Here is a 56,875-nt window from a genome sequence, read left to right on the forward strand (position 1 = left end):
ATTTACCCAGCTTAAACCGGTCAAACGACGTGGAAACCGCCGCTATTACCAGCACCACGAGGTGTTGCTGATCCGTCGTATCCGCGAACTGTTGTACGAACAAGGCTTTACGATCAGTGGGGCGCGCAATAAACTCGATAGCCGCATCGGCGCGCTGCTGGCGCCTCCCGAGGACGACGCCGGCCCGGCGCAAGAGACGGCGCCGCCCGAGATCGACCGCGCCCTGATCCGCAGTGAACTGCTGGCCATCCTGGCCGTGCTCAAGGGCGCAAGCTAGGACGGTGGCGACGGCCCGTGGCATCTTGCAGGGGGCCGCGTGCCCCCTGTTTTTCGCGCTCCATTCGGCCGGGCCGGGCCGCGCGGAGCGTCATACGTGTTTGTGCTGAACAGCCAGAGTGCTAGAATACTAACGCATGCGCAGTGCCGGGCGCGCGGTTCGCCTCGGCTCTTTCCTATGCAAGGATAATTTAAGGGAAGACAATGATACGCGTTGCCATATGTGACGATCACCAGATAGTACGTGCAGGTTTCAAACAGATTTTTTCTTCGTCACCCGACTTCGATGTCGTGGCCGAAGGGGCCACCGGGCGCGAAGCCCTCGACATCGCGCGCCGTGAAATCTGCGACGTGCTGCTGCTCGACATCGCCATGCCAGACCAGAGCGGTATCGACATCCTGCGCACCATCCGCCAGGGGCAGCCGAACCTGCCGGTGCTGATCCTGTCCGGTTATCCGGCGCAGCAATATGCGCTGAACCTGTTCAAGATGGGCGCCAACGGCTACCTCAACAAGGAATGCGAAGCCGACGAGCTCAAGACCGCGGTACGCACCGTGTTCCAGGGCCGCCGCTACGTCAGCTCCACGGTCGGCGAACTGCTGGCCCAGAGCTTCGACCGCGATCCCAACACGGCGCTGCATACCGAGTTGTCGGACCGCGAGTTCCAGGTGTTCCTGCGCCTGGCCAAGGGCGCGACCGTGTCCGACATCGGCGTGGCGCTGTCCCTCTCGATCAAGACGGTGTCGACCTACCGCACCCGGATCATGGAAAAAATGGGCTTGCAGTCGAACAGCGACCTGACCTATTACGCCATGAAGAACAACCTGCTCGACTGATCTTGCGGGCGCGCCGGCCACGCCGGACGCCTGTTTTGCCCGCCGCGCGGCCTATCGGCACGTCCCGCCCGCGCCGGCGCGTCCCTCCCTCCTACAGTCCTGCTTGGCTGCGGCACGGCATTTCCCGGTCTATAATTTGTTTCTGCCCGGCTCTGCAGTGCGCAAAAGGATTCCCAGGATGTATTTTTCCACCGAACCAGCGGTCACCACCGGCTTGCCGTTCTATAAGACCGTGCTGTGCCTGACGTGCGTGCTCATCCTCATCATCAACGGCGTGAGCCTGTTTCACAACCTCGGCCAGCTCAAGGGCGCCAACGAGATCCAGGGCCAGACCGCCAAGGTGATCGACAAGGTCCAGTACGTCAATGTGCTGATCATGGATGCCGAAAGCAGCTTGCGCGGCTACTTCCTGTCCGGCTCCGAAGTCTACCTGGGGCCGCTGCGTACGGCCTCGTCCGAGATCGACGCCCAGTTCGCCGAGCTCGACCGCCTGCTGGCCGAGACCCCGTCCCAGCGCCGCAGCCTGGCCCAGCTGCATACCCTGGTCTACCGCAAGCTCGACACCATGAACCAGGTGCTCGACGTCTACCGCCAGGGTGGGCTCGATGACATCGTCAAGATCGCCGGTTCGTCCGACAGCAAGTCCGACATGGATGAAATCCGCCTGCAGGTGGTGATTTTGGTGCAGGAGCAAAACGAATTGCTGGCTGTCCGCAGCGCCACGTTTGCGCGCGAGTACCGGAACGCCGTGTTTTTGGGCATCAGCATCAACGCCATGGCGATCCTGGTGCTGGCCTTGTTCTACCGCCTGATCCGGCGCAGCTATTTTGCCCGCGCGACTACCCAGCGCGCGCTGGAAAGCGCCAACGACAAGCTCGAATCGATGGTGGTGCTGCGTACCGAGCAATTGTCGGTGCTCTCGCGTCACCTGATCAGCGTGAGCGAAGAAGAAAAGGCGCGCCTGGCGCGCGAACTGCACGATGAACTGGGGGCCAACCTGACCTCGATCAATATCGACCTGAATGCCGTGGCCGACACCGTGCGCGCCGGCGCGCCCGAACTGGCGCTGATGCTCGACCGCGCGCGCGCCACCCTGGTCGAGACGGTCGAACTGAAGCGCCGCATCGTCGACAACCTGCGCCCCAGCCTGCTCGACCACCTGGGCCTGGCGGCCGCCGTGCAAAGTTATTGCGAGGAATTCGGGCGGGTCACCAAGCTCGACTGCGAAGCGCTGATCGACGGCGATATCGATGTCGCCAGCCCGATGCATGCGATCGCGGTGTTCCGGATCGTCCAGGAGTCGCTCAACAATATCGCCAAGTATGCGTGCGCGCGCCATGTGATCGTGCACCTTGGGCGCGAAGCGGGCGGTCTGGCGCTGGAAGTGAGCGATGACGGGGTCGGCATCGACGCCGACGCCGTGGCCCAGCCGAAATCGCATGGCTTGCTGGGCATGCGCGAGCGCGCCTTGCTGCTGGGGGGGAGTTTGCGGGTGAAGCGGGGCGTGAACAACGTGGGAACCTGCGTGGAAGCGTTTATTCCGCTCTCGCGCGTGGCCGACAGCGGCGAGGCGGCGCCGCACATCGCGGCGCCGCTCCCGTTTAACGGGCTACATCCATCAGAAGGCGATCGTACTCAGTCTTTGCGACCTTATAGCATTCGCCGGCGTACGCTTCGAGGCCCTGGCGGTCAATCACGGTGATGTTGCCGCGACGGTATTGAATCAGGCCATCGTCCTGCAACTTGCCGGCGGCGGCGGTAATGCTTTCGCGGCGCACGCCGAGCATGATCGAAATCAGTTCCTGGGTCACTTTCAGCTCGTTCGATGCGGAACGGTCGAGACGGTCGAGCAGCCAGCGGCACAGCTTTTGTTCGATCGAGCTGTGGCGGCCACCGACGGCGTTCTGGGCCATCTGCGCGAACAGCGCATTGGTGTAGCGCATCAGCAGCTGGGGCAGGGCGCCGCCCTGGTTGAAGGCGTCGCGCAGGTACTGAGTCTTGAGGCGGTAGCCGTAACCGGCGCTCTGGACCACGGCGCTGCACATGGCGCGTTCGCCCATGAACAGCGACATGCCGACCACGCCTTCATGGCCGACCACGGCGATCTCGGTGGTGGCGCCATCTTCCATGACGTACAGCAGGGAAACGATGGCCGTCGTCGGGAAGTAGACGTTTTCGAGCTTGCTGCCGTATTCAAACAGTTCTTTGCCGAAAGGCAGGGCGACCAGTTCCAGGTGGTCGAACAGGGTCTCGAGATCCTTGCGGGGAAGCGCGGCCAGCAATTCGTTTTGCTGGGTGCCGCTAAAGCTGACAACGGGACGGGCTGCAACTTTTAACTCTTGCGCGCTGGCAGGAATCTGGCCAACCGGCGATGTGTTCTGGGCGGTAGCACCAAGTTGAGTGTTGTTCATTTTTATTCCTCACTAGCTGAGACGGACTTCAAGGGCGCTTCACCTTCACCTGCGGCGAATCGCGATGTACGAACAGTAAAGCTTCCGTCTGTTGGCGAACATAAGACTGGCAGTCGCCCCCCTGTAGGTTCAATGCATAAATTCTTGTAATCCCAGTCCTACTGGAGGAAAAGCCGATAAATTGTCATTTTACTCATGCTTTAAGGTGGGCGAACGCACAGAAGATGCACAAAACTACGTTTTTGACCTTCCCCACTCCTTGGAAGCTGCCCCCGCCATGCCTCATAATGTGAATATCGCAACTTACTGAGAGCCCCGGCATGCACGTATTACTGGTCGAAGACGATGCCGTGCTGGCCGACGGCCTGACCCGCCTGCTGCAGGGACACGCGATGGTGGTCGACGTGGTCGCCAGCGGCACCCAGGCCGACCAGGTGCTGCAACGCGCCGAGGTGGCGGTGGTGGTGCTCGACATCGGCCTGCCCGGCATCGACGGTTTCGAGGTGGTGCGGCGCCTGCGCGCGCGCGGCAGCGCCGTGCCGGTGTTGCTGCTGACCGCGCGCGACGCCATCGAGGACCGCGTGCGCGGGCTGGAGCTGGGCGCCGACGATTACCTGGTCAAGCCCTTCGCCACCGCCGAACTGGTGGCGCGCATCAAGGCCCTGGCGCGCCGCAACACGCCCAAGCCGGTCAGCCTGTCGCTGGGCCGCCTGACGCTCGACACCTCGTCCAAGCGCGCCCATATCGAAGGGCGCCCGGTGGAGCTGTCGGTGCGCGAATGGGCCGTGCTCGAATACCTGTTGCAGCACAGCGCCCGCGTGGTATCGAAGCAGCAGATCATCGACGCCATCCTGCCGTGGGGGGAGGATGTCAGCCTGAACGCGGTCGAGGTCTACATTTCGCGCCTGCGCATCAAGATCGCCGACGCCGGCATCAGCATCCGCACCATCCGCGGCTTCGGCTACATGCTCGAGCAGGATGTATGACCAGCATCCGGGTGCGCCTGCTGCGATGGCTGATCGTCCCGATCCTGCTCATCAACCTGGCGGGCGCGGCGCTGACCTACATGCTGGCCTGGATTCCGGCCCAGCTGGCCTTCGACCAGAGCCTGGCCGACGCCGGCGGGGCGCTGGCGGCACGCCTGTACGGCGGCCCCGGCCAGCCGGGCATCGACTTGCCGACCCAGGCCGAGCAAGTCTTGCGCGCCGACGACGTCGACGCCCTGTACTTCATCGTGCGCACCCACGACGGCAAGGTGATTGCCGGCGACGTCGACTTTCCGCAGCTGGCCGCGCCGTCCAGCCGCGCCTACGACGACGTGATGCGTGGCGAGGAGGTGCGGGTGTCGAGCCGGATTGTCGGCAAGGGCGCGCGCGCGGTCCACATCGGGGTGGCGAAAACCATGCGCAAGCGCTTGCAGGTGCGCTCGGCCACCTTGCGCGCCCTGGTCTTGCTGGAAACCCTGTTCACCCTGGCCCTGGTCGGCCTGATCTGGATTTCGGTGACCAATGGCTTGCAGCCGCTGGCGCGCATGCGCGCCAACCTGCTGCAGCGCGACGCGACCGAGCTGGCCCCGATCGACCACGCCGGGGTGCCGCTCGAATTGACCCCGGTCACGGCCGCCTTCAATGAATTGCTCGACAAGGTGCGCTCCGGCGCCAAGGCCCAGCACGATTTCCTGGCCGATGTCGCGCACCAGTTGCGCACCCCGCTGGCCGGCATCAAGCTGCAACTCGAATGGCTGGCGGCGCGCTACCCGGGCGAGCCCGAGACCGTCCATTCGGTGCGCCTGATGCTGCTCTCGAACGAGCGCATGATCCGCCAGACCAACCAGTTGCTGGCGCTGGCCCGGGCCGAACCGTCGCGCTTCGAGAAAACCCGGCTCGAACGGGTCGACCTGGCCGTCCTGGTCGAGCAAGTGATCCAGTATTTCGTCGACGAGGCCGGCAAGAAGCGGATCGATATCGGCTTCGAACTCAAGCGCGCCATCGTGCCCGGCAACAGCTTCTTGCTGCGCGACCTGATCGATAACCTGATCGACAACGCGGTGCGCTACACGCCGCGCGCCGGCACCGTCACGGTGCGCTGCTTTACCGAGGATGGCGTGGCCGTGCTGCAGGTGGAAGACTCCGGGCCCGGCATCGCGCCGCACCTGCGCGGGCGCGTGTTCCAGCGCTATGTACGGCTCGATGACAAGACCGAAGGCAGCGGCCTGGGCCTGGCGATCGTGCGCGACATCGCGCTGGCCCACAGGGCGCGCATCGATGTCGCCGCCGGCCCCGGCGGCAAGGGCACCCTGATGAGCGTGTATTTTCCGCTGATTTAGCAAAAAAACATCGGTTTACGTGCACTTGTCAGGATTTTGTCAGCCTTTCCTCAGGGAACTGCAAGGTTGGGTATTTATAATAAGCAATATCCAAGGAGCCTGTCCGCTCCCAACCTTTTGAAAGTTCATCCATGACCTATCCGGCGTTTCATGCCAGTGTGCGCTGCGCGGGCCTTGCCCGGCGCCCCGCGCCACGACGCGCACGCGGTTTCACGATGGCCGAGTTGCTCATCACCGTCGTCATTGTCGGTGTCGCCACCGCCGTCGGCTTGCCGCTCATGAAAGATTTTGTCGATGACTCGGCGGTGTCGGCCCAGGCCGAACAACTGCTGGCCTCGGTCAACTACACCCGTTCCGAAGCGGTCAAGCGCAACGGCCGGGTCAGCATGTGCCGCAGCCTCAACGGCACCGCCTGCGGCGGCGGCACCGCCGGCGACTGGCATGCCGGCTGGCTGGTATTCGTCGATGGCGGCACCGTCGGCATCAAGGATGGCGACGACGAGCTGCTGCGCGTGCAGCGCGGGGTGCCCGGCAAGGCGATATTGACGGCCACCGGCGACGTTGCCAATTTCATTTCATACAACGGTAGCGGCCAGACCCGCACCGCCGCCAATGCCGGGCAAAACGGCACGATCTATTCTTGCCAGTCCTCGCTCAAGGCCAAGCGCCGGGTGCTGGCCTTCCGCCCGGGCACGGGCTGGGTCGGGGTCCAGATTGTTAATGGAGCAAGTTCATGTTCAGCTTAAGCAAGGAGAAAACAATGCGGCGCCAGCAAGGATTTTCGCTGATTGAAATTTTGATCACGATGTTGATCATGAGTGTGGGTTTGCTCGGCATTGCCGGCATCATCCTGACCAATCTGAAAAACAACCAGAGTTCCCAGGCGCGCGGCCAGGCCACGGTGCTGATCAACGACATTGTCGACCGCATGCGCGCCAACCGCACCACCGCCCAGACCCTGGTGAACGGCCTGTCGCCGTATGATCTTGCCCTCAACGCCCAGGCGCCGACGGACGCCAGCGTGGCCTCGGTCGACCTGACCCAGTGGCGCGCGGCGGCGGCGCAGGCGATACCGAGTGGCACCGGTTCGGTGACCTACACCCCCGCTACCCGCAAGTTCGTCATTCTCGTGCAATGGGACGATTCGCGCGTCAAGGCCACCGCCACGACCAACGGCCTGGCTGCCCAAACAATTTCCGTGGAGACGAGATTATGACCGGTCCTATGTACTCGTCGCCGTTCAGGTCGCCGCGCGCCGGCGCCCGCGGTTTTGGCCTGATCGAGGTGCTCGTCGCCATGACCCTGGGCCTGGTGTTGCTGGGCGGGGTAGGTTACCTGTTCATCGGCAGCAAGCAGATGTCCGTGGCCCAGAGCGATGGGGTGCGCATCAATGAATCGGTGCGCAATGCCATGGATGTCATGGGGCGGGCCTTGCGCCAGGCCGGCTACAAACTCAACGTGGACACGCCGCTCGTGCCGGGCCCGCTGAACGGCACCGATGGCGGCGGTGCGGCGCAGACGGCCGGCTCGGATATCCTGATTGTGCGGCATGACCCGGCATGGACGGCGACCTCGGCGGTCAACGGCTTGCGCAGCGGATCGGAAGTCAATTGCGAAGGCGTGACGGTGGCGTCGAACAATCCGAATGACGCCGGCACCGGCGCACCCGGCGCCAATGTGGCGCAGGTGGTTTACCAGTTCCGCGTGGTGGGCAACCAGCTCAAGTGCTTCGCGACCGACAACCAGTCGGTCGACCTCAGCGGCGGCGTGGTGGTGGCCGAAAATGTCGAAAACATGCAGGTGTCTTACGGGATCGGCAACGGCAACGAAGTCGTCACCTCGTATGTCAACACTCCGATCCAATTTGGCGAGGTTTCGGTGGTACGGATCACCCTGCTGGTGCGCGGTCCGTCCACCAAGGGCGTGGTCGGGGTGCAATCGATCAATTTTAACGGCGGCGTTCTGGCCATCGCCGATGGCCGTCTGCGCAGCGTCGCTACCAGCACGTTCATGGTGCGCAACCAGACAAGGTGGGATTAATGAGAACAAATAACACGCGGCGCAAGCACGCCTCGCAACAAGGCGCGGTGCTTGTCAGCGGCCTGATTTTCCTGGTGGTGCTGACCATGTTCGTGCTCGCGCTGGTGCGTGGCGGCACGCTCGAAGAACGCTTGGCGCGCAACTCGCGCGACCAGCAAGTGGCGCGCGAAGCGGCGGAATCGATGCTGCGCTTTGCCGAAGAAACGGTGTTCAACGGCCCCCCGTTCGACCCGTTCGACAGCACCCAGTTCAGTGTGGCGTGCACAAACGCACGCTGCCGCAACCCGGTGGAAACCGCCAATTTCAACAACGTCGATTGGAAGGACAGCACGGTGACGTCCAGCTTCATCAACAGCACCGATCACGTCGTCGCACTGACCGTGCAGCCACGTTACATCGTTGAATTGATCAAGGCGCCCGAATATCTCAATTCGGACACGCCATGCACACCCGGGATCGCCAAAGTGACGGCGCGTGCCACAGGCAATGGCGGTGCGGTCGCCTTCGTGCAATCGACCTACCGTTTTCGTGTTTTCAGCAAAATTTGCGACTAGTGCAGTACTCACAACCGTCGGAGAATCATCATGCAACTAAGAACTAAATTACTAGCGGGTGCAAGCCTGGTGGGCCTGGCTGTCGCCGCGCTCGTCGCGGTGAACGCGGCCGACCGGTTTGAACCGACGCAGCAGCCGGTCGGTTACATCGGTCGCCCAACGCCGTCCAACATCGATGTCTCGAGCGGCAACGAAAAAATGTATTCAATCGACTATAGTTCCTTCGATTGGAGCGGCAATCTGCACGCTTACCCGATTACCAAAACCGGTGCCATCGGCACCGAAGATTCGTGGACCGGCGGCGCCGGCGCCAAGATCCGTGCCCAGAGCGCGACACAGCGCATCATCGTCACCCGTAACGACGCCAGCGGCGCGGCCGGCATCCCGTTCCGCTGGGCCAGTTTGGCCAAGGGCCTGACCGGACACCGCGAGAAGCTCGACAAGCTTGCCATGGACGCGGCCAGTTCGGACATCCTCGACTACGTGCGCGGCGATTCGGCCAAGGAGATCAAGAACGGCGGCACCCTGCGTACGCGTTTCAGCGGCCTGGGCGACATCATTCACTCGACCCCGGTTTACCATAACGACGGCACAAACAAGACCGTGTTTGTTGGCGCCAACGATGGGATGTTGCACGCAATCAATGCGACCGACGGCACCGAGCGTTTCGCCTATATTCCCGGCGCAGTCATGGGCGACCTGGCGAAGCTGGCGAGTAAAGACTACACCCACCGTTATTACGTCGATGGCGGGATTGCCTTGCGCACCATGGAACAGCAAACCATTCTGGTCGGCGCGCTGGGCGGGGGCGGCAAAGCCCTGTTCGCGCTCGATGTGACCAGCATGCCCACGGACGAGGCCTCTGCCGCGTCAAAGGTCATGTGGGAAGTAAACAACCAGAAAACCGGTTTCGAGGACCTGGGCTACACCTACAGTGCCCCGGTCCTGGCCAGGATCAAGCCCGACGCCACCGCCACCCCCATCCCGATGGTGGTCGTCGGCAACGGCTACAACAGCGACCATCCGACCGCCACCGGCCACGCCGTTCTCTACGTGATGAACGCCAAGACCGGCGCGCTGATCCGCGCGATGGACACTGGCGTGGGCGCCAAGGCGACCCCGAACGGCCTGTCCTCGCCTTCCGTGCGCGACACCGATAACGACGGTTACAGCGACACCGCGTTTGCCGGCGATATCGAAGGCAATATGTGGAAGTTCGACCTGGTCAACGGCGGAACGCCGAAGAAACTGCATGCCGGCGGCACCGCCGGGCGCGCCATCACCATGGCGCCAGCCCTGGCGGCCCATCCGTCTGGCGGCACGATGGTGATGTTCGTCACCGGGCGCATCCTGACCCCGACCGATATGGTCTTGAGCCCGGCCGATACGACCAATCCGCACTATGCGTATGGCGTGTGGGACCTTGCCGACGTCACCAAGGCAAGCTACGTCGAGCAGATCTTGGGCAATTTGGAGTATCAGCCGGCGGGTGCGAAATTGAAGGTTCGCACCGTGACCAATAAACCATTGAACTACTCTAATGATGTCAACAAGGGCTGGCAAGTCGCCTTGCCCCCGGGCGAACGCGTGGTGGGCAATGGCGCCTACGTGAACGGCAATGTGTTCCAGTTCTTCAGCACCAACCCGACCGTCACGCCGAATATCAAACCGCCGGGCGAGAACTGGTGGATGCAATTGAACTACCTGACCGGTGGCGACACACGGGCGGTGGTGTTCGACTTGAACGACGACCGCAAATTTACCGCCGACGACCTGATCGATGTGACCGTGGCGGGCCCTCCCGCCACCACCACCACCATGTACCCGGTCGGACGCCACATGGGCGGCGGCGTGCGTTCGCAACTGGTTGGCGTAGCCGCCGGCGGCGTTGACGTGTTCCAGGCAAGTTTCGACCGCAATGGCGCGGCCACGCCACCGATCATTACCGAAGTCGATCCGATCGTCATGAAGGGCGAGCGCGGCGTGTCCGGCGGCCACTTCGATACCGACTTTTTCTGCTATACCCTGTGCGGCGGCGCCCAAAGCAACGCGGCCGGTACGGCGCAGTACGGCTATCTGAAAGTGGCTGGCGGTTACTACGGCCTCGGTCGCGCCTCCGACACGGCGTCGGTGGGTGCCAAGCTCAATTACATTCACGTGCATGAATACGATGATATCTACGATGTCACCGGCATCAGCATGATCAATCCGAGTCAGGATCTGCAGCGTCTGCACAAGGCGTTCAGTGCCACCAGCACGAGCACCACGTACTCGGTCGATACGCCAGGGTATAAGGCGACGAAGACGTATCCGTCCAGCGCGACAGTGACGGCCGGCCCGACCAAAACCGAGACCCTGGTGAACTCCAACAACCAGAAAAACCAGGTCAGTTACAATGCCGATACGGCCTACGAGTACATCTCGGGACCGGTGCCGGCTCTGGTTGATGGCAAGTTTGCCATGGTAACGAAGAGAAAATACACATCGACCGTGGTGTTGAACAACTACACCTTCGCGCCTTCCGGCAACAGCAGCTATCCGTATAAGCAAACTCGCGAAAGGATCGAGAAATCGTGGGACACCGTCGTGACGGAGAACGTGTTCGCGGAGAACAAGGAGTTCAAGTTGTTGATGGCAAACCAGGAACATTCGCCGGCAATCAACTTCAAGGTCGCCGGTGCGCTCGTGGCGGGCAAGCAGGCGGAGTATGACGGCGGCGTCACCGGATTCCAGACCGCGGACAACATGAAAGTGTCTGAAATGACGAAATATTCAATGGCATCCGTGAAAGAGATGATGTGGTCGATGCCCTTGAACGCATTTAACATCAAGGAATGGGTACCGGGTCCGATGCGTACCGGCGTCCATCCGATGAGTCCGGTCTGCGCCGGCATCAGCATCGCTGAGCCGAAAGATGGCAAGGACAATGCCTGGCGCAATGGCGCGCTGACGCTGCAAGTGGTCTCGGCCAACATTACCCAGGACGACATCCAGTTGAATGTGCCTGGCCAGCCGGCACTCGGCTACCGCCTCAAGTCAAGCAGCTACGGCCAAAATAGCGGCAAGCTGATTGCGGAGTACCTGATCTACTGGCACCATCCAGTCGTTGCCTGCATGACCGATGGCACCTACAAGATGGCACCGGACAAGACCGACAAAATCGTGGGCGCCGTCGCCGTGGCCGCCAATCCGGCACAGGGCTCGAAAGATCCGCACGGTGTATTCGTTCCAGGCGCCGGTGAGACACCGTCGACGATTCCACCGCCACCGGAGAATACGGTGATCAAGAACGACAACGGCAGCATCACCACGATCGTCTGGCGGCATGAGGCGTCGGGAACGGAGGGCGGCTACATCCGCAAGGGCACGCAGACGATTTCGTGGCCGAATGGCGGTCCTGCCACGGGTCCTGCCACGGGTGGTGGCATCGTGGTCGGTGGCGAGATCGAGGCTGACAAAGAATGCAAAGAAGATTGCGATGCCGATAAAAAGGGCGGCACTGCCCAGGCGCCCAACATCGGGCGCATTAACTGGCGGGAGCTGCAGCGATGATGGCAACAGCACGCATGATGCCGGGGCGTCGCCGCTCCGGCGGCTTCACCCTGATCGAGTTGATCGTGGCGTGCGCCGTGGTGGGCATCCTGTCCGCCATCGCGTACCCGGCTTATACCCAGTACGTGTATTCCTCGCACAGGTCGACCGCCAAGGCCATCCTGAGCGAGCAAGCGCAGTTCATGGAGCGCTTCTACACGACCAATTCGACCTATGTGGGCGCGACGGTGCTGGTCGCGCAGTCGCCGAAAACGGGGCAGGGCAAGTATGTGATCGCGCTCGCCCCGGCAGCGACAGCGACGACGTTCAGCGTGACCGCCACGCCGCAGGGCCAGCAGGCCAACGATAAATGCGGCACGCTGACGCTCGACAGCACCGGTGCGACCAAGGTCAGCACCACCGCCACCGGCTGCTGGTAAGCGAGCGGCAGACGGCAGTAACAGGCGCGGCTCCCCGCCGCGCCTGAATCAGTTCACACGAGCAGGGCAAGTATCGGTAAAATCGTGGGTTTTGTGCGAGGCCATGTTATGGCTGAGAATATGGCCAACGATACCGATACTTCCCTTCCCGCTTCAGACCTTCCCGATTCCGACACGCCCGTACCAAGCGCGACGCTCGCCCCGGCGGCGATTGCCCGCGAAGTGGCGCGCCGCCGTACCTTCGGCATCATTTCCCACCCCGACGCGGGCAAGACCACGCTGACCGAAAAGCTGTTGCTGTTTTCGGGCGCGATCCAGATGGCCGGCACGGTCAAGGCCCGCAAAAGCGGCCGCCACGCCACCTCCGACTGGATGGAGATCGAAAAGCAGCGCGGCATTTCGGTGGCCAGCTCGGTGATGCAGTTCGAGCACCGCGACCACGTCATCAACCTGCTCGACACCCCCGGCCACCAGGACTTTTCGGAAGATACCTACCGTGTGCTCACGGCGGTCGACTCGGCCCTGATGGTGATCGACGCGGCCAAGGGCGTCGAAGCGCAGACCATCAAGCTGCTGGCCGTGTGCCGCATGCGCAATACCCCGATCGTCACCTTCATGAACAAGATGGACCGCGAAACGCGCGATCCGCTCGACCTGCTCGACGAACTCGAATCGGTCCTGAAAATCCAGTGCGCCCCGGTGACCTGGCCGATCGGCATGGGCAAGAACTTCCGCGGCGTGTACCACCTGCTGCGCGACGAAATCATGCTGTTCAAGGCCGGTGAAGAAAAGGCCGACGGCGCCTTCGAGATCGTCAAGGGCATCGACAATCCGAAGCTGGCGGCCATGTTCCCGCTCGAAATCGAGCAGCTGAAAATGGAAGTCGAGCTGGTACACGGCGCCTCGCACCCGTTCGACCTGGAACGTTTTCTCGCCGGCGTGCAGACCCCGGTGTTTTTCGGCTCGGCCATCAACAACTTCGGCGTGCGCGAAATTCTCTCGGCGCTGGTCGACTGGGCCCCGGCCCCGCGCGAGCGCGACGCCACGGTGCGCGTGGTGGGCCCGGGCGAACAGCCGTTTTCCGGTTTCGTCTTCAAGATCCAGGCCAATATGGACCCGGCCCACCGCGACCGCATCGCCTTCCTGCGCGTGTGCTCGGGACGCTTCGAGCGCGGCATGAAGATCAAGCACCTGCGCCTGGGGCGCGACATCAAGGTCTCGTCGGTGGTCACCTTCATGGCGTCCTCGCGCGAACAGGTCGAGGAAGCCTACGCCGGCGACATCATCGGCTTGCCGAACCACGGCAACATGCAGATCGGCGACAGCTTCTCGGAAGGCGAGATGCTGCAATTTACCGGCATTCCGTATTTTGCCCCGGACTTCTTCCGCTCGGTGCGCATCCGCAATCCGCTCAAGATCAAGCAGTTGCACAAAGGCTTGCAGCAATTGGGCGAAGAGGGCGCGGTGCAGGTCTTCAAACCGGTCCAGGGCGGCGAGCTGGTACTGGGCGCGGTCGGGGTGCTGCAGTTCGAAGTGGTGGCCAGCCGCCTGCTCAACGAATACGGCGTCGACGCCGTGTTCGAAGGCACCAGCATCAGCAGCGCGCGCTGGGTCAGCGGCGAAGACAAGCGCATCCTGTCCGACTTCGAAGCGGCGCTCGGCCACAACGTCGCTTACGATGCGGCCGGCAACATGGCCTACCTGGCCACTTCCAACGTCAACCTGCGCCTGACCGAAGAACGCTGGCCCAAGCTGACCTTCCACGCCACGCGCGAACACGCGGTCAAGCTGGCCTAAGTCGCCTGCCGGCGGCCGCCCCCGCAACCGTCGTCCCGCATCGCCGCGGGCGACGGTTTTTGCGTTTACGCCACAACTGTTACGCGCGCCGACGCTTACTTGGCCGGCGTGGCGAGCGGCTGCTTCCTGTCGACCATGAACACGCCGACCAGGCGCATGCCGGCGCTGCCCGGGTTGTGGGCGTCATGCACCACCCCGGCCGGCACCACGAAGGCGTCGCCGGCGCGCAACAGGCGCGCTGGCGCGCCGTCCACCAGCAACTGGCCTTCGCCTTCGAGCACGTAGCCGATTTCGTCGCCCGGATGGGTGTGGCGCCCGGCGCGCGCGCCGGGCGCCAGTTCGACCCGCATCACCACCGCATCGGTGCCGGGAAACGAGGATGCGGCCCGGTGCACCGGCGTGCGCACGACGCCGCCCGACGCTGGGGCAGGCGTGGGCGTGGGCGTGGGCGCGGCGCAGCCTGCCAGGCCCAGGCCGAGCAGGCAAACCAGGGCAGGGCGCCTCATGGCGTCGCTTTCGCGTCGCGCGCGATGGCGCGCGCCAGCAGCCAGGCGTCGACCACGCTGGCCAGCCAGCACACCAGCATCACGCTGGCGGCCAGGTTCATCATGGGCGAGGCGGCGTCGCCCTGCTGGTGCAGGCGTTCGGCGATCAGCACCGGGTCGGCCGGCAGCGCGCCGCGCAGGACTTCATCGACCAGCGCCGAGGCGCTGTCCATCACCTTCTTGAAAAAATAGATGGCCGCCATCAGGGTCGGCACGATGAACAGGCAGGCGCGCGCGCGCCGGCGCAGGTAATACTGGCCGGCGCCTGGAAACACCAGGCCTGACAATAACAGGGCGACAACTGAACGATCCATCTCTCTTCCTAGACTGGTTGGCGCGGTCCGCACGATTGATCCTGCGCAAACCGGCGCCCCGCGCGAACGCGTAAATTTACCTATGCGCTCAGGAAACATTGCGCAAACTCATTTTGCGCAGGCCGGCGGGCAGACAATGATACCTGCGCCGGCGCCGGAATGCGCGTTCATCGACGTTGAAGGACATCATAGTGAAGATTCTCATCAAGGCTGGCGTCTGGCTGGCCTGTTTCTGGGGCGCGGCGGGGGCGTGCGGCGTGGCGGCGGCGGCCGAACCGAGCGAAAAGGATGCGGTCGCGCTGGCCGAAAAGGGCGCGCGCTTCATGCGCCTCAAGGGGAAGGAAGAAATGATCCGCCGGATTAATGCCCGTGACCCCGAGTATAACCAGGGCTCGCTGTACCTGGCCATGCGCGACCTGGGCGGCATCACCGTAGCCCATCCGACCGTGGCCCTGATCGGCAAGGACCTGCGCGATGTCCCGGACGCCGACGGAAAACTGTTCCGCCACGAGATGATTGCGGTTGCCAACGGTCCGGGGCGTGGCTGGGTCGACTACAAGTTCAAGAATCCGGTCAGCGGCAAGGTCGAGGCCAAGACCACGTATGTGTTGCGCATTGGCGACGTGGCCCTCGAAGCCGGCGTCTACAAGCACTGACATGCTCGAGCGCCTGCGTATCGGTCCCAAACTGCTACTCGCACCGTGCATGGTGCTGATGCTGCTGATCGCCTCGTGCGGCAGCGCGTGGCATGCGATGGCGCGCCAGAACCAGGCGCTCGAGATCGTCGTCAACGAGCGCGCCGCGCGCATCCGCGAGGCCGGCGAACTGGCCAGCGACGTCCAGCAGGCGCATGCGCGCATGTATCAGCTGCTGACCTGGATCGGCGCCAGTTTTTCGGCGCCGCGCATCGATGGGCTGGGCCAGGATATCTACCGGCGCCACGCCGCCATCGAACACAAGTTCGCGGCCCTGGCGCGGCGCACCGGCGGCCATGGTCCCGGGCAGCGCTTCATCGCCCAGGCCGGGGCCGCGCACGCCACCTACGTGCGCGCCATCCTCGACGTGATCGAGTTTTCGCCGGTCGATCATTCGATGAGCGCAAACGCCATGTCCAAGGCCGAACAGGCTTTCGCCGTGGTGGCGCAACGACTGGCCGAACTGGCGCGCTTCGAGCAGGAACTGAGCGAGCAGGCGTCCAGCCGCGCGGCGGCCGATCTGGCCGCCTTGTCGGTGCTGGTGCCGCTGCTGGTGGCGCTGTCGGTGGCCGCCACGCTCGCCATCACCATGCTGGTGCGGCGCGCGCTGTTGCGCGGCGTGGCGGGCATCAGCGCGGCCGCCGGCGAACTGGCCAGCGGCAATCTGACCCCAAAAAACCGCAGCTACGGGCGCGACGAAATCGCCGACAGCGCGCGCACGCTCGACGCGGCCGTCGGCGCCCTGAACGCCACCCTGAAAAGCATGTTGGCCTCGGCGCGCTCGATCGACACGGCCTCGCGCGATATCGCCACCGGCAGCGCCGGCCTGTCCACCCATGCCAGGGCCCAGGCCGGCGTGCTGCGACGCGCGGCCGGCACGGTGGGCGCGCTTGGCGCGGCGGCCGGCGGCGCGCTCGAGGGCGCGCGCGGCGCCAACCGGCTGGCCGACGAAGCGTCGATGCAGGCCCTGTGCGGTGGCGGCGTGCTGGACCGCCTGGTCTTGTCGATGGCGGCGCTGCGCGGCAGCGCGCAGCGCATGGCGCAGGTGGTGGGGGTGATCGACAAGCTGGCTTGCCAGACCAATGCGCTGGCGCTCAATGCGGCGGTGGAAGCGGCCAGGATCGGGGAGCAGGGCAGCGGCTTTGCCGCGCTGGCGGGAGAAGTGCGCGCGCTGGCGCAGCGAACGGCTGGCGCCGCGCAGGAAATCGGGGTCCTGATCGCGCATTCGCTGGCCGACATCGACGGCGGCAGCGCCATCGCCTCGGAGGCGGGCGCGCGCATGGCCGGCATTGCGCAGTCGGTGCAGCAGGTGGGGGACATGGTTGGCCGGATCGGGCAAGCGAGCGTGGGCCAGGCCGGCGTGATCGGCGCGGTGAGCGAGGCGATCGTCGAGATCGACCAGATGACGCGCCACAATTCGGTACTGGTGAAAGAGGCGGCAGAGGCGGCCCGAAGGCTGCAAGGCCAGGCTTCAAGCCTGTCGACAGCGGTCGGCGGGTTCCAGCTTGACGACAGCGTGCCCGAGATGGAAGGGCCGCCGAAGAAAGCCGCGCCGCATCTGCGGCTCGCTTCCCGGCGGCCCTGACTTTAGGGGAGCGGGGTCCCCTTTACTCGTAGTCGCTGATCGGCGCGCAGCCGCAGAACAGGTTACGGTCGCCGTACACATTGTCGGCGCGGCCGACCGGCGGCCAGTACTTCTGCTTGCGCAGCGACGCCACCGGGAAGGCGGCTTGCTCGCGGCTGTACTTGTGCTCCCAGACGTCGGCGGTGACCACTTCGGCCGTGTGCGGCGCACCTTTGAGCGGATTGTCCATGCGGTCGTACTCGCCGCGCTCGACCTTCACGATCTCGGCGTGGATGGCGATCATGGCGTCGATGAAGCGGTCCATCTCGGCCTTCGACTCGCTTTCGGTCGGCTCGATCATCAGGGTTCCCGGCACCGGGAAGCTCATGGTCGGCGCATGGAAACCGAAGTCCATCAGGCGCTTGGCCACGTCTTCGTTGCTGATGCCGGTGGCATCGGTGATCGGACGCAGGTCCAGGATGCACTCGTGCGCCACCAGGCCGTCGTGGCCCGTGTACAACACCGGATAGTGCGGCGCCAGCCGGCGCGCGATGTAGTTGGCGGCCAGGATCGCCGTTTCGGTGGCGGCGGTCAGGCCTTCGCCGCCCATCATCGCGATGTACATCCACGAAATCGGCAGGATGCTGGCCGAGCCGAACGGCGCCGCGCTGACCGCGCCGATGCCCGCTTCGTCACGCGTGTAGCCGCTCGAACGCTGGTTCGGCAAGAATTTGGCCAGGTGCGCGCCCACGCCGATGGGACCGACGCCGGGGCCGCCGCCGCCGTGCGGGATGCAGAACGTCTTGTGCAGGTTCAGGTGGCTGACATCGCCGCCGAAGCTGCCCGGCGCCGCCACGCCGACCAGCGCGTTCATGTTGGCGCCGTCGATGTAGACCTGGCCGCCGTGCGAGTGGATGATCTCGCACAGCTCGGCGATGCCTTCTTCGAACACGCCGTGGGTCGATGGATAGGTGACCATCACGCAGGCCAGGTTGGCGCTGTGCTGTTCGGCCTTGGCCTTCAGGTCCGCGAGGTCGACGTTGCCGCTGGCGTCGCAAGCGGTGACGACCACCTTCATGCCGACCATATTGGCCGACGCCGGGTTGGTGCCGTGCGCCGACGAGGGGATCAGGCAGATATTGCGATGGCCTTCGCCGCGCGACTCATGGTAAGCCTTGATCACCAAGAGGCCCGCGTACTCGCCCTGCGAGCCGGCGTTCGGCTGCAGCGACACGGCTGCGTAGCCGGTCAGCGCGCACAGCATGTCTTCCAGCTGGCCGATCATCTCGCGGTAGCCGACCGTCTGCGCGTCGGGTGCGAACGGGTGGATGTTGGAAAACTCGGGCCAGGTGACCGGGATCATCTCGCTCGTTGCATTCAGTTTCATGGTGCAGGACCCGAGCGGGATCATGGTGCGGTCCAGCGCCAGGTCCTTGTCGGCCAGGCCGCGCAGGTAGCGCAGCATTTCGTGTTCCGCGTGGTAGCGGTTGAAGGTCGGATGCGTCAAATACGTGCTGCTGCGCGCCAGCGCTTCCGGGAAGCCGTCCTGCGCGCTCGCATCAAACGCGTCGAAATCGGGCGAGGCCGGGGCGTTCGGGACGCCTTGCGAGAAGATCGTCCACAGCAGCGCGATATCTTCGCGGGTAGTGGTTTCGTCGAGCGAGATGCCGACGTGCTTGTCATCGACCTTGCGCAGGTTCACGCCGTGTTCGACGGCGATGGTGTGCAGTTCGGCCGCGCGCGCGCTCTTGATGGTGAGCGTGTCGAAGTAGGTCGTGTTGACGATCTCGTAGCCGAGCTGGCCGAGCTTGGCGGCGGCGATGGCGGTGAAGCGGTGCACGCGCTGGGCGATGCGCTGCAAGCCTTTGGGGCCATGGTAGACGGCGTACATCGAGGCCATCACCGCCAGCAGGACCTGCGCGGTGCAGATGTTGGAGGTGGCTTTTTCGCGGCGGATGTGCTGCTCGCGCGTTTGCAGCGCCAGGCGATACGCCTTGTTGCCTTGCGCGTCGATGGTCACGCCCACCAGGCGGCCGGCCATGCTGCGCTTGAATTCGTCGCGCGTGGCCAGGTAGCCGGCATGCGGGCCGCCGAAACCGAGCGGCACGCCGAAGCGCTGGCTGTTACCGACGACCACGTCGCAGCCCCAGTCGCCCGGAGGCGTCAACAGGGTCAGGGCCAGCAGGTCGGCGCAAGCGACGACCATGGCGCCGGCCGCGTGCAGTTTTTCGACGGCGGCGCGGTAGTCGCGCACATCGCCATTGACGCCCGGGTACTGGATCAGCACACCGAAGCAGGGCTCGGTCAGGGCGCCGATGTCGGCCGCCGCGATCGTGCGCACTTCCACGCCGATCGGCTGGGCGCGCGTCTGCACCACTTCCAGCGTTTGCGGCAGCACGTCGTCGGCGACGTAAAACACGTTCGAGGCCGACTTGCCGACGCGCTGGATCAGGGTCATGGCTTCGGCGGCGGCGGTGCCCTCGTCGAGCATCGACGAGTTGGCGATGCCCATGCCGGTCAGGTCGGTGATCATTTGCTGGAAGTTCAGGATCGCTTCCAGGCGGCCTTGCGAAATCTCGGGCTGGTAAGGCGTGTAGGCGGTGTACCAGGCCGGGTTTTCAAAAATATTGCGCAGGATGACGCCCGGCGTGTGGCTGTTGAAGTAGCCCTGGCCGATCATCGACTTCATGACCTTGTTCTTGGCGGCGAGCGCCTTGAGTTTGCCCAGCGCCGCCTGCTCCGGCATCGGCTCGAAGAACTGGCCCAGTTCCAGCTTGCTCTTCTTGCGGATATTGGCGGGCACGATGGCGTCGATCAGCGCCGCGCGCGACGGATAGCCGAGCGTGGCCAGCATGGCTGCCTGTTCGGCGGTGGACGGGCCGATATGGCGCGGGATGAACGAGTCGCGTGCTTCGAGTTGGGTCAGGCTGGTGCGGGTCATGGTAGTGGGGGCCGGTAGTGGAGCCGAAAAAGGGACTGCCGCCGCTGGACGCGACGGCGGACTGAAAAGAGACGGCCGCCGCGATGGTCATCGGGGCGGCCAGGAATTTTTACTCTGCGGTGGCTTTGCCGTAAGCGGTGGCGTCGAGCAGGCCGTCGATGGCGCCGGCGTCGCTCGGCTTGAGCTTGAACAGCCAGGCCGCGTAGGCGTCGGTGTTGATCGAGTCCGGCGCGTCGGCGACACTGTCGTTGACGGCGATGCACTCGCCCGAGACAGGCGCATAGATGTCGCTGGCCGCCTTGACCGATTCGACCACGGCGGCGTCGTCGCCGGCGGTGAAGACCTTGCCCACTTTTGGCAGTTCGACGAAGACGATGTCGCCCAGCGCGTCCTGCGCGTATTCGGTGATGCCGACGGTGAGGGTGCCGTCAGCTTCGGCGCGTACCCATTCGTGGGACTCGGTGTATTTCAGGTCGGCTGGGATGTTCATAGTGTTTGCTCCAAAAGGTCGCGGTCGATGTAAATACTGCTCATTAGTGTAGGTGCCAGGAATCAGGCAGCGAGGATTTTACCGTTTCGCACGAACGGCAGCTTGATCACGCTGGCGGCCAGCTTCTTGTCGCGGATTTCGACGTGCACGGTGTCGCCCACGGCCACGCCCATCGGCACGCGCGCCAGCGCGATCGCTTCCTGCATGGTCGGGCTGAAGGTGCCGCTGGTGATTTCGCCGGTCGCGCCGTCAGCGGCGAGCACTTTCTGGTGCGCGCGCAAAATGCCGCCTTTTTCGCGCAGGATCAGGCCCACGAATTGAAAGTTCTGGCCCATCGCCTTGAGCGCGGTCTTGCCGATGAAGTCGCGCTCGGCGGCCAGGTCGATGGTCCACGCCAGGCCGGCGTCGAGCGGGTTGACCGTGTCGTCCATGTCCTGGCCGTACAAATTCATGCCCGCTTCCAGGCGCAAGGTGTCGCGCGCGCCCAGGCCCGCCGGCGTGACGCCGGCCGCCACCAGCGCATTCCACAGGTTCTCGGCCTGCGAAGCGGGGAAGGCCAGCTCGAACCCGTCTTCGCCGGTGTAGCCGGTGCGCGCCACCATCACGTCGCCGAAGGCGGTGTCCTTGACGATGACGGCGTTGAACGGTTTCAGTGGCTCGGAGGCGGCCTGGGTGCTTGGCAGCACCTGCCACACCTTGGCGCGCGCGTTCGGGCCCTGCACGGCGATCAGCGCCATTGGCTCGTTGCCGTCGCGGCGCTGGGTGATCGTCACGCCGCTTTTGGTGGCGTCGTTCTGGGCGCTGATCCAGGCCACGTCTTTTTCGGCGGTGCCGGCGTTGACGACCAGGCGGAACCAGGTCTCGCTGAAGAAGTAGACGATCAGGTCGTCGATGACGAAGCCCTGCGGATTGAGCATGCACGAATACAGGGCCTTGCCGGCCACTTGCAGCTTGTCGACGTTATTGGCCAGCAGGGCGCGCAGGAAAGGGCGGGCGTTCTCGCCTTCGATATCGACCACGCACATGTGCGAGACGTCGAACATGCCGACATCGCTGCGCACGGCGTGGTGTTCTTCGATTTGCGAGCCGTAATTGACGGGCATGTCCCAGCCGCCGAAATCGACCATCTTGGCCCCGGCGGCGCGGTGTGCGGAATTGAGCGGGGTCGTTTTAAGCGTCATGGAATCCTCAAGGCAGAGTGAATGGGGGTACGACGAGCAGACGTGGCGCGCCCAAGGGAGTACCTTTGGCCGTTCCGTGTTGCTTCGCGCCCCTCTGTCCTTGATACCTGAGAGATAGCGGATGATGCTCCGCCTGCCCCTTCGGTGGGCCGCCGGCGTGGTGCCGCGGCCGCTCTCCAGAGTTCAGCCGTTGGCGCTGTGCGCCGCCGACCCCTGACCGGTCCTTTTGCCTGAGAGTTTTTGGGTGATGCCCCTTCGGCGGCAGCCTGCGCTGCCCTCTCCCGATCAAGACTGTGGAGGATATGCCAGCAGGGCGGAACTGTCAACCTTGCCAGGGGCGTGCGCGGGTGCGCACGAATGAGATGCGCGGAAAACCATGCTTGGCCCGATTTGTTAAAATAATTCATCTACTTTGCGAGCAGACAGCCATGAGCGAAGAAAAAACGACCCCATCGACGGATGCCTGGTTCACTTTGTCGGGCGATGTCAACAGCGATATGGTGCACCGCGTGTTCGATGCGGTGGACGGCATGAGCGAAAACGGCGTCGAAACGGCGCACGTCTTGATCCAGTCGAACGGCGGCTATGTCAGCGACGGGCTTTGCCTGTACAACTTCCTGTCGAATGCGCCGGTCAAGTTTGTGATGTACAACGCGGGAGCGGTGGCCTCGATCGCCGTGATCCTGTTTTTGTCCGGCAGGCGGCGCTACGCCAGCGAAACGGCGCGCTTCATGGTGCACAAGTCGCATGCCACGGCCTCGCCGGGGGCGCGTCCGGATGCGCTCAACATCATTGTCGAAGGGCTGCGCGCCGACGACGCCCGCACCGAATCGATCTTGCGCAAGCATATAGAGTTGTTGCCCGAGCAGTGGGCGATCCACCAGTATTCCGACCTGCACCTGACCGCGCGCGACGCCAAGGTGGCGCGCATGGTCAATGACGTGGCCGACTTTTCCCCGCCCAAGGGCGCGCGCATCCGCAATATCTAAGATTGCCGGTGCAGCCGGTCCCCGGGCCGGTGTGCGCCCCAGGGCCGCAATCGCGCAAAAAAAGAGCCTGTCAACGGCCAGGCCGAGGCAGACTCTTTCTATTGCTTCCTGTTGGTTTGGTGCATGGCGCCGCCCGGAAACCCGGCGACGCCAGCCGGGGTCACGCTAATCAGCTTTTGCTACCGCTGCTTTTGCTGCCGCTGCCGGAAGACGAACCCGACTGTTTACTGCCCGAGCCGGAACCGGACTGTTTCGAATTGCTGTCGTCATTTTTGTGGCTTTGGCGGCCCGCTTCCACGTGCTGCTCGTGGGTACCGCCCTGGGTGCCGCCGCTTTTGCCGCCCGAGCCGCTGCCGGAGCCTTGCGAGCCCGATTGCTTGTTCGAGCCGGAGCTATCGCTTTGCTTGTTGCCCTGACCGCTTTTCTGATTCGAGTTCATGTTCATTCCTTTTCAAAGTTTGAAAATGTCGTGCTCGCCGGTGGAGCTGAAGAGGCGCTCTCGTCTGCGTTTCCGGTGACACAATCATGCGAGCCGCACTGTTGAAGAGGTATCGGAATGCGCCTTGAACTCGTGTAGGATTAGTTCCTACAAAATTGAAACAAATGCTGACAGGAACAGTCTTAACGATTCGGCGGCATGCGGCTGCCGCGTTGCGCCTCGACGGCGGCGTTGACCGCCAGCAGGGTGGTCTGGAACGCCAGGTTGTCGATGATGCGCGCCAGCCGCGCCGAAGTCTCCGCTGAGCACGATGATGCCGGCCGGCCGCGGATGGCGGCGCGCGGGGCGCTGTCGATGCAGGCGCCGTGCGCACCGCCGCTTTGCATGGCCCGTTCGATCAGATTGCCGCGCGGCGCCGGCAGCGTTGCGGGCAAGCGGCGCGCGGGGGCGGCCGGGGCGCTCATGCTGGCCCTGAGCCACAGGCCGAGCAGGGCCACTCCGGCGCCGTTGGCCATGATACAAAACCATACCCACAGACGCGCGGTGGTGTAGCTGGCCTCGGTCCCGGTCCCGGTGGCGATGGCGGCGGAGGCGGCGAAGCGCAGGGCGTCGCTATTGTCGGCTAAACTTTGGGCGGCCGGTGCCGTTACCGGGTCCATCAGGGCAAGCTGGCTCAGCAGTACGCTAGCCAGCCAGGCGCTGAGCGCCACCAGGACGGCGAAGCAGAGCGTCAGAGTCAGCTTGAGGTCGGCACGGCGGCTGCTTATCATGGCGTAGTCCTTGAGAAAGGGGTTGCTCTGTGGAATTGTTATTATGTTAGAGAAACTCTCAGGCTCGGATTTGTTTTTAATCAACAGTCGAAATGACGATTTGGGGCTTCTTATTGAGGGAAAAGCAAGAATGAGCATACTCACCATGCGATTAAACAAAAAATAACACTTTGTTTCAAACTTTCCGGTTGCCGGTCGGCAATAATGTGAGAGAATGTTTGTTATGGCAAAAGATCTTTAACCCCGAACGAGCAGACAATGGCTCCACCTTCACCCTCCACAGCTGCTAGGAAGACAGGTCCGTCACGCCACGAGTTGCTGGAAACGCTGCTGGGCAGTGTGACCAAGCACGTCAATGACCAATTGATGGCGGTAGCGACGCGTCTCGTTGCGGCGTTGCTGGATGTGACCGATCCCGCGCTCGATGCGCGCACGGTGTTCCTGCGGGTGAAGTCGGGCAATCTGCTGAAAAACAACACTTACGCCTTCTTTCATGTTGCCGCCTCCGGCATCGTGCGTTCCATGCGCGCCGAAATCGAATTGCTGGCGCCATCGCCCAAGAAGACCTTGGCGAGCGTGCCAACCACGCTCGAACTGGTGCCGTACGAAGAGATGGACAGCCGGGTCGCGTTCGACGCCATCAGCCGCCCCTTCGAAATGCAGTATGCGACCCAGATCGCCACGCTCAATGTCCGGCTCGGTTTCCTGCTCGAACGCGACGTGCTGCGCATCAGCCAGAATCCGTTCCGGCCCGAGATGTTCCTGTCGGCGCTGCAACAGGCCTGGCGCGAGTTCGAACCGGATATCGAGGCCCATGGCCTGATCCTGCCGATGCTGCGCCCCTCCTTGCTGTTCGACTTCGCGCCGATGTACGACGCCCTGTGCGACGTGCTGATCAACAAGAACGTGCAGCCCGGTTCGGTGGAAGCGTTCAAGATCAAGAAAACCGAAAGCGCGGTCGCCGCCAAAAAAGCGCGCGCCAGCAGCCAGGCCGAGCTGGCCAAGCAATTGCGCCAGTTCCTCAGCGATGAGGAAGAAGCGCCGGCGGCGTCGTTCGACATTCCGATGATCCCCGACCTGCCGGCCATGGCGCCGTCCGCCGGCGGCGGCTGGCGTCCGAGCGGCGCGGCCGCGTTCCAGGGCGCGCCCGGCGCCGACAGCGTCGCGGCCAGCGTGCCCGCGCCGTGGCAGGGCGGCGCGCCGGCCCATGGTGGAGCTGCAGGGCCGGGCGCGCATGCCGGCGCCGGCTTTGCGGCGCCGCAGTTTGCCGGTGGCGGTGGTATCGCCGCGGGCGCTTTCGGCCACTCGGCCGAGGCTGGCCAGGTGATGGTGCCGGCCTCGCTGCTCGATGCGCTCAAGGGCTTCCAGGGTTTCCAGGGCGGCTTGCCGGCCCAGTTCAGCAACGTCGCTCCGACCCCGGTGGAAGCCCAAACGGGGAACCTCTTCTATTTGCCGCGCTTGAAGGAAAGCATTCCAAAAGGAACACTTTCGCGTGGCGACGAGAGCACCATCGACCTGCTGTCGAAGATTTTCGAGACGGTGTTCCTCGACCCTAACATTCCCAAGGATTCGCGCGACCTGATCCAGTCGCTGCAAATTCCGGTGCTCAAGGCTGCGCTGGCCGACAAGAATTTCTTCTTCGAAGAAACGCACCCGGCGCGCCGCATGATCGACCTGATGTCGACCATGGGCCTGGAGCAGCGCTCCGGCCCGGACGATCCGCTGTTCCAGGTGATGCAGCGCGGCGTCGAGCGGGTCGGGCGCGGCCAGGACGAGGGCAGCGAGCCGGCCGATGTGTTTTCGGAAGTGGTGGCCGAGCTCGAAGAAACCATCAAGGCCGAGGAACACGCGGCGGCCACCGCCATTGCCGCCCCGATCGCGGATGCCTTGCGCAAGGAAAAAGTCACCGCCGCCACGCGCTCGGCCAGGACCGCGGTCGCGGCCCGGGTCGGCAGCGGCCAGGTGGTCGCCATGCTGGAAACTTTCCTTGAGAAAAAGTGGACGTCCGTGATGACGGTCGCCTACAGCGTCGAGGAAGACAAGCCGGGGGCGGTCGGCAACGCCACCAAGACCATGGATGAGCTGATCTGGAGCGTCAAGCCGAAGATCACGCACGAACAGCGGCGCGACCTGATCGGCAAGCTGCCGAGCCTGCTGGCAACCCTGAACAAATGGCTCGACGTCATCAAGTGGCAAGACGCCGACCGCATCCAGTTTTTCGCCGACCTGGCCGAGTGCCACGCGTCGATCGTGCGCGCGCCGCTCGACATCACCCCGGAACGCCAGCTCGAAATCGCCGTCGAAGTGGCCCAGCAAGACGCGATGCGCCGGCTGGACAAGGAAAACGAAGCGCTGGCCGAGGCCGAACAAGCCGCCCATGCCGAGCTGGACGACGCGGAACTCGGGGTCGACGCCCTCGAACGCAATATGTGGATCGAATTTACCGATCCGGACGGCAGCATCCGCAAGGTCAAGCTGGCCTGGATCAGCCCGCTGCGCACGCTCTACATTTTTTCGACCGGGGCGCGGCAGGAAGCGTTTTCGCTCTCGTCCGACAAGCTCATCGAAGCTTACCGCGCCCAGCGCGTACGCGTGATGACGGTCGAAGGCGTGGTCAGCCGGGCGCTGTCGCAAGCCATGGACGAGGCGCTCAGCGACTCGGAGAAGGCGCAATCGGTCGCCGCCTGAAGGGGCCGCGCACGCGAGGGTGTTTCCTTAGTATCCGCACATTGTTAACATTCGCGTATCATTCGGGCCGGGCAAGGCCGGTGCTGCGGCGCCGACCTGCCCGGCTTTATTCACTTCCGGCTTTTGTCTATGAATTGGTATCACCTTAGTGCGCTGGGCGGTATTGCCGTCACCGCACCCCTGGGCGTGGCGATCGCCGTCTGGCTGGCCGCCGCCCATTGCCGCCGCCGCGCCCTGTACTGGTGCCTGCTGTTCGGCGCCACCCTGCTGGTGGTCATCGGCAGCAAGATCGCTTTCCTCGGCTGGGGCGTGGGCATCGAAGCGGTCCATTTCGCCGGTTTCAGCGGCCACGCCACGCGCGCCGCCGCCGTGTTCCCGGTGGCCGCTTACCTGGCCCTGTGCGGACGGGCCAAGGCCTGGCGCTACGTGGCCGTCGGCCTGGGCGTGGCGCTGGCCGTGGCGGTGACGCTCTCGCGCGTGATGGTCGGCACGCACAGCGCTTCGGAAGCGATCCTCGGCTGCCTGCTGGGGCTGGCCTGCGCGGCCGCTTTCATCGCCCTGGTGCGCTCGAACCGCCAGTTTCAGCCGAGTCCGGTCCTGATCGCCGTGAGCGTGGCGCTGCTGTGCATTCCCTACAAGGGCGAGGCGCACAGTTCCCAGCAATGGATGACGGGCCTGGCGCTCGGCCTGTCCGGCGCCGACCGCGTCTACACCACGGCCACCTGGGGGCCGACCCGCAATCCCTACTCGCCGCCATGCCCGAAGGCTGAACGCTACTTCAATTACGTGTGTTTTTGACACCGCAAGCGCAGGCCCGCTCGGCGGGCGCCGCGCAGGGGCGGTTTTGCGGGCCGCGCCGACGGCTCATCCCCGAAAACATGACAACAAATGGTATGATGGACACCTTTAAGATTCCCGAGCTATCTATACAACGTGCGCCTGTCTTCCATTAAATTGTCGGGATTTAAGTCATTCGTCGATCCCACCAATTTCCAGGTGCCGGGGCAGCTCGTTGGCGTGGTCGGTCCGAATGGTTGCGGCAAGTCGAACATCATCGACGCGGTGCGCTGGGTACTGGGCGAATCGAAAGCATCCGAGCTGCGCGGCGAGTCCATGCAGGACGTCATTTTCAATGGCTCGACCCACCGCAAGCCGGCCGGGCGCGCCTCGGTCGAACTGGTGTTCGACAATAACGACGGCAAGGCGTCCGGCCAATGGGGGCAGTACGCCGAAATCGCCGTCAAGCGCACCCTCACGCGCGACGGCACCTCGACCTACTACATCAACAGCCAGCCGGTGCGCCGGCGCGATATCCAGGACATCTTCCTCGGCACGGGCTTGGGTCCGCGCGCCTACGCCATCATCGGCCAGGGCATGATCTCGCGCATCATCGAATCGCGCCCGGAAGAACTGCGCGTGTTCCTGGAAGAAGCGGCCGGCGTATCGAAGTACAAGGAACGCCGGCGCGAGACCGAAAACCGGCTGGGCGACACGCGCGAAAACCTGCTGCGCGTGGAAGACATCTTGCGCGAACTGAACGCCAACCTCGAAAAACTCGAGGCGCAGGCGGTCGTCGCCAACCGCTTCCACTCGCTGCAGGCGGACCAGGAAGAAAAGCAGAAGCTGCTCTGGCTGCTGCGCAAGAACGAAGCGCAAACCGAGCAGAATCGCTACTTCCGCGAGATGGAACAGGCCCAGACCGACCTGGAAGAGCAGACCGCCAAGCTGCGCCACGTCGAACTCGATCTCGAACACCTGCGCCAGGCGCACTTTTCGGTGGGCGACCGCCTGCACACGGCGCAGGGCCACCTGTACCAGACCAACTCCGAAATCGGCAGCCTGGAAGCGCAGATCAAGTTCGTGATCGAATCGCGCAGCCGCCTGCATAACCAGTTGCTGGCGCTGAACGCCCAGCGCAACCAGTGGCAGGCGCAAAGCGGCGACTACCAGCAGCAGATCGAAGAAGCCGAGTACCTGCTCGAAGAACTCGGCGGGCGCGTGGAGCAGTCGCAGATGAACGCCGAAGCGCAGGGCGAGCGCCTGCCCGAGCTGGACGCGGCCTGGCGCGCGGCGCAGCACAAGACCACCGAATCGCGTGCCCGCATCATGCAGGCGCAGCAGCAGATCGAACTCGAATCGGCGCACCAGCGCAACGCGTCGAACATCCTCAATGGCCTGCAAACGCGGCGCGAGCGCCTGCAGCAGGAAAAGAACGGCCTCAACCTGCCCGACAGCAGCCACCTGGCCAACCTGCGCATGCAGCTGGAGGAAAAGCAGCAGGCGCTGGAAGAGCAGACCATGTTGCTGGAAGAAGCGAGCGAACGGCAGCAGCGCACGGAAGAGGAACGCGCCGCCGCGCAGGCGCAGGTGAACGCCGAGACGGCCGCCAACGCGCAGCTGGACGCGCGCCTGTCGGCCCTGAAGCAACTGCAGGAACGCGTGCAAACGCAGGGCAAGGTCCAGCCCTGGCTGCAAAAACACGAACTCGATGCGCTGCCGCGCCTGTGGCAAAAGCTGGGCATCGAACAAGGCTGGGAAACGGCGCTCGAATCGGTGCTGCGCGAGCGCACCGGTGCGCTCGAAATGTCGAACATCGAATGGGCCAAGGCTTTTTTCAGCGATGCGCCGCCGGCCAAGCTGGCGCTGTACGCGCCCTCCATCGCCAGCGTCGCCGCAGCGCCCGATACGCCGGGCATGAAACCCTTCGCCAGCCTGCTCAAGCTGAACGAGCCGGGCCTGCGCGGTTTGATGCAAGACTGGCTGCACAATGTGTTCGCCGCCGACGACACGGCCAGCGCCTTTGCCGAACGCGCGCGCCTGCCGCAGGGCGGCTCCTTCATCACGCGCCAGGGCCATGTGGTGACGCAGTCGAGCGTGCGCTTTTACGCGGCCGACAGCGAGCAGGATGGCATGCTGGGACGCCAGCAGGAGATCGACAACATCGGCAAGCAGCTGCGCGCGCAGACCATGCTGGCCGACGAAGCGCGCGCCCGCGCGGTGCGCGCCGACGCCGCCATGTCGGACCTGACGCGCCGCCTGCAGGATGCGCGCCAGCGCGTCGCCACGCTCACCCAGGGCGTGCACGCGCTGCAGATCGAGGTGGTCAAGCAGTCCGAAGTCGAGGCGCGCTTCAACCAGCGCAGCACGCAGATCCACGCCGACCTGGCCGAGATCGCGGCGCAGGAAGAAGAGCAGCAGCAGATCCGCATGGAGTCCGAAGAAAAATTCGAACAGCTCGACATGGAACTGGCCGAACTGCAGGGCGCGCACGAAGATGGCCAGACCGAATTCTTGAGCCGCGAACAGGCGCTGGCGGACGCCCGTGAAAAACTGCGCGAGCTCGAACGGGCCGCGCAGGAAGCGCAGTTCGCCGAAAAATCCCAGCGCAGCAAGATCGAAGAACTGCGCCGCAGCATCGCCACCGCCACGCAGCAGGCCAGCCAGGTGGGCGAATCGATCGCGGTGGGCCAAATGGAGCTCGAAGCGCTGGAAAGCGGCGCCGCCAGCGACGGCCTGCAAGACTTGCTCGAGCGCCGCACCAACCAGGAAAAGGCGCTGTCGGACGCGCGCCATGAACTCGACCAGATCACGCAGCAACTGCGCGCGGCCGAAGACGCGCGCACCCAGTCCGAACGCAGCCTGCAACCGCAGCGCGACAAAATCATGGAAATGCAGCTCAAGGAGCAGGCCGCGCGCCTGAACCAGGAGCAGTTCGCCGAAGCGTTGAAGACGGTCGACGCTGACGAAGCCGCGCTCAGCGAAAAGCTCCATCCCGACATGAAGCCGTCCTACCTTCAGGGGGAGGTGACGCGTTTGACGAATGCCATCGCGCTGCTCGGGGCAGTCAACCTGGCCGCGCTCGACGAATTGGCGCAGGCGTCCGAGCGCAAGAATTTTCTGGACGCCCAGAACAACGACCTGGTCGAGGCGATCAACACGCTGCAAGACGCGATCGCCCGCATCGACAAGGAAACGCGCGAACTGCTGCAAGATACCTTCGACAAGGTCAATCACCATTTTTCGGAACTGTTCCCGATCCTCTTCGGCGGCGGCAACGCCAAGCTGGTGATGACGGGCGACGAGATCCTCGACTCCGGCGTGCAGGTCATGGCGCAGCCGCCGGGTAAAAAGAACGCCACCATCCACTTGCTGTCGGGCGGCGAAAAAGCGCTGACCGCGACCGCGCTGGTGTTTTCGATGTTCCGTCTCAACCCGGCGCCATTCTGCCTGCTCGACGAGGTCGATGCGCCGCTGGACGACGCCAACACCGAGCGCTTTTGCCGGATGGTGAAACGGATGTCCGACCATACTCAATTCCTTTTCATCTCGCACAATAAAATTGCGATGGAAATGGCCAATCAACTGATCGGTGTGACGATGCAGGAGCAGGGCGTATCGCGCATTGTGGCGGTGGACATGGAGTCCGCCGCGAATTTTGCTACCGAGGCACAAGCAGCATGACAGATTTACAAATGAGCCTGATTGGCGCGGCCGGCGTATTCGTCGCCGGCGTCTTCGCGTATAACAAATGGCAGGAGCACAAGGCCAAGAAGAGCGTCGAACGCGCCTTCGCGTCCGAGCACGACGACGTGCTGCTGCGACCCGGCGACATCGTGCGCAACGAACCGACCCTGGACCCCAATCCGGCGCCGGTGCTGACCGACGTCGTGACGCCGGTAGCGGCGCCTGTTTCGGCTCCGGCTGGCGCCAGTGCGCCGGTGGCGGCGCCGCCCGGCGCGCACGCCGACGACGCCCCCGTGGCGCCCCCCGTTCCGATGGCGCCCGTGATGGCGCCGGTGGAGTTGATCACGCCGGCCGCCGAACAGGCCACCAGCCTGGTCGATCCGCTGATCGATGTGCTCATTCCGCTGGCGCTGGAAGCGCCCGTGCGGGGCGATAAAATCCTGCCGATCCTGCACACCCTGCGCCACGTCGGCAACAAGCCGGTGCACTTTATCGGCCTGCACGTCAACGGCGACTGGGAGCCGATCGTCCACGGCGGCGTCTACACCAAGCTGCAGGCCGGCGTGCAGATGGCCAGCCGCACCACGGCGCTGAACGAACTCGAATACTCCGAACTGGTCACGCGCCTGCGCGCGCTGGCCGACGACATCGGCGCCGAGCCGGAAATTCCGGACATGATCGAAGTCATGGGCGAGTCGCGCACCTTGCACCGCTTCGTGGCCGGGCACGACGCGCAATTGGGCGTGAACCTGATGTCCTACGGCGCGCCGTGGTCGATCGCAACCCTGATCGGGGCGCTCGAAAAGCAGGGCTTCGACGTGCGTCCCGACGGCCGCTACATCATGCCCGACGGCGATGGCGGCCAACTGTTCACCCTGACCACCAACGTCACCCTGGGCGCCGACACCACCTCGCGCCTGACGCTCCTGCTCGACGTGCCGTGCGTGGCGCCGGCGCGCAACGGCTTCGGCGCCATGCTCGATTGCGCCAGGGCGCTGGTGGGCCGCCTGGACGCCGTCATCGTCGACGACAGCGACCAGCCGCTGACCGACCAGGCGCTCAATGAAATCAACAGCCAGGTGCTCGATTTCTACCAGGAGATGGACGCGGCCGACATTCCGGCCGGTTCGACGCGCGCCATGCGCTTGTTCAGCTAACAGAAGAAAATCAACGTGACCACAACAACAACGCAAGACAGCGATTACCTCGGCCGCATGGCGCAGCTGACGGCCGAACTGAATCGCCATATTTTCTCGTATCACGTGCAGGACGCGCCGACCATCCCGGACGCCGAGTACGACCGCCTGTTCCGCGAACTGCAGGCGCTCGAAGCGGCCCACCCGGAAGCGGTATCGGTCGATTCGCCCACCTACCGCGTGGGCGCGACCCCGCTGCCGGAGTTCAAGCAGGTCACGCACAGCATTCCCATGCTGTCGTTGAATAACGGCTTCGAAGACGACGACATCGTCAACTTCGACCGCCGCGCGCGCGAAGGGCTGGAGGCGGACGAAGTCGAGTATGCCGCCGAACTCAAATTCGACGGCCTGGCGATCAGCCTGCGCTACGAAAATGGCGTATTCGTGCAGGCCGCCACGCGCGGCGACGGCGCCACCGGCGAAGACGTCACCGCGAACATCCGCACGGTGCGCGCGATTCCGCTGCGCCTGCACGGCGAGGCGGTGCCGGCGGTGCTGGAAGTGCGCGGCGAAGTGCTGATGTACAAGGCCGATTTCGCCAAGCTCAATGCGCGCCAGCGCGACGCAGGCCAGAAAGAATTCGCCAATCCGCGCAACGCCGCCGCTGGCAGCCTGCGCCAGCTCGACTCGCGCATCACGGCCACGCGCAGCCTGCGCTTCTTCTCGTACGGCGTGGGCGCGCTGGAAGGCGCCGACATGCCCGAATCGCATTCGGCGCTGCTGGACTGGTACCAGACGCTCGGCCTGCCGGTCTCCAGCGAGCGCGCCGTGGTCAGCGGCGCCCAGGGCTTGATCGACTACTACCGCGACATCGGCAAGCGCCGCCCGACCCTGGCCTACGAAATCGACGGCGTGGTCTATAAAGTCAACCGCCTCGAACACCAGCAAAAACTCGGCTTCGTCTCGCGCGCGCCGCGCTTTGCCATCGCCCATAAATTCCCGGCCGAAGAAGCGCTGACCCAAGTGCTCGACATCGAAGTGCAGGTCGGCCGCACCGGGGCCATTACCCCGGTGGCGCGGCTGGCGCAGGTCAATGTGGGCGGCGTGAACGTGACCAACGCCACCTTGCACAACGAAGGCGAAGTGCGGCGCAAGGATATCCGCATCGGCGACACGGTCATCGTGCGCCGCGCCGGCGACGTGATTCCCGAAGTGGTGTCGTTCGTGGCCGAGCGCCGGCCTGCAGATGTACGCGAATTCGTCATGCCGGCCAACTGCCCGGTGTGCGGCTCGCCCATCGTGCGCCTGGACGACGAAGCCGTGGCGCGCTGCTCGGGCGGCTGGACCCACTGCAGCGCCCAGAAGAAGGGCGGCCTGATGCACTTCGTGTCGCGCCGCGCGATCGACGTCGAAGGGCTGGGCGACCAGCTGATCGAACAACTGGTCGACAAGGGCCTGGTCAACACCGCCGCCGACCTGTACACGCTCGACAAGGCCAAGCTGGCGGGCCTGGACCGCATGGCCGCCAAGTCGGCCCAGAACGTGATCGACGCGCTCGAAAAATCGCGCGACACCACCATGGCGCGCTTTATCTACGCGCTCGGCATTCGCAACGTCGGCGAGTCGACCGCCAAGGCGCTGGCCCAGCACTTCGGCAACCTGGAGGCGCTGCTGCACGCGGCCAGCTTCGAAGCCGGCCTGCAGTTGCTGGAAGTGCCCGACATTGGCCCGATCGTGGCGCGCTCGATCAGCGAATTCTTGACCGACGCCGACAACCTGGCGCTGGTGCGCACCATGGCCGGCGTGCTGCGCTGGAAGGAAGGCGAGCATGTGATGAAAAACACCGGCGCCATGGCCGGCAAGACGTTTGTCATCACCGGCACCCTGCCGACCCTGTCGCGCGACGAAGCAGGCGCGCTGGTCGAAGCGGCCGGCGGCAAGGTGGCCGGATCGGTATCGAAAAAAACATCGTACGTCGTTGCCGGGGCGGATGCCGGCAGCAAACTGGCCAAGGCGCAGGAGCTCGGCATTACGCTCCTCGACGAAGCGGCCCTTCTTTCACTGCTGGCGACAGCATCTTCCACGGAACCGAATCAAGATGAATCCAGTTAGAAAAGCAGTCTTTCCTGTAGCCGGTCTGGGTAGCCGTTTTCTGCCGGCCACCAAGGCCCAGCCGAAGGAAATGCTGCCGATTGTCGACAAGCCACTGATCCAGTATGCGGTCGAAGAGGCAGTTAGCGCCGGCATCACCGAAATGATCTTCATCACCGGCCGTAACAAGCGCGCCATCGAAGACCATTTCGACAAGGCCTACGAACTCGAATCGGAACTCGAAGCGGCCGGCAAGGAAGCGCTGCTCGAGTTGGTGCGCAACGTCATCCCGAAGAACATCAACTGCATCTACATCCGTCAATCGGCGCCCCTGGGCCTGGGACATGCGGTGCTGTGCGCGCGCCCGGTGGTGGGCGACGAGCCGTTCGCGGTGCTGCTGGCCGACGACTTCATGGACACCGATCCGGGCGAGCGCCCGGTGCTGGCCCAGATGACGGACGTCTACGCCTACGAGCAGTGCAGCGTGCTGGCGGTGCAAGAGGTACCGCGCGCGAACACGCGCCAGTACGGCATCGTGAAAGCCACCTCGTACCGCGAAAACCTGGAGCTGGTGTCGCAGATCGTCGAAAAGCCGATGCCGGAAGTGGCGCCGTCGACCCTGGCGGTGGTGGGGCGCTATATTTTGTCGCCCAAGATTTTCCGCTACCTGGAGCACATCGGCACCGGCGCCGGCGGCGAAATCCAGCTCACCGACGGCATCGCCGCGCTGATGGCGGCCGAACGCGTGCTCGCCTACCGCTATGCGGGCCAGCGCTACGATTGCGGCTCCAAGCTGGGCTACCTGACGGCGATGACGGCCATGGGCCTGAAGCACCCTGAAACCGGCGAGGGCTTCCGCACCTTCCTCGAACAACTTCACCGCGAGCAGAACTTCTCATGACGGTCCGCGAAATTCTCAAGATGGGCGATCCGCGCCTGCTGCGCGTGGCCGAACCGGTCACCGAGTTCGGCACGCCGGCCATGGACGCCCTGATCGCCGACATGTTCGACACCATGCACCATGCGAATGGGGCCGGGCTGGCGGCGCCGCAGATCGGCGTGAACCTGCAGCTGGTGATTTTCGGCTTCAAGGACAACGGCCGCTATCCCGACGCGCCGGCGGTGCCGCAGACGGTGCTGATCAATCCCGTGCTCACGCCGCTCTCCGACGAACAGGAAGAGGCTTTCGAAGGCTGCCTGTCGGTGCCGGGCCTGCGCGGCAGCGTGCCGCGCTTTACCCGCCTGCGCTATGAAGGCGTGGACCAGCATGGCAATCGCATCGAGCGTGAAGTCGATGGCTTCCATGCGCGCGTGGTGCAGCATGAAGTCGACCACCTGCTCGGCATCCTGTATCCGATGCGGATCACGGATTTCAGTAAATTTGGCTATACGCAGGTCATGTTCCCCGACCTCGATCCCGACGACGACGATTGATCACCATGATATTGAAAAATTTGACAGCCATCGGCCTGGCGCTGCTGGCCTGCGCCCCGGCGCTGGCGCAGGATGCGGCCACGCCCGAGGCGACGGCGTTTGACGGCAGCGCAAAACGCAGCCAGCTGTGGCTGACCAGCGGCTTTGCGACCTACCACTTCCAGAGCGACAAGGACCTGAACGGACGCAATCCGGGGCTTGGCGTCGAGTATCGCCTGTCGGAAGACTCGGCGCTGACGGCGGGGCGCTTCTTCAACAGCGACCGCCAGCACTCGAAGTACGCGGGCATGTATTACCAGCCGCTGTCGTATATGGGCGTGCGCTTCGGCGCGGTGTTCGGCGGCTTTGACGGCTATCCCAAAATGCGCGACGGCGGCTGGTTTTTCGCTGCGATTCCGACCGCCACGTTCGAATACAAGCGCGTGGGTGTGAACGTGGCGGTGGTGCCGACCTATAAAGACCGGCTGCATGGCGGGATTTCGGTACAGCTCAAACTCAAGCTGTTCGAGTAAGCCTTACTTGAGATGCTGCGCGAAAAAGGCCCGCGTCCTGTCGTTGGCCTGCGCTGCCGCTTGCGCGTCGAAGTGCATGCCGTTCCAGCGCGCGAAGGCGTGGTTCTGGCCGGGATAGGTAAACAGGTGCACCAGCGGGTTGCCCTCGGCGGCCCTGGCGATGGTGGCGCGGGCGTCCGCCGAAATGTATTCGTCGGCTTCGCCCAGGTGCATCATGAGCGGGCAGGCGAGCGTCTTGAAGGCGTCGACGTGCTTCTCGGTGCCGCCGCCGTAGTAGGCCACGGCGGCGTCGGGTTTGGCGCGGGTGGCCGTGAGAAAAGTCAGCAAGCCTCCCATGCAAAAGCCCATGACGCCGGCCTTGCCGGTCGCGCCAGGCAAGGCGCGCGCCGCCGCCATGGTGGCGGTGATGTCGTCGACGCCTTTGTCGATGTCGAACGCCTTGTACAGCGCCATGGCTTTTTTCCATTCGGCGTCGCTTTTGTCGGTCAGTTGCACGTTCGGTTCGAGGCGCCAGAACAGGTCGGGGCAGACGGCGATGTAGCCTTGCGCGGCCAGCCGGTCGCAGGTCTCGCGCAGGTCGGCGTTGATGCCGAAGATCTCCTGCAGGACGACGATGATTGGTGCCGGCGTGGCGGCTGGACGGGCGACATAGGCGCCGAAGCTGCCATCCGGCGTGTCGATGGTGATGCGTTCGTTCATGTGCTGCCTCCTCTCGGTAGTGAGGAGGCGATCATGGCACAAACCGGCAAATCGGCTCGCCCGCCTAGCAGCCTGTCGGACTTGGGTTCCCGCCTGCGCGGGAACGACGCTCTAGCGCTTGATTCTCCCCAGCGGATCGCCCTTGTTCCAGGTCGGCATGCTTGCCGCATTCGCCACTTCGTATCCCAGGTTGAGCGTGAACTGCGCCTGCTGCACCATGCCGCGCAGATCCCAGGCCGGGTTGTACTCGTCACTGACCTGGTGGTAGTGATCCTTGAAGCCCACCATCTTCGCGCTGGACGCGCCGTGCTCATGATCGAACTCGAAGCTGCCGTCGCCCGAGAACACGGCCGATCCCACGTTAAACGCCGGCACGCCCGCTTTCGCGAAATTGAAATGGTCGGCGCGGAAGTACGCGCCTCCCAGGTCGGGCATCGGCGGCGCCAGGCGCAGCCCCATCGCCCTGGCTACCTTGGCGGCGCTGGCTTGCAGGCTGCTGCGCTCCGCGCCGGCCACGCCGATGTCGCGCGTGAGGCCCACAAAATTCATGCTGTCCAGGTTCAGGTCCGCCGCCGTCTGGGCCAGCGGCCAGAGTGGTTCGCGCACGTAAGCGAGGCTGCCGATCAGGCCCTGTTCCTCGGCGCACGGCCACAGGAAAATCTGGGTGCGCCTGGCTGGCTGGCGCACCGCCGCCTGCGCCATCGCCAGCAAGGCCGCCGAACCGGAGGCGTTATCGACCGCGCCATTCCAGATGTGGTCTGGCTTGCCGTCACCGCTGTCGATGCCCAGGTGGTCCCAGTGGGCAGAGTAGATCACGGCCTGCTCCTTGAGTTTGGGATCGGTGCCGGGCACGATGCCGGCCACGTTGAACTGTTCGACCGGGCGGATTGCGCTGTCGACGGCGACCTTGGCGCGCGCGTTCAGTTCGACCGCCTTGAAGCCGCGTACTTCGGCCTTCGCGCGCAGCGCATCGAGGTCCTGGCCGGCGGCGGCGAACAGGGCGCGCGCGGTCTCTTCCTGCAGCCAGCCTTGCAGCGCGTTGCCGGCGCCGGCCAGGTGGAACTGCTCCTTGCTCATGCCGTTGGCCGGCACGCTCCACGGGTAAGATGCCGACTCGGTCGTGTGGATCAGCAGCACGCCGGCCGCGCCACGGCGCAGCGCTTCTTCGTACTTGTACATCCAGCGCCCCGGATAGGTGAGCGACTTGCCGCTGAAGCGGTTCGGTTCCGCCGCCGTCGGCTTGGGATCGTTGACCATGACGATCAACAGCTTGCCTTTGACGTCGACGCCTTTGTAGTCGTCCCAGTGTTCATCGTCGGCGCTGATGCCGTAGCCGACGAACAGCACCGGCGCATCGAAGCGCACCCTGGACTTGCCGCTGGCGTTGTTGAAGACGATCTCCGTGCCCAGTTTCGGCGCGAGCGTCTTGCCGCCCACCTCGAAGCTGACCGCGCTGGTCGGCAGCGTCCTGGTGCCGATCATTTTCACGGACTGGCGGTAGCTCTTGCCGGCGCCGGGCAACAGGCCAATGGCGGCCGCTTGCGTTTCGAGGTAGCGCACGGCCAGTTCGCCGCCGCGCTGGCCGGTGCCGCGCCCTTCGAGCATGTCGTCGGCGAGGAAGGACAGGTGCGCGCGCAGCGGCGCTTCGGCGACCGTCGGCGGGGCGGCGCCGGCGGCGCGTTTCTGGGCGAGGGCCGGGGCGCTGGCAAGGACGAGGCCGATGGCGAGTGCGGAAACGCGGCGCATTGATGCTCCAATGAAAATGTACAGGGAAAGCATCCTGCCATGAATGGGGCAGGGAAGCAATGCGGGTTCGCCGCAGGCGCTGGTCGCTATGCGGGTCGCTACGCAGCTTGGTATTTACTTACGCGTCGCTTATCAATTACAATTTTGCAACTTTCGCGGCCTCGGGTGTGCCCGGGACATGGTCCCATTCCCTTGCCGCCATTCTTGCCGTAGCCAGCCTGATCGGAAAATCCGCATGATTCATCTCTCCGCCGCCCTCGTAACGACCTACGGTCTGCTGGCGCTCGCTGTTTGTTCGCTGTGGCTCGCGCCCGTCAAGCTGCGCTCCGGATGGAGGGTGGCGCCGTGGCTGTGCCTGTTGGTGCTGGCCTGCGTCAGCGGGGTGGCGACCGGCCTCTTGTCGCTGCAAGCGATCGCGGCCATCGCCGTGCTGGGCGCGCTGGCGTATGGCGCGCGGCGCAGTCGAAGCGGGCCGCTGCACGTGCTGTTGATGGTGGCGATGGGGTGCATGATGCTGGCGATGTCGATGCATCGTTTTCCGGGATTCGTCAATCCGCCGCTGGTGACCGACCTGCTGATCAGCGCGGCGGCCAAACCGGTGACGCAGCGGCTCAATTTCGATACGGCCGCTGCCGGCCTGATCCTGTTCGCACTGTTTTGCGTGCCCGCGCGCACCGGCGAGCAGTGGCGCGAGGTAGGGCGGCATTACTGGATCATCCTCGGCACGCCACTGCTCGTGCTGCCGGTCGGGTTGCTGGTCGGCTATGTCGATGTCGACTTCAAGCTGTTCGCGTACACGCCGCTCTTCATCGCGCTCAATCTGCTGTTTACCTGCGTGACGGAGGAAGCGTTTTTCCGTGGCTTGATCCAGGGCCAGTTGACGCGGGCGCTGGGCCGCTGGAAGGCGGGTCCGCTCATCGCCATGTGCGTGGCGGCGCTCCTGTTCGGGCTTGCGCACGCGCGCGGAGGGTGGCTGTTCGTCGGCCTCGCGACCCTGGCCGGGCTTGGCTACGGCTATGCCTACCTGCGCTCGCAGCGCATCGAAACGGCCATCCTGACGCACCTGGCGCTCAACAGCATTCACTTCCTTGCATTTACCTACCCACGCCTGGGCGCGGTGTGATCTGGCGGGCTCGCGCGACTACCCGGTTCGCATGAACAAATCCCCAATTTTATTGTTGCGATAATTCTTTATCGCTGGCAACATGCTTTCTAAGCGGGCACAGCTTTAACTGTCGCCCCGGATGTTCTTTTTTCGAAACCATGTCAGTGATAAGGATAATTTTATGAAACAGTACAGCGCCGAGTTTCTCGGTACATTTTGGCTCGTGCTCGGCGGTTGCGGCAGTGCCGTGCTGGCGGCGGCGTTTCCGGGCGTCGGCATCGGCTTGCACGGCGTCTCGCTGGCCTTCGGCCTGACGGTGCTCACCATGGCCTACGCCATCGGCCATATCTCGGGCTGTCACCTGAACCCGGCGGTGTCGATCGGCCTGTGGGCCGGCGGGCGCTTTCCGGCCTCCAAACTGCTGCCGTACATCGGCGCCCAGGTCATCGGCGCCATCGCGGCCGGTGGCGTGCTGTATATCATCGCCAGCGGTGCCGCCGGCTTTGATGTCAGCAAGGGTTTTGCGTCCAATGGCTACGGCGCGCATTCGCCGGGCGGTTACTCGATGCTGGCCGCGCTGGTGACGGAAGTGGTGATGACGATGTTTTTCCTGATCGTCATCATGGGTGCGACCGACAAGCGGGCGCCGGCCGGCTTTGCGCCACTGCCGATCGGGCTGGCATTGACCCTGATTCACCTGATTAGTATTCCGATCACCAACACCTCGGTCAATCCGGCGCGCAGCACCGGCGTGGCGCTGTACGTGGGCGATTGGGCGGTTGGGCAGCTGTGGCTGTTCTGGATCGCGCCGATCGTTGGCGCCGTGCTGGGCGCGCTGGTCTACCGCTTCATTGCCAGCGAGGAAACGCAAACCGCCGCCGCCGCAGTGAACAAGCCGGCCTGATTGCCAGCGTCCTCCCGCTTGCGCCTGTGTTGCCGCGATCATCCCGATCGACAGGCCAGCTCAGCGTTGCCGGGAGGACACTTACGCCGCAGGGCAGTGTGCTACAGTTCGGCACACTTCATTGACCGGCCCTGCGCATGCACTCCCAATCCCGCTTTTCCCGCCTTTCCTTTTTCCACGCACTGGTCGCAGCAAGCGGCATCGTCGCTTGCTGCGCCGCTGCCGCCAGCGTCCCATCCGACCTCGATACCCAAGCGCCGCCTGTCTTTTGTTCCATGGTGGTGGCCGGCATCGGCGATGTGGCGGATGCCCGTGACCAGGGTGTTTCCAAGGCGCTTGTTTTGGAACGCAACAGGACCGGCCCCATGGATGCGGCATTGCCGGAGAAACTCATCGCGAGCGCATTCGCCTACCGCCAGTTGAACCGGCCGGCACTCGAAGCGTATGCGATGTGGTCCTGTCATGCGAACGCGCACGGACTGCCGGCCTTGCCGCTGGCCGCTGTGCACGCCGAGATGACAAAGTGCTTCGCCCGGCCGGCCGGGGACGCCTGTGTGCGTAATCTGCGCGACCGGGTCATGGGAATTTCGCGCAAAGGCGGCGCGCAGGCCATGGCCGATACGCCCGACATGCTGGCCATCCGCCGCACGCCAACGAACAAGGCGCCGCCGCAGGATACCGTGACCCATACCCCCATTCCCGGATCGTGCGAGAAACCTGCTTACCCGAAAGAATCACTGCGCAAGGGGGAGGGCGGCGCGGTCACGATCAAGTTCTTTATCGATGCCGAGGGTGTTGTCGTCGACGGCAAGATCGTCAAGTCCTCGGGTGTGGACCGGCTCGACCAGGAAGCGTTGAGCGCGCTGGGCCGCTGCAAATACGTTCCCTTGCTCAAGGATGGGAAGCCCGACTCGGGATTCATCCGGGCCGGCCACACCTTTACGCCTGAGCCTAAGTAAGTGCGCCTAATTCACAATAACTTCTGCGCGCATATTTAGTTCGCCCGCTCCCATCGCGGTTGTCGAGCATTAATCCACTGTTGCGGTTGCGTATGCCGACATGCTGGGTCGTCCCCGGCACCAGCAGCCATTGCTGGTTATGGGTCGCCTTGTAGGGATAGGTGTTGACCGCTACCCCGGGCGCGGTACTGTGCCCCGCCACGTCGACCACATTCGCGTTGTAGTTCGAGGCGAGTTTGAGCCAGGCGCCGTCGACCGGGTCGAGCGACCATAGCTGATCGGTATTGTTTAGATTGGTAAATTGCCAGATGGCGGCGCCGTTGGCGGCGGCGGCCCGGTCGATGCTCATCACCTTGCCGCTGGCCTCGTTGCGCACGCGGTACCAGATCGTGGCGCTTCCTTCACCCGACGGGCGCGTCACCGGCGTGGCGGCGGCGACCGGCGCGCCGATCACGGGAACGTCGCCGTTCCAGCTCACTTTCTGGATGCGCGTGGTGCGCGCATCGCCGCAGCCCTGGCCGCTGGCCGGATTGGCGTGGTAGACGATCCAGTCCTCCGTGCCGTCGGGCGACTTGGTGAAACTGTTGTGGCCGGGACCGAAGGCGCCGTTGCCTTTTTGCAGGATCGGCGTGGCTGCCTTGCGTCAGTTGGACGGCATGGTCAGGTCCGCGCCGAGCTCGGCGGTAAGCAGGCCGAGCTTGTAATCGTCGGTCCAGCAGCCGCTGGCCGAGATACTCATGTGGACCTTGTTGCCATGCACGATGAACGCCGGCCCTTCATTGACGGCGGCGCCGGATTTTTCCCAGGCGAGCGTGGGCGTGGAGATGATCGCGCCCTTGCCGATGAGGGTGGTCGGGCTGCTCATGCGCGCGATCTTGATGCGCTGCGGCTGTCCGCCGGAAATATCCGACCACGCCATGTAGAGCTGGCCGTTGATGTTGGCCACGGTCTGGTCGATCGCCCAGCTGTCCTCGCTGTCGGCCACCTTGACCGGCGCGCTCCAGCTGCCCGTGGTGGGGTCGGCGCTGGGGTTGCGGATGGCGAACACGCGGTGCTGGTTGTCGGTGCCCGCGCCCGAAAAGTAGATGTACCAGGCGCCGTTGATATGGTTGATCTCGGGCGCCCAGATTTCCTTGCTGGTGCAGTTGTTGCCGCTGCAGGCGGCGCTTTTGACGAACACGGTGACCGGCGTGCGCGCGCCGATGCCCGTCAGCGAGGGCGACTTGCGCAACTCGAGCTTGTCCCAGCCGGGGGCGGTGGAAACGAAGTAATAGTTGCCATCGCTGTGGCGCAGCACGTGCGGATCGGCCGAGGAGGCGGTGGCGGGGCCGACCGGGTTGATGAAGGTGGTCGACGCGGCGCCGGCCAGGGCGGGCAGGACCAGGGCGGCGAGGCAGGCGGCAAGCCGGCCGGCCGGGATGACGGGGTGTTTGAGCATCAGCAGTCTCGGTTGTGGACCGCCGCCTGCGGGCGACGGTACGGCCATGGTGTGCCACGGCTCGCCAGCGGAGTATGGTCGTCAGTTCAAGGCCCGTCCAATCCCAAAGCGGACATCGGAGCGTGCAAAAAAGTGATCGCAGCCGGCGCGCGTGCAGCGGCTCGTCGTTTTGCCAGCGCACCCTGATCAACAGCCGCGCACAGGAAAACAGCCCAACTGTTTGACGATGCGTTGCGGTTTTCGTTATCGAATCACAGAACACTGGGGGTGAGGAATCAAAAACCGATGCTGGTCTTGCGCGCGATGATTGACGCGGCCATCCAGTGCGGCATCCGGCCCGGATACGATGGGCGAGTGGGTTTGCATGCCGCACCGGCCGATACGCCGTTCCACCCAGAACGTTTCCTGCAGTTGCACAGGCAGTAGCGAATCGGATGCAAGCTTGTGGCGCACACCCGCAGTTATTTCATAGGCGGAATGGGTGGATGAATACAAGCTTTCAATTATTTTGCGGTCCGGTTATGCGAACCGCATTGCGCGAGGCGATTGCGTTTGGGGTGGAGGGCGGTTCGGCGATGCGATTAGTGGAACCCGGTATCATTCCGCCAGGGAGCAATAACGCACCGCGAACAAGAGATTGGATTTTTTATGGTCATAGTGACTCACAGCGGCAAGTTTCACGCCGACGACGCATGGGCTGTTGCAGTGCTGAAGATCTTGTTTCCGCAGGCGGAGGTTGTACGCACGCGCGATGCGGCACGGGTCGAGGCGGCTGACTTTGCCGTCGATGTCGGCGGTATTTGGAACGCCGCCACGGGGCGCTTCGACCATCACAAAAAGGGTTTCAGCGGCGCGCGCCAGACGGGCGTACCCTACGCAAGCGCGGGACTGGTGTGGAAGGAATACGGGGCACGCTGCGTGAGCACGCTGGCGGCGGCGCATACGGGCCATCGCTTGTCGGATGACGAGGCGGCCGAGATGGCATGTTCAATCGACGCCGATGTCGTGCAGTACCTGGACCTGTCCGACGTGGGTGCGGCCAAGAATGCGCCGGGCGGCTATGGCCTATCGGCGGTGGTGTCGGGGTTTAATCCGAACTGGCTCGACGAACAAAGGCTGGGCTACGGCGACGCCGATGATGCCTACCGGCTCAGTCAATTTACCCGCGCCATGGACATGCTCACCGACATCATGACCAATGCCGTGAAATACCGCGTCGGCGTTTTGCTCGCGGTGGAGCAGGTGAGGCAGGCCGAAGTGCTGGAGGAGGGCAGGGTACTGTTCCTGCAAAATGGCGCAGTGCCATGGGGGCAAGTGGTGCGCGAGGAAATGCCGACACTGCTGTTCGTCATCAGTCACAATATTGCCGAGCAGCGCTACATGATCCACACAATTCCGGTCAGCCCCGACAGCTTCAAGGCGCGCGCGGATTTGCCGGAGGCATGGGCCGGCTTGCGTGACGCGCAGCTGGCCGCGGTGACCGGGGTTGAAGATGCCGGCTTCTGCCACAATGGCCGGTTCATTGCGTCGGCCAAGTCGTATGAGGGTATACGCCGCATGGCGTCCTTGGCGCTTGAAGCGCTTAAGCAGCAGCGCGACGTCTAGTACTTCACCATGGCTGCCACGCAATTGCTCGATCGCGTCAGAACTGCTCGTCAGGCCGCAGGTAACGCCACTGCCCGACCGGCAGATCGCCGAGCTTGACCTTGCCGATGCGCACGCGTTTGAGGCCGATCACTTTCAAGCCCACCATATCGCACATGCGGCGGATCTGGCGCTTCTTGCCTTCTCGTAATGTGAAGCTGAGCTGGTCGTCGTTCTGCCAGCGCACCTTGGCCGCCAGCAAGGGTTTGCCGTCCATCCAGAGTCCGAAGCACAGTTTCTTCAAGTCCGATTCGGGCAGCTTGCCTTCCTTGGTGTACTGCACGCGCACCAGGTATTCCTTTTCGATGGCGGTGTCCTGCCCGATCAGGGTCTTGGCCACGCGCCCGTCCTGGGTGAGGATCAACAGGCCGACCGAGTCGATGTCGAGCCGTCCGGCCGGTACCAGCGAGCGCAACTGGGTGGGGTGGAAGGTTTCCGGCGACGGGTCGTCGGCCCAGCGGTTCTCGGCCTTGATCAGCGCGATCGCCGGCGTGTAGCCGTCCTCGGCCTGGCCGCTGACATAGCCCATCGGCTTGTTGATCAGTACGGTGACGCGCTTGGATTGCTCGGCTGCGGCCTGGCGCTCGACCGTGATTTTCTGGTGCGGCAGCACTTTGCTGCCCAGTTCGGAGATGACCTGGCCATCGACCCGCACCCAGCCGCGTGCGATCCATTCATCGGCTTCGCGGCGCGAAGAGAGCCCGAGTTCGGACATGCGTTTGGAGAGGCGTACTAATTCAGTCATGGCTTGCTTTGCTAAGGTTACGTAAAAGGGTTTCTGGAAAGGGAATTCTGCAAGGCTACACGCGCAGCACGTCGATCAGGTCGGTTTCGAGCTGGATCTGGTTGCGCGCGTTGTTGAGCACGGCGCCATCGACCAGGAACACGTCTTCGACCCGCTCGCCCAGGGTCATGATCTTGGCCGTGTGCAGGTTGATGCGGTAGCGCGTGAGCACGTTGGCGATCGCGTACAGGAGCCCGGTGCGGTCGTTGGCGGCGATCGAGAGCAGGTAATACTGGCCGCGCTCGTCGGGCCGCAAATCGACCGTCGGCGTGATCGGGAAGGTGCGCGACAGGCGCGACAGGCGTCCGCGCGTGGGCGCCGGCAAGGGCGCCTGCGAGGTCAGCAGTTCGCAGATTTCGTGCTCGATCAGGTTGATGATGTCGCGGTAGCTCTTGGCGAAGCTCTGCTCGGTCACCATGAAAGTGTCGAGCGCGTAGCCGTGTCTTGTCGTGTGGATCTTGGCGTCGAGAATGCTGAAATTCTTGCGGTCGAAATAGCTGCAAATGCGCGCGAACAGGTCGGGCTGGTCCTTGACATAGACCGCCACCTGCAAGCCTTCGCCGATCGGCGCCAGGCGGCATTTGACGACCGGCTTGCCGCTGTTGAACTTGTCCCACAGGCAGCGTGTCTGCCAGGCGATGTCGGAGGCGTCGTGGCGCAAAAAATAGGCGACGTCGAGTTGCTTCCAGAAGTCGACATGGGCGATGTCGGGCAAGCCGTACAGGCGCAGGGTGGCCATCGCTTCTTCCTGGCGGTTCTTCAGTTCGCGGTCGGCCGAGTGCGGCTCGCCCCCCAGCACGCGCAAGGTGATGCGGTACAGGTCTTCGAGCAGCTTGGCCTTCCACGCATTCCACACCTTGGGGCTGGTGCCGCGAATGTCGGCCACCGTCAGCAGGTACAGCGCGGTCAGGTGGCGCTCGTCCTTGACCACTTTGGCGAAGGCTTCGACCACGTCCGGGTCCGACAGGTCCTGCTTTTGCGCAACCTGCGACATGGTCAGGTGATTCTCGACCAGGAACACCACCAGTTCGGTGTCTTCCGAGCCGATCGCGTGTTCTTCGCAGAACTGGGCGGCGTCGACCGTGCCGAGCTTGGAATGGTCGCCGCCGCGGCCCTTGGCGATATCGTGGAACAAGGCAGCCACATACAGCAGCCAGGACTTGCGGAAGTTGGCGATCAGCTGGCTGCAGAAGGGGTACTCGTGCGCGTGCTCGGTCATGGTGAAGCGGCGCATGTTACGCACCACCATCAGGATATGCTGGTCGACCGTGTACACATGGAACAGGTCGTGCTGCATCTGGCCCACGATGCGGCGAAAGTTCGGCAGGTAGCGCCCCAGGATGCTGGTGTCGTTCATGCGCCGCAGCGCGTGCACCAGGCCCACCGGCGCTTGCAAAATGCGCAGGAAGAGGGCGCGGTTGACCGGGTCTTCGCGGAATTTGGCGTCGATCTCGAAACGCGCATGCCACAGCGCGCGCATGGTGCGCGCCGTCATGCCCTTGAGGTGCGGGTGCCCGGTCATCAGCACGAACACTTCCAGCACCGTCGAGGGCTGCCGGGTGAAGGTGTCGTCGTGGGCGATGTCGATCAGGCCGTTGACATCGTTGAAGCGTTCGTTGATCGCCTCGGCTTCGTTGGCCTCGGGGAACAGCTGCGCTTCGATATTTTGGAGCATGATGGTGTTGAGCTGGGTGACCGTCTTGGCCGCCCAGTAGTAGCGCTGCATCAGGTATTCGCTGGCGCGGCGCGCGTTGATGCCTTCGCCGGTGGTTTTCAGGCCAAAGCTTTCAGCGATCGGCGTTTGCACGTCGAACACCAGGCGGTCTTCGCGCCGGTTGGCGTGCAGGTGCAGGCGCACGCGGATATCTTTGAAAGCGCGTTCCTTTTCCATCAACTGGCGCGCTTCGGTCTGCGTGATCAGGCCGCGCGTGGCCAGTTGGCTCCACGAGTTGGCCAGCCCGGCCGCCTTGGCCACCCACAGGATCACTTGCAGGTCGCGCAGGCCGCCAGGGCTTTCCTTGACGTTCGGCTCGAGACTAAAAGCCGTGTCTTCGTACTTGGCGTGGCGCAGGCGCATTTCGGCCGCCTTGGCGTGGAAAAACGCTTGCGGGTCGAGCGCTTCAAGGTAGCGCTCCTGCAACTGCTCGAACAGGAGCGCATCGCCGCACACCAGGCGCGCCTCGAGCAGGCTCGTTTGCACGGTGATGTCGGCCTTCGACTCGCTCATGCACTCGTCGATGGTGCGGATGCTCGAGCCGATTTCCAGGCCCAGGTCCCACAGCATCTGCACCAGCTCTTCCAGCTTGGCCTGGGTGATGGCGTCGGCCGGTTCAGACAGCAGGATCAGCAGGTCGACATCGGAAAACGGGAACAGTTCGCCGCGCCCGTAGCCGCCCACGCCCACCAGCGCGGTGGAGGCGGGCAGGCCGATCGTTTGCCACGCTTCGCTGAGCACCTCGTCGACGCTGTGGCGCAGGCCGCGCAGCAGCTTTTCGGGCTTGCCGTCGGCGCGGAAGGCGGCGATCAGCAGGGCCCGCTCCGCCTTGAGCCTTTGCTTGAGGAGGTCGCGGGACTGCTTCTTGAGCGCGGCGGCGGGCATGGCGGTGGGTGCCTTACGCCACTGCGGGCGCGGCGGCGGCCTGGGTGATGAAGGCCGGTGGCGGCGGCGAGCCGGCCGAGACGGTCAGCACTTCGTAGCCGGTCTCGGTCACCAGGATCGTGTGTTCCCACTGGGCGGACGGCTTCTTGTCCTTGGTCTTGATGGTCCAGCCATCACCCATTTCCTTGATTTCGCGGCGGCCGGCGTTAATCATCGGCTCGATGGTGAAGATCATGCCCGCTTCCAGGCGTTCCAGGGTGCCCGGACGGCCGTAGTGCAGCACCTGCGGCTCTTCGTGGAAGACCTTGCCGATGCCGTGGCCGCAGAATTCGCGCACCACGCTGTAGCCATTCTTTTCAGCATGCTGCTGGATCACGTGGCCGATGTCGCCCAGGTGCGCGCCCGGCTTGACCTGCGCAATGCCGAGCCACATGCATTCGTAGGTGACTTCGTTGAGGCGCTTGGCCAGGATCGACGGTTTGCCGACCAGGAACATGCGGCTGTTGTCGCCGTGGTAGCCGTCCTTGATGACGGTGATGTCGAGGTTGACCATGTCGCCGTCCTTGAGCGCCTTGTCGCCCGGGATGCCGTGGCAGATCACGTCGTTGACGGAGGTGCAGATGGCTTTCGGATAGGGCGTGTAGCCCGGCGGACAATAGTTTAGCGGGGCCGGAATGGTGCCCTGCACCAACACCATGTATTCATGGCAAAGACGGTCCAGTTCGCCGGTGGTGACGCCGACCTTGACGAAGGGCGTGATGTAGTCGAGCACTTCGGAGCCAAGACGGCCGGCGATGCGCATGCCTTCGATGTCGGCGGGGGTTTTGATCGAGATGTTGGACATAAGTTGGCAATCAGCAATGAAACAGTAAGATTGAGTAACAGCGGGAGGATGCGGCGAAAACCCGTGCAAATATGGCGACCATTATAAGGGATAACGCCCCAGCGGTTTCTGAGAGCCTGTCAGTCTCTGTGCTCGCCGTAATGAGTGTCGCAGCCAGGCCCGTCGTCCCCGCCTGCGGGGTAACGACGGGGGGCGAATAGACTGCGTGGGACTTGAAAAATTCCCACATTCCGGTTAGAATCTCGGGTTGCTTGAATTCGCTTTCGAGCAATGTTGTTTAAGTAATGCCACAAATCTTGTTAAAATCGCGAATCCGGTCGCAAAGGGTGCCTGTATGGTGACTGACCGGATTCCAGACCCAACCCTGGAGAATTACATGTCCGTAACAATGCGTGAAATGCTGGAAGCCGGTGTCCACTTCGGTCACCAAACCCGTTTTTGGAACCCAAAAATGGCGCCGTTCATTTTCGGCCACCGCAACAAGATTCATATCATCAACTTGGAAAAGACGATGGGTATGTATCAGGAAGCCATGAAAACCATCAAGCAAGTCGCGTCCAACCGCGGCACGATCCTGATGGTCGGCACCAAGCGTCAAGCGCGCGAAATCATCGCCGCTGAAGCTGCACGCGCCGGCGTTCCTTTCGTCGACCAGCGCTGGTTGGGCGGCATGCTGACCAACTTCAAAACCATCAAGACCTCGATCAAGCGCCTGAAAGACATGGAAGCGCAAGTTGAAGACGGTTCGGTTGAGAAGCTGTCGAAAAAAGAAGGCCTGATGTTCCAACGCGAAATGACCAAGCTGCAAAAGGCCATCGGCGGTATCAAGGACATGGGCGGCGTTCCTGACGCAATCTTCGTCGTCGACGTCGGTTACCATAAAGGCGCGATCACCGAAGCCGGCAAGCTGGGCATCCCTGTTATCGGCATCGTCGATACCAACCACTCGCCAGAAGGCGTGACCCACGTCATTCCAGGCAACGACGATTCGTCCAAAGCGATCATGCTGTACGCCCGCGGCGTTGCCGATGCGATCCTGGAAGGCCGTGCAAACGCCTCCAACGAAATCGTTGAACTGGTTAAATCGGCTGGCGACGAATTCGTCGAAGTCTCCGAGCAGGCGTAATTGCTTCAGGCGCCCCTGAGGCGCCGCGGAAATCAAAAGGGGTAGCAGCAGCTCCCCCTTTTTTTTAAACAGAATATGTCACAAATTTAGGAGAAACACATGGCAGCGATTACAGCAGCGATGGTAGGCGAACTGCGCGCGAAAACCGACGCACCGATGATGCAATGCAAAAAAGCACTGACCGAAGCCGATGGCGACATGGCTCGTGCGGAAGAAATCCTGCGCGTCAAACTGGGCACCAAAGCGACCAGCAATGCTACCCGTATCACCGCTGAAGGCGTTGTAGCAACCTTCATCGCTGGCAATATCGGCGCCCTGGTTGAAGTCAACAGCGAAACCGACTTTGTCGCCAAGAACGACGACTTCCTGGCCCTGGCGAACAACGCCGCGCGCCTGGTTGCCGAAAACAACCCGGCCGACGTCGCCGCCCTGCTGGCCCTGCCACTCGATGGCAAGACCCTGGACGAAGTGCGTATCGCCCTGATCGGCAAGATCGGCGAGAACATGACCATCCGCCGCTTCCAGCGTTTCGAAACCACCAGCAAGCTGGCCTCGTACCTGCACGGCACCCGTATCGGTGTCGTGGTCGACTTCGACGGCGCCGACGAGCAAGTTGGTAAAGACGTGGCCATGCACATCGCCGCCATGAAGCCAGTGTCGCTGTCGTCGGAGCAGGTTCCTGCCGAACTGATCGAAAAAGAGCGCTCGGTTGCTGCTCTGAAAGCTCAGGAAGATGCGGACAAAGCCGTTGCCGAAGGCAAGCCGGTACAATCGGCTGAAATCCTGGCCAAGCGCCTGGAAGGCTCGATCCAGAAGTATCTGAAAGAAGTCTCGCTGCTGAATCAATCGTTCGTCAAGAACGACAAGCAGTCGATCGAACAGATGCTGAAAGAAAAAAGCACCAGCGTGAAAGCATTCACGATGTATGTTGTCGGTGAAGGCATCGAGAAAAAGCAAGACGATTTCGCTGCAGAGGTTGCGGCGCAAATGGCTGCTAACAAGCAGTAAGTGTGAAAGCGGGCCGGAAGGCCCGTTTTTTTAATCTGCGCACATGAAAGTGTGCGCACGGCAAGACCGAATACAAACCGTCATTTTTTGGAGCCCACCCCCATGTCGAAACCAGCCTACAAACGCGTACTCCTGAAATTGTCTGGCGAAGCACTGATGGGCGATGATCCTTACGGCATCAACCGCGCCACGATCGAGCGCATGGTCGCCGATGTCGCGGAAGTGGCGAACCTGGGCGTGGAACTGGCCGTCGTCATTGGCGGCGGCAACATCTTCCGCGGCGTCGCACCCGGCGCCCAGGGCATGGACCGCGCCACCGCCGATTACATGGGCATGCTGGCCACCGTGATGAACGCGCTGGCCCTGGCCGACGCCATGCGCCACGTCGGCATCGTCGCCCGCGTCATGTCGGCGATCGCCATCGAGCAGGTGGTCGAGCCGTACGTGCGCCCGAAAGCGCTGCAATACCTGGAAGAAGGCAAGGTTGTCGTGTTCGCCGCCGGCACCGGCAATCCGTTCTTCACCACCGATACCGCCGCCGCCCTGCGCGGTTCGGAAATCAGCGCCGAAATCGTGCTCAAGGCCACCAAGGTCGATGGTGTCTACACCGCCGACCCGAAAAAAGACCCGAACGCCACCCGCTACGAGTCGATTACCTTCGACGAAGCCATTTCCAAGCACCTGCAGGTGATGGATGCGACCGCGTTCGCGCTGTGCCGCGACCAGAAACTGCCGATCAAGGTGTTCTCCATCGTCAAGCCAGGCGCGCTCAAACGCGTGATCATGGGCGAAGACGAAGGTACACTGGTACACGTTTAATATCATTCAGAGCTACAGGAGAGCAGCATGACTATCGCTGACGTCAAGAAAAACGCGCAAGAGCGCATGAACAAGTCGATCGACACCCTTAAAAGCGATCTGGCCAAGGTCCGTACCGGCCGCGCCCACACCGGCATCCTCGATCACGTGATGGTCGATTACTATGGTTCGGCCACCGCGCTGACCCAGATCGCCAACGTGACCCTGATCGACGCCCGCACCATCGGTGTGCAGCCGTGGGAAAAGAAGATGCTGAGCACCGTCGAAAAGGCGATCCGCGACGCCGACCTCGGTCTCAATCCATCGTCGCAGGGCGACATGATCCGCGTACCGACCCCGCCGCTGACCGAAGAACGCCGCAAGGAAATGGTCAAGCTGGTCAAGAGCGAGGCGGAAGATGCCAAGATCGCGATCCGCAATATCCGCCGCGATGCCAACGAATCGCTCAAAAAGCTGGTCAAGGACAAGGCTTGCTCGGAAGATGACGAGCGTCGCGCATCGGAAGAAATCCAGAAACTGACCGACAAGTTTGTCATCGATGTCGATAAACTGGTTGCTGAAAAAGAAAAAGAAGTCCTGACAGTGTAGAGTCGGGGAAAGCGCGAAGGCAGGGTCTGCCCACGCTGAGGCGGACCCGGCGTCCGCTTCCCATGCATTTGTTCAAGATAGTCTGGATTTATGATCTATAAAAGTTCGACGACAGCAGTACCCGAAGTGGCCCGCGTGCCGCGTCACGTTGCGATCATCATGGACGGCAACGGCCGCTGGGCCACCAAGCGCTTCCTCCCGCGCGTGGCCGGCCACGTCAAGGGCGTCGAAGCCGTGCGCGGCTGCGTCGAAGCCTGCATCCAGCGCGGCATCGAGTACCTCACCCTGTTCGCCTTTTCATCCGAAAACTGGCGCCGCCCCGAAGAAGAAGTCTCGCTCCTGATGCGCCTGTTCGTCACCGCGCTCGAACGCGAAGTGGCGAAGATGCACGCAAACAATATTCGCCTGAAAGTCGTCGGTGATTTGTCGCGCTTCGATTCCAAGCTGCAAGACATGATCGCCTCCGCCCAGCGCCGCACCGCCAACAACACGCGCCTGACGGTGACCATCTGCGCCAATTACGGTGGCCGTTGGGACATCATGCAGGCCACCAGCAAGATGGTTGCCGCCAATCCCGGCTTGACCGCCTTCCGCGAAGAACAATTGGCCGAGCACCTGGCCATGGCCTACGCGCCCGAGCCGGACCTGTTCATCCGCACCGGCGGGGAAGAGCGCATTTCCAACTTCCTGCTGTGGCAACTGGCGTATTCCGAGCTGTATTTTACCGATACCTACTGGCCCGATTTTTCGATCGAGTCCCTCGACGCCGCCATCGCGTCCTATCAAAACCGGGAGCGCCGTTTCGGGCGCACCGGCGACCAACTGGCTGGAAAGAAAAGCTGATGCTAATTACCCGGATCATCACCGCTGTCGTCTTGCTTGTCGTCTTGCTGGCGGTGCTGTTTGGCGGGTATTACCCCGCCTTTGCCGCGGTGGTGCTGCTGTTCCTCACGGCCGCCGTCACCGAAAGCTTTCAGCTGTTCAAGTCCTCGCGCAAGCAAGCCTTCCTGGTCGCCCTGTTCTGGAGCGCCGCGTTCGCCTACGCCTTCCTGTACAAGGACAACAGCGCGGTCAAGTTCTGGTTCGGCCTGTCGACCCTGCTGTGGCTGCTGCGTTTCGTGCCGGCGCTGAAAACCGGCTTGCCGCCGCCCGAAGGCGGGCGCAACACCATGCTGGCGACCATGTACGCCATTTCCATCGTCGCCTGTTTCGCCGCCATCGTGCTGTTCTTCAAGCATTCCGCCGTGTACTTGCTGTCGGTCATGGCGCTGGTCTGGATCGCCGACATCGGCGCCTATTTCTCCGGCAAGGCTTTCGGCAAGCGCAAGCTGGCGCCGACTATTTCCCCAGGTAAATCGTGGGAAGGCGCGATTGGCGGCGGCATTGCCGTGCTGGTCCTGTCGAGCCTGTTGATCATGTTCGCCGGCCCGCTGCTGGCCGATACCTTCCCGGTCCACCTGCACGCCAAACTGGGCTGGGGCGGAGCCCTGGCGGTGCTGGTGGTGCTCGTTGCCGCCAGCGTGGTGGGCGACCTGGTCGAATCGCAGCTCAAGCGCCGCGCCGGCGTCAAGGACAGCAGCAACCTGCTGCCCGGCCATGGCGGCGTGCTCGACCGTATCGATGCGCTGGTGCCGGTCATGCCGCTGGCCGCCCTGATTTACACCGGGATGCTGTGAACGTAGTTTGATAAAAAAGTTTGAAAGAACGCCTATGCAACGCATCACCATTCTAGGCGCGACCGGTTCGATCGGCGTGTCCACCCTGGACGTGCTTGCACGCCATCCCGACAAATACCAGGTGCTTGCGCTCAGCGCGCATGCCAGGGTGGAAGAACTGGCGGAACAGTGCGCGCAGTTCCGTCCGGCGCGCGCCGTGGTCGGCAGCGCCGACGCGGCAACGCGCCTGAGCGCCTTGCTGCGCGCACGCGGCCTCGGTCATATCCAGGTCGAACACGGCGAAGCGGCGCTCTGCTCGATCGCTTCCAGCGCTGAAGTCGACACGGTCATGGCCGCCATCGTCGGCGCCGCCGGCCTGGCGCCGACCCTGGCCGCGGCCCGTGCCGGCAAAAAAATTCTTCTCGCCAACAAGGAAGCCCTGGTCATGTCCGGCCAGTTGTTCATGGACGCGGTGCACCAGCACGGCGCCACCTTGCTGCCGATCGACAGCGAACACAACGCGATTTTCCAGTCGCTGCCGCAAGCATATGCGCGCCAGCCCGGCGCGGCCGGCGTGGCCAAGATCGTGCTGACCGCGTCCGGCGGCCCGTTCCTGAACCGCGCGGTCGAGACGCTCGAACACGTCACGCCCGATGAAGCCTGCAAGCATCCGAACTGGTCGATGGGGCGCAAGATCTCGGTCGACTCGGCCACCATGATGAACAAGGGCCTGGAAGTGATCGAGGCGCACTGGCTGTTCGGCGCGCCGGCCGCGCTGATCGAGGTGGTGATCCATCCGCAAAGCGTGATCCATTCGATGGTGTCGTACGTGGACGGCTCGGTGATCGCCGAACTGGGCAACCCCGATATGCGTACCCCGATCGCCAACGCGCTCGCATTTCCTGAACGCATAGAATCCGGCGTGGCCCAGCTCGACCTGACCAGCATCGGCACCTTGCAGTTTTACAAGCCGGATTTTGCGCGTTTTCCCTGCCTGGCGCTGGCCTTCGAGTCGCTTGAAGCGGGCGGCACCGCGCCGGCCCTGCTCAACGCCGCCAACGAAGTGGCGGTGCAAGCCTTTTTGGAGCGCCGCATCGGTTTCCGTGATATCGACCGCGTGATCGCGCGCGTCATGCACGAGAATGCACACCACGCCGCCAGCAGCATCGAGGCCGTGATGGACTGCGACGCCCGCGCCCGCGCCGCCGCCCAGGCCATCGTCGCCGGCCTCGCCAGATGACTTTATTCACCACCATCCTGGCGTTTCTGTGCTCGCTGGGGCCGCTGATCATCTTCCACGAACTGGGCCACTACACGGTTGCCCGCCTGTGCGGCGTCAAGGTGCTGCGCTTTTCGCTCGGCTTCGGCAAAGTGATCTGGTCGCGCCGCTTCGGCCCCGACCAGACCGAGTGGGTCATCTCCATGCTGCCGCTGGGCGGCTACGTGCGCATGCTGGACGACCGCGATCCCGGTACCCGCGCCCTGTCCGAGGCCGACCAGGCGCGCGAATACACGCGCAAGAGCGTCTGGCAGCGCATCGCCATCGTGGCCGCCGGCCCGGTCGCCAATTTCCTGCTGGCGATTGCGGTGTTCGGTGGCCTGTACATGGTTGGCATGGACGAGATCGGCACCCGCGTGCGCAGCATGGAAGCGAGTACGCCCGCTTACCAGGCCGGCCTGCGCGGGGGCGACCGCATCGTCGCCGTCAATGGCGCGCCGGTCGCCACTTACGCCGAACTGCGCTGGGAAACCCTGAAGGCCGTGCTCGATAAAGGCGGCGTGCGTTTCGACGTGGCCCAGCAGGGCGGGGCGCGCTACAGCGCCACCTTGCCGCCGGCTGCGCTGGCCGGCAAGAATGTCGAAGGCGAGCTGCTTGGGGAGCTCGGCATTTCCACCTTCCTGAGTCCGGTAACGATTGGCAAGATTCCCGATCCGGCCGGCCCGGCGGGACGCGCCGGCATGCAGCCGGGCGACCGCGTGCTCAGCATCGACGGTCAAGCGGTGCCGGACGGCTCGGTGCTGATGAAGCTGGTCGGCCAATCGTGCGGCCGCACCCTGGAATTCGTGATCGAACGCGGCGGCGGCAGCTTGAGCCTGACGGTCACGCCGGAACTGAACAAAGCTACTAATATCTCGCGCATCAATGCCCAGATCATCTCGTCGCCCGAGATGGTGAAGGTGACCCTGGGGCCGCTTGACGCCATCGGCGCCGGCGCTGCGACCACCTGGCAGCAAAGCGTGATGAGCCTGAAGATGATTGGCAAGATGGTGACAGGGCAGGTCTCGCTGGCGAACCTGACCGGCGTGGTCACGATTGCCGACTACGCCGGCAAGACCGCGCGCCTGGGCCCGATTGAATTTTTAAGCTTCATCGCCGTCGTCAGCGTCAGTCTCGGGGTGATGAATCTGTTACCAATTCCGGTTCTGGACGGTGGGCTTTTGCTGTATTATTCGCTGGAAGTTTTGACCGGGCGCCCCCTGCCGGGCCGGAT

At 63.7% G+C, this 56,875-nt stretch carries 49 protein-coding genes, 1 pseudogene and 2 riboswitches (2 of these 52 running past the window's edge); of the genes and pseudogenes, 35 read left to right on the forward strand and 15 right to left on the reverse strand.

Annotation, left to right across the window (positions count from 1 at the left end; translation table 11 throughout):
- The 3 genes from F2P46_RS15200 to F2P46_RS15210 all read left to right on the forward strand — a co-directional run.
- Nucleotides 1-277: the 3' portion of a MerR family transcriptional regulator gene (locus tag F2P46_RS15200; protein ID WP_166891055.1), read on the forward strand. Its footprint begins 131 nt before the window's first position; 277 of the gene's 408 nt are visible here — the last part of the coding sequence; its start codon lies off the left edge, out of view; its stop codon occupies nt 275-277.
- Between the two features lie 203 nt (nt 278-480).
- On the forward strand, nt 481-1,113 hold the full coding sequence (locus F2P46_RS15205; RefSeq protein WP_054262954.1) for a response regulator transcription factor: 633 nt from the start codon (nt 481-483) through the stop codon (nt 1,111-1,113).
- Between the two features lie 178 nt (nt 1,114-1,291).
- Complete coding sequence (locus F2P46_RS15210; protein WP_166891058.1) at nt 1,292-2,815, forward strand: CHASE3 domain-containing protein; 1,524 nt, start codon at nt 1,292-1,294, stop codon at nt 2,813-2,815.
- Here the strand turns inward: F2P46_RS15210 and F2P46_RS15215 are convergent.
- On the reverse strand, nt 2,715-3,524 hold the full coding sequence (locus F2P46_RS15215; RefSeq protein ID WP_166891061.1) for a Crp/Fnr family transcriptional regulator: 810 nt from the start codon (nt 3,522-3,524) through the stop codon (nt 2,715-2,717). The genes F2P46_RS15210 and F2P46_RS15215 overlap by 101 nt on opposite strands.
- A gap of 320 nt (nt 3,525-3,844) precedes the next feature.
- On the opposite strand from F2P46_RS15215, the gene F2P46_RS15220 reads away from it, so the two are divergent.
- The 9 genes from F2P46_RS15220 to F2P46_RS15260 all read left to right on the forward strand — a co-directional run bounded on the left by F2P46_RS15220 (nt 3,845) and on the right by F2P46_RS15260 (nt 14,212).
- Nucleotides 3,845-4,510 (forward strand): response regulator transcription factor, encoded by a 666-nt coding sequence (locus tag F2P46_RS15220; protein ID WP_166891064.1) that lies wholly within the window; start codon nt 3,845-3,847, stop codon nt 4,508-4,510.
- Nucleotides 4,507-5,850 (forward strand): sensor histidine kinase, encoded by a 1,344-nt coding sequence (locus tag F2P46_RS15225; RefSeq protein ID WP_166891067.1) that lies wholly within the window; start codon nt 4,507-4,509, stop codon nt 5,848-5,850. The genes F2P46_RS15220 and F2P46_RS15225 overlap by 4 nt, the downstream gene beginning before the upstream one ends.
- A 131-nt stretch (nt 5,851-5,981) precedes the next feature.
- The gene (locus F2P46_RS15230; protein ID WP_267875860.1) at nt 5,982-6,596 is read left to right on the forward strand and encodes a GspH/FimT family pseudopilin; all 615 of its coding nucleotides are present in this window, start codon (nt 5,982-5,984) and stop codon (nt 6,594-6,596) included.
- Complete coding sequence (pilV, locus tag F2P46_RS15235) at nt 6,584-7,066, forward strand: type IV pilus modification protein PilV (RefSeq protein ID WP_208296632.1); 483 nt, start codon at nt 6,584-6,586, stop codon at nt 7,064-7,066. Before F2P46_RS15230 ends, pilV begins: the two co-directional genes overlap by 13 nt.
- Complete coding sequence (locus F2P46_RS15240) at nt 7,063-7,890, forward strand: PilW family protein (protein ID WP_166891225.1); 828 nt, start codon at nt 7,063-7,065, stop codon at nt 7,888-7,890. Before pilV ends, F2P46_RS15240 begins: the two co-directional genes overlap by 4 nt.
- Entirely contained in the window at nt 7,890-8,444 is a 555-nt protein-coding gene (locus tag F2P46_RS15245) for a PilX N-terminal domain-containing pilus assembly protein (RefSeq protein WP_166891070.1), read from the forward strand. The genes F2P46_RS15240 and F2P46_RS15245 overlap by 1 nt, the downstream gene beginning before the upstream one ends.
- Nucleotides 8,445-8,474: 30 nt before the next feature.
- On the forward strand, nt 8,475-11,996 hold the full coding sequence (locus tag F2P46_RS15250; RefSeq protein ID WP_166891073.1) for a pilus assembly protein: 3,522 nt from the start codon (nt 8,475-8,477) through the stop codon (nt 11,994-11,996).
- Nucleotides 11,993-12,415, forward strand: a complete 423-nt coding sequence (locus F2P46_RS15255; protein ID WP_166891075.1) for a type IV pilin protein — start codon at nt 11,993-11,995, stop codon at nt 12,413-12,415. The genes F2P46_RS15250 and F2P46_RS15255 overlap by 4 nt, the downstream gene beginning before the upstream one ends.
- 120 nt (nt 12,416-12,535) lie before the next feature.
- Nucleotides 12,536-14,212 carry a peptide chain release factor 3 gene (locus F2P46_RS15260; protein ID WP_166891228.1) on the forward strand — a complete coding sequence of 559 codons (1,677 nt, stop codon included), beginning with the start codon at nt 12,536-12,538 and terminating at the stop codon, nt 14,210-14,212.
- 95 nt (nt 14,213-14,307) lie between these two features.
- Here the strand turns inward: F2P46_RS15260 and F2P46_RS15265 are convergent, their stop codons facing one another.
- Together F2P46_RS15265 and F2P46_RS15270 are read right to left on the reverse strand one after the other, a co-directional pair.
- Nucleotides 14,308-14,718 (reverse strand): cupin domain-containing protein, encoded by a 411-nt coding sequence (locus F2P46_RS15265; protein WP_166891078.1) that lies wholly within the window; start codon nt 14,716-14,718, stop codon nt 14,308-14,310.
- Nucleotides 14,715-15,071, reverse strand: a complete 357-nt coding sequence (locus tag F2P46_RS15270; RefSeq protein WP_166891081.1) for a hypothetical protein — start codon at nt 15,069-15,071, stop codon at nt 14,715-14,717. Before F2P46_RS15270 ends, F2P46_RS15265 begins: the two co-directional genes overlap by 4 nt.
- A gap of 257 nt (nt 15,072-15,328) precedes the next feature.
- Here F2P46_RS15270 and F2P46_RS15275 point away from each other — a divergent pair, with 257 nt between their 5' ends.
- Together F2P46_RS15275 and F2P46_RS15280 are read left to right on the forward strand one after the other, a co-directional pair.
- Complete coding sequence (locus F2P46_RS15275) at nt 15,329-15,727, forward strand: cache domain-containing protein (RefSeq protein WP_368737916.1); 399 nt, start codon at nt 15,329-15,331, stop codon at nt 15,725-15,727.
- A gap of 1 nt (nt 15,728) precedes the next feature.
- Nucleotides 15,729-17,351: a methyl-accepting chemotaxis protein gene (locus F2P46_RS15280; RefSeq protein WP_166891084.1), complete on the forward strand. Its 1,623-nt coding sequence runs from the start codon at nt 15,729-15,731 to the stop codon at nt 17,349-17,351.
- A gap of 22 nt (nt 17,352-17,373) precedes the next feature.
- Here the strand turns inward: F2P46_RS15280 and gcvP are convergent, their stop codons facing one another.
- The 3 genes from gcvP to gcvT form a co-directional block, all read right to left on the reverse strand.
- Nucleotides 17,374-20,271, reverse strand: coding sequence for an aminomethyl-transferring glycine dehydrogenase (gene gcvP / locus F2P46_RS15285; protein WP_166891087.1), 2,898 nt, complete (start codon nt 20,269-20,271; stop codon nt 17,374-17,376).
- 109 nt (nt 20,272-20,380) lie between these two features.
- On the reverse strand, nt 20,381-20,761 hold the full coding sequence (gcvH, locus tag F2P46_RS15290) for a glycine cleavage system protein GcvH (protein ID WP_166891089.1): 381 nt from the start codon (nt 20,759-20,761) through the stop codon (nt 20,381-20,383).
- Between the two features lie 62 nt (nt 20,762-20,823).
- Nucleotides 20,824-21,942 carry a glycine cleavage system aminomethyltransferase GcvT gene (gene gcvT, locus F2P46_RS15295; protein ID WP_166891092.1) on the reverse strand — a complete coding sequence of 373 codons (1,119 nt, stop codon included), beginning with the start codon at nt 21,940-21,942 and terminating at the stop codon, nt 20,824-20,826.
- Between the two features lie 84 nt (nt 21,943-22,026).
- Nucleotides 22,027-22,132, reverse strand: a riboswitch (glycine riboswitch).
- 18 nt (nt 22,133-22,150) lie between these two features.
- A riboswitch (glycine riboswitch) is annotated at nt 22,151-22,236 on the reverse strand.
- A gap of 134 nt (nt 22,237-22,370) precedes the next feature.
- Between gcvT and F2P46_RS15300 the strand changes: the two genes are divergently transcribed.
- Nucleotides 22,371-22,931: an ATP-dependent Clp protease proteolytic subunit gene (locus F2P46_RS15300; protein ID WP_166891095.1), complete on the forward strand. Its 561-nt coding sequence runs from the start codon at nt 22,371-22,373 to the stop codon at nt 22,929-22,931.
- 169 nt (nt 22,932-23,100) lie between these two features.
- On the opposite strand, the gene F2P46_RS15305 is transcribed toward F2P46_RS15300, so the two are convergent.
- Together F2P46_RS15305 and F2P46_RS15310 are read right to left on the reverse strand one after the other, a co-directional pair.
- Entirely contained in the window at nt 23,101-23,370 is a 270-nt protein-coding gene (locus tag F2P46_RS15305; RefSeq protein WP_166891098.1) for a hypothetical protein, read from the reverse strand.
- Between the two features lie 182 nt (nt 23,371-23,552).
- A complete protein-coding gene (locus F2P46_RS15310) occupies nt 23,553-24,140 on the reverse strand; it encodes a hypothetical protein (protein WP_166891100.1) in 588 nt (195 codons plus the stop codon).
- 258 nt (nt 24,141-24,398) lie between these two features.
- On the opposite strand from F2P46_RS15310, the gene F2P46_RS15315 reads away from it, so the two are divergent.
- The 8 genes from F2P46_RS15315 to F2P46_RS15350 all read left to right on the forward strand — a co-directional run bounded on the left by F2P46_RS15315 (nt 24,399) and on the right by F2P46_RS15350 (nt 36,465).
- Nucleotides 24,399-26,828, forward strand: a complete 2,430-nt coding sequence (locus tag F2P46_RS15315) for a DUF1631 family protein (RefSeq protein WP_166891103.1) — start codon at nt 24,399-24,401, stop codon at nt 26,826-26,828.
- A 129-nt stretch (nt 26,829-26,957) separates the two neighbouring features.
- Nucleotides 26,958-27,626, forward strand: a complete 669-nt coding sequence (locus F2P46_RS15320) for a phosphatase PAP2 family protein (protein ID WP_208296633.1) — start codon at nt 26,958-26,960, stop codon at nt 27,624-27,626.
- A gap of 135 nt (nt 27,627-27,761) precedes the next feature.
- Nucleotides 27,762-31,289: a chromosome segregation protein SMC gene (smc, locus tag F2P46_RS15325; RefSeq protein ID WP_166891107.1), complete on the forward strand. Its 3,528-nt coding sequence runs from the start codon at nt 27,762-27,764 to the stop codon at nt 31,287-31,289.
- A complete protein-coding gene (locus tag F2P46_RS15330; RefSeq protein WP_166891110.1) occupies nt 31,286-32,449 on the forward strand; it encodes a cell division protein ZipA C-terminal FtsZ-binding domain-containing protein in 1,164 nt (387 codons plus the stop codon). Before smc ends, F2P46_RS15330 begins: the two co-directional genes overlap by 4 nt.
- Nucleotides 32,450-32,506: 57 nt before the next feature.
- Nucleotides 32,507-34,540, forward strand: coding sequence for an NAD-dependent DNA ligase LigA (gene ligA, locus F2P46_RS15335; RefSeq protein WP_166891237.1), 2,034 nt, complete (start codon nt 32,507-32,509; stop codon nt 34,538-34,540).
- Entirely contained in the window at nt 34,527-35,420 is an 894-nt protein-coding gene (gene galU, locus F2P46_RS15340) for a UTP--glucose-1-phosphate uridylyltransferase GalU (RefSeq protein WP_166891113.1), read from the forward strand. The genes ligA and galU overlap by 14 nt, the downstream gene beginning before the upstream one ends.
- Nucleotides 35,417-35,953: a peptide deformylase gene (gene def / locus F2P46_RS15345; protein WP_166891116.1), complete on the forward strand. Its 537-nt coding sequence runs from the start codon at nt 35,417-35,419 to the stop codon at nt 35,951-35,953. Before galU ends, def begins: the two co-directional genes overlap by 4 nt.
- A 5-nt stretch (nt 35,954-35,958) precedes the next feature.
- Entirely contained in the window at nt 35,959-36,465 is a 507-nt protein-coding gene (locus tag F2P46_RS15350) for a hypothetical protein (RefSeq protein WP_229509299.1), read from the forward strand.
- Nucleotides 36,466-36,468: 3 nt separating this feature from the next.
- Here the strand turns inward: F2P46_RS15350 and F2P46_RS15355 are convergent, their stop codons facing one another.
- Complete coding sequence (locus tag F2P46_RS15355; RefSeq protein WP_166891119.1) at nt 36,469-37,164, reverse strand: dienelactone hydrolase family protein; 696 nt, start codon at nt 37,162-37,164, stop codon at nt 36,469-36,471.
- A 111-nt stretch (nt 37,165-37,275) separates the two neighbouring features.
- Nucleotides 37,276-38,910, reverse strand: coding sequence for a M28 family peptidase (locus F2P46_RS15360; protein ID WP_166891122.1), 1,635 nt, complete (start codon nt 38,908-38,910; stop codon nt 37,276-37,278).
- A gap of 235 nt (nt 38,911-39,145) precedes the next feature.
- Here F2P46_RS15360 and F2P46_RS15365 point away from each other — a divergent pair, with 235 nt between their 5' ends.
- From F2P46_RS15365 to F2P46_RS15375, 3 genes are all read left to right on the forward strand, one after another.
- Complete coding sequence (locus F2P46_RS15365; RefSeq protein WP_166891125.1) at nt 39,146-40,033, forward strand: CPBP family intramembrane glutamic endopeptidase; 888 nt, start codon at nt 39,146-39,148, stop codon at nt 40,031-40,033.
- Nucleotides 40,034-40,196: 163 nt separating this feature from the next.
- Nucleotides 40,197-40,919, forward strand: a complete 723-nt coding sequence (gene aqpZ / locus F2P46_RS15370) for an aquaporin Z (RefSeq protein WP_166891129.1) — start codon at nt 40,197-40,199, stop codon at nt 40,917-40,919.
- A 137-nt stretch (nt 40,920-41,056) separates the two neighbouring features.
- Nucleotides 41,057-41,878: an energy transducer TonB gene (locus F2P46_RS15375; protein WP_166891132.1), complete on the forward strand. Its 822-nt coding sequence runs from the start codon at nt 41,057-41,059 to the stop codon at nt 41,876-41,878.
- On the opposite strand, the gene F2P46_RS38810 is transcribed toward F2P46_RS15375, so the two are convergent.
- Together F2P46_RS38810 and F2P46_RS38255 are read right to left on the reverse strand one after the other, a co-directional pair.
- Complete coding sequence (locus F2P46_RS38810; protein ID WP_208296634.1) at nt 41,871-42,356, reverse strand: RICIN domain-containing protein; 486 nt, start codon at nt 42,354-42,356, stop codon at nt 41,871-41,873. The two genes, F2P46_RS15375 and F2P46_RS38810, sit on opposite strands and share 8 nt — an antisense overlap.
- Nucleotides 42,351-43,364: pseudogene (locus tag F2P46_RS38255) on the reverse strand (family 43 glycosylhydrolase); the annotation flags it as partial. The gene F2P46_RS38810 and the pseudogene F2P46_RS38255, both read right to left, overlap by 6 nt.
- A 600-nt stretch (nt 43,365-43,964) precedes the next feature.
- Between F2P46_RS38255 and F2P46_RS15385 the strand changes: the two are divergent.
- Nucleotides 43,965-44,921 (forward strand): MYG1 family protein, encoded by a 957-nt coding sequence (locus F2P46_RS15385; protein ID WP_166891134.1) that lies wholly within the window; start codon nt 43,965-43,967, stop codon nt 44,919-44,921.
- A 37-nt stretch (nt 44,922-44,958) separates the two neighbouring features.
- Here F2P46_RS15385 and F2P46_RS15390 read toward each other — a convergent pair whose 3' ends face one another.
- The 3 genes from F2P46_RS15390 to map are packed head-to-tail and all read right to left on the reverse strand — an operon-like array spanning nt 44,959 to nt 49,187.
- The gene (locus F2P46_RS15390; protein ID WP_166891137.1) at nt 44,959-45,705 is read right to left on the reverse strand and encodes a pseudouridine synthase; all 747 of its coding nucleotides are present in this window, start codon (nt 45,703-45,705) and stop codon (nt 44,959-44,961) included.
- 55 nt (nt 45,706-45,760) lie between these two features.
- Entirely contained in the window at nt 45,761-48,343 is a 2,583-nt protein-coding gene (locus F2P46_RS15395) for a [protein-PII] uridylyltransferase (protein ID WP_166891140.1), read from the reverse strand.
- Between the two features lie 13 nt (nt 48,344-48,356).
- Nucleotides 48,357-49,187 carry a type I methionyl aminopeptidase gene (gene map / locus F2P46_RS15400; RefSeq protein ID WP_166891143.1) on the reverse strand — a complete coding sequence of 277 codons (831 nt, stop codon included), beginning with the start codon at nt 49,185-49,187 and terminating at the stop codon, nt 48,357-48,359.
- 376 nt (nt 49,188-49,563) lie between these two features.
- Between map and rpsB the strand changes: the two genes are divergently transcribed.
- The 8 genes from rpsB to rseP form a co-directional block, all read left to right on the forward strand.
- Nucleotides 49,564-50,313 (forward strand): 30S ribosomal protein S2, encoded by a 750-nt coding sequence (rpsB, locus tag F2P46_RS15405; protein ID WP_054262917.1) that lies wholly within the window; start codon nt 49,564-49,566, stop codon nt 50,311-50,313.
- 99 nt (nt 50,314-50,412) lie between these two features.
- Nucleotides 50,413-51,321, forward strand: a complete 909-nt coding sequence (gene tsf / locus F2P46_RS15410) for a translation elongation factor Ts (protein ID WP_166891146.1) — start codon at nt 50,413-50,415, stop codon at nt 51,319-51,321.
- Nucleotides 51,322-51,423: 102 nt separating this feature from the next.
- Nucleotides 51,424-52,140, forward strand: a complete 717-nt coding sequence (gene pyrH, locus F2P46_RS15415) for a UMP kinase (protein WP_054262915.1) — start codon at nt 51,424-51,426, stop codon at nt 52,138-52,140.
- Between the two features lie 27 nt (nt 52,141-52,167).
- Nucleotides 52,168-52,728, forward strand: coding sequence for a ribosome recycling factor (gene frr, locus F2P46_RS15420; RefSeq protein WP_166891149.1), 561 nt, complete (start codon nt 52,168-52,170; stop codon nt 52,726-52,728).
- Between the two features lie 90 nt (nt 52,729-52,818).
- Nucleotides 52,819-53,571, forward strand: coding sequence for a polyprenyl diphosphate synthase (uppS, locus tag F2P46_RS15425; RefSeq protein ID WP_166891152.1), 753 nt, complete (start codon nt 52,819-52,821; stop codon nt 53,569-53,571).
- Entirely contained in the window at nt 53,571-54,404 is an 834-nt protein-coding gene (locus tag F2P46_RS15430; RefSeq protein ID WP_166891155.1) for a phosphatidate cytidylyltransferase, read from the forward strand. The genes uppS and F2P46_RS15430 overlap by 1 nt, the downstream gene beginning before the upstream one ends.
- Nucleotides 54,405-54,438: 34 nt before the next feature.
- Nucleotides 54,439-55,623 carry a 1-deoxy-D-xylulose-5-phosphate reductoisomerase gene (gene ispC, locus F2P46_RS15435; RefSeq protein WP_166891158.1) on the forward strand — a complete coding sequence of 395 codons (1,185 nt, stop codon included), beginning with the start codon at nt 54,439-54,441 and terminating at the stop codon, nt 55,621-55,623.
- A protein-coding gene (rseP, locus tag F2P46_RS15440; protein WP_166891161.1) for an RIP metalloprotease RseP crosses the window boundary here: on the forward strand, nt 55,620-56,875 show its 5' portion. It continues 139 nt past the right edge of the window; 1,256 of the gene's 1,395 nt are visible here — the first part of the coding sequence; the start codon lies at nt 55,620-55,622; its stop codon lies beyond the right edge, outside the window. Before ispC ends, rseP begins: the two co-directional genes overlap by 4 nt.

Source organism: Massilia sp. CCM 8734 (genome assembly GCF_011682155.1).
GTDB classification, from domain to species: domain Bacteria; phylum Pseudomonadota; class Gammaproteobacteria; order Burkholderiales; family Burkholderiaceae_D; genus Telluria_A; species Telluria_A rubra.

Excerpts from the sequence above, each read along its gene's own strand:
- F2P46_RS15205 (WP_054262954.1), top strand. The coding sequence starts at position 481 with ATGATACGCGTTGCCATATGTGACGATCACCAGATAGTACGTGCAGGT.
- F2P46_RS15210 (WP_166891058.1), top strand. The coding sequence starts at position 1,292 with ATGTATTTTTCCACCGAACCAGCGGTCACCACCGGCTTGCCGTTCTAT.
- F2P46_RS15215 (WP_166891061.1), bottom strand. The coding sequence starts at position 3,524 with ATGAACAACACTCAACTTGGTGCTACCGCCCAGAACACATCGCCGGTT.
- F2P46_RS15220 (WP_166891064.1), top strand. The coding sequence starts at position 3,845 with ATGCACGTATTACTGGTCGAAGACGATGCCGTGCTGGCCGACGGCCTG.
- F2P46_RS15225 (WP_166891067.1), top strand. The coding sequence starts at position 4,507 with ATGACCAGCATCCGGGTGCGCCTGCTGCGATGGCTGATCGTCCCGATC.
- F2P46_RS15230 (WP_267875860.1), top strand. The coding sequence starts at position 5,982 with ATGACCTATCCGGCGTTTCATGCCAGTGTGCGCTGCGCGGGCCTTGCC.
- pilV (WP_208296632.1), top strand. The coding sequence starts at position 6,584 with ATGTTCAGCTTAAGCAAGGAGAAAACAATGCGGCGCCAGCAAGGATTT.
- F2P46_RS15240 (WP_166891225.1), top strand. The coding sequence starts at position 7,063 with ATGACCGGTCCTATGTACTCGTCGCCGTTCAGGTCGCCGCGCGCCGGC.
- F2P46_RS15245 (WP_166891070.1), top strand. The coding sequence starts at position 7,890 with ATGAGAACAAATAACACGCGGCGCAAGCACGCCTCGCAACAAGGCGCG.
- F2P46_RS15250 (WP_166891073.1), top strand. The coding sequence starts at position 8,475 with ATGCAACTAAGAACTAAATTACTAGCGGGTGCAAGCCTGGTGGGCCTG.
- F2P46_RS15255 (WP_166891075.1), top strand. The coding sequence starts at position 11,993 with ATGATGGCAACAGCACGCATGATGCCGGGGCGTCGCCGCTCCGGCGGC.
- F2P46_RS15260 (WP_166891228.1), top strand. The coding sequence starts at position 12,536 with ATGGCCAACGATACCGATACTTCCCTTCCCGCTTCAGACCTTCCCGAT.
- F2P46_RS15265 (WP_166891078.1), bottom strand. The coding sequence starts at position 14,718 with ATGAGGCGCCCTGCCCTGGTTTGCCTGCTCGGCCTGGGCCTGGCAGGC.
- F2P46_RS15270 (WP_166891081.1), bottom strand. The coding sequence starts at position 15,071 with ATGGATCGTTCAGTTGTCGCCCTGTTATTGTCAGGCCTGGTGTTTCCA.
- F2P46_RS15280 (WP_166891084.1), top strand. The coding sequence starts at position 15,729 with ATGCTCGAGCGCCTGCGTATCGGTCCCAAACTGCTACTCGCACCGTGC.
- gcvP (WP_166891087.1), bottom strand. The coding sequence starts at position 20,271 with ATGACCCGCACCAGCCTGACCCAACTCGAAGCACGCGACTCGTTCATC.
- gcvH (WP_166891089.1), bottom strand. The coding sequence starts at position 20,761 with ATGAACATCCCAGCCGACCTGAAATACACCGAGTCCCACGAATGGGTA.
- gcvT (WP_166891092.1), bottom strand. The coding sequence starts at position 21,942 with ATGACGCTTAAAACGACCCCGCTCAATTCCGCACACCGCGCCGCCGGG.
- F2P46_RS15300 (WP_166891095.1), top strand. The coding sequence starts at position 22,371 with ATGAGCGAAGAAAAAACGACCCCATCGACGGATGCCTGGTTCACTTTG.
- F2P46_RS15305 (WP_166891098.1), bottom strand. The coding sequence starts at position 23,370 with ATGAACTCGAATCAGAAAAGCGGTCAGGGCAACAAGCAAAGCGATAGC.
- F2P46_RS15310 (WP_166891100.1), bottom strand. The coding sequence starts at position 24,140 with ATGATAAGCAGCCGCCGTGCCGACCTCAAGCTGACTCTGACGCTCTGC.
- F2P46_RS15315 (WP_166891103.1), top strand. The coding sequence starts at position 24,399 with ATGGCTCCACCTTCACCCTCCACAGCTGCTAGGAAGACAGGTCCGTCA.
- F2P46_RS15320 (WP_208296633.1), top strand. The coding sequence starts at position 26,958 with ATGAATTGGTATCACCTTAGTGCGCTGGGCGGTATTGCCGTCACCGCA.
- F2P46_RS15330 (WP_166891110.1), top strand. The coding sequence starts at position 31,286 with ATGACAGATTTACAAATGAGCCTGATTGGCGCGGCCGGCGTATTCGTC.
- ligA (WP_166891237.1), top strand. The coding sequence starts at position 32,507 with ATGGCGCAGCTGACGGCCGAACTGAATCGCCATATTTTCTCGTATCAC.
- galU (WP_166891113.1), top strand. The coding sequence starts at position 34,527 with ATGAATCCAGTTAGAAAAGCAGTCTTTCCTGTAGCCGGTCTGGGTAGC.
- def (WP_166891116.1), top strand. The coding sequence starts at position 35,417 with ATGACGGTCCGCGAAATTCTCAAGATGGGCGATCCGCGCCTGCTGCGC.
- F2P46_RS15350 (WP_229509299.1), top strand. The coding sequence starts at position 35,959 with ATGATATTGAAAAATTTGACAGCCATCGGCCTGGCGCTGCTGGCCTGC.
- F2P46_RS15355 (WP_166891119.1), bottom strand. The coding sequence starts at position 37,164 with ATGAACGAACGCATCACCATCGACACGCCGGATGGCAGCTTCGGCGCC.
- F2P46_RS15360 (WP_166891122.1), bottom strand. The coding sequence starts at position 38,910 with ATGCGCCGCGTTTCCGCACTCGCCATCGGCCTCGTCCTTGCCAGCGCC.
- F2P46_RS15365 (WP_166891125.1), top strand. The coding sequence starts at position 39,146 with ATGATTCATCTCTCCGCCGCCCTCGTAACGACCTACGGTCTGCTGGCG.
- aqpZ (WP_166891129.1), top strand. The coding sequence starts at position 40,197 with ATGAAACAGTACAGCGCCGAGTTTCTCGGTACATTTTGGCTCGTGCTC.
- F2P46_RS15375 (WP_166891132.1), top strand. The coding sequence starts at position 41,057 with ATGCACTCCCAATCCCGCTTTTCCCGCCTTTCCTTTTTCCACGCACTG.
- F2P46_RS15385 (WP_166891134.1), top strand. The coding sequence starts at position 43,965 with ATGGTCATAGTGACTCACAGCGGCAAGTTTCACGCCGACGACGCATGG.
- F2P46_RS15390 (WP_166891137.1), bottom strand. The coding sequence starts at position 45,705 with ATGACTGAATTAGTACGCCTCTCCAAACGCATGTCCGAACTCGGGCTC.
- F2P46_RS15395 (WP_166891140.1), bottom strand. The coding sequence starts at position 48,343 with ATGCCCGCCGCCGCGCTCAAGAAGCAGTCCCGCGACCTCCTCAAGCAA.
- map (WP_166891143.1), bottom strand. The coding sequence starts at position 49,187 with ATGTCCAACATCTCGATCAAAACCCCCGCCGACATCGAAGGCATGCGC.
- rpsB (WP_054262917.1), top strand. The coding sequence starts at position 49,564 with ATGTCCGTAACAATGCGTGAAATGCTGGAAGCCGGTGTCCACTTCGGT.
- tsf (WP_166891146.1), top strand. The coding sequence starts at position 50,413 with ATGGCAGCGATTACAGCAGCGATGGTAGGCGAACTGCGCGCGAAAACC.
- pyrH (WP_054262915.1), top strand. The coding sequence starts at position 51,424 with ATGTCGAAACCAGCCTACAAACGCGTACTCCTGAAATTGTCTGGCGAA.
- frr (WP_166891149.1), top strand. The coding sequence starts at position 52,168 with ATGACTATCGCTGACGTCAAGAAAAACGCGCAAGAGCGCATGAACAAG.
- uppS (WP_166891152.1), top strand. The coding sequence starts at position 52,819 with ATGATCTATAAAAGTTCGACGACAGCAGTACCCGAAGTGGCCCGCGTG.
- F2P46_RS15430 (WP_166891155.1), top strand. The coding sequence starts at position 53,571 with ATGCTAATTACCCGGATCATCACCGCTGTCGTCTTGCTTGTCGTCTTG.
- ispC (WP_166891158.1), top strand. The coding sequence starts at position 54,439 with ATGCAACGCATCACCATTCTAGGCGCGACCGGTTCGATCGGCGTGTCC.